At 66.6% G+C, this 57671-nt stretch carries 45 protein-coding genes and 1 riboswitch (2 of these 46 only partly in view); of the genes, 19 read left to right on the plus strand and 26 right to left on the minus strand.

Going from position 1 to position 57671, the window contains the following annotated elements:
• Positions 1-110, minus strand: the beginning of a protein-coding gene (locus tag ACXJJ8_RS12220) for a glutaredoxin family protein (protein ID WP_499030401.1). Its footprint begins 115 nt before the window's first position; 110 of the gene's 225 nt are visible here — the first part of the coding sequence; its start codon is at positions 108-110; the stop codon falls past the left edge of the window.
• Between the two features lie 73 nt (positions 111-183).
• Between ACXJJ8_RS12220 and ACXJJ8_RS12225 the strand changes: the two genes are divergently transcribed.
• Positions 184-1566: an L-serine ammonia-lyase gene (locus ACXJJ8_RS12225; protein ID WP_499030404.1), complete on the plus strand. Its 1383-nt coding sequence runs from the start codon at positions 184-186 to the stop codon at positions 1564-1566.
• 55 nt (positions 1567-1621) lie between these two features.
• Positions 1622-3829 (plus strand): putative bifunctional diguanylate cyclase/phosphodiesterase, encoded by a 2208-nt coding sequence (locus ACXJJ8_RS12230; protein ID WP_499030406.1) that lies wholly within the window; start codon positions 1622-1624, stop codon positions 3827-3829.
• Here the strand turns inward: ACXJJ8_RS12230 and ACXJJ8_RS12235 are convergent.
• Genes ACXJJ8_RS12235 through metX form a run of 3 tightly spaced genes read right to left on the minus strand, consistent with a single transcriptional unit; the run spans position 3760 to position 6964 of the window.
• The gene (locus ACXJJ8_RS12235) at positions 3760-4758 is read right to left on the minus strand and encodes a homoserine dehydrogenase family protein (protein WP_499030408.1); all 999 of its coding nucleotides are present in this window, start codon (positions 4756-4758) and stop codon (positions 3760-3762) included. The two genes, ACXJJ8_RS12230 and ACXJJ8_RS12235, sit on opposite strands and share 70 nt — an antisense overlap.
• On the minus strand, positions 4755-5948 hold the full coding sequence (metB, locus tag ACXJJ8_RS12240) for a cystathionine gamma-synthase (protein ID WP_499030411.1): 1194 nt from the start codon (positions 5946-5948) through the stop codon (positions 4755-4757). Before metB ends, ACXJJ8_RS12235 begins: the two co-directional genes overlap by 4 nt.
• Positions 5945-6964 carry a homoserine O-succinyltransferase MetX gene (metX, locus tag ACXJJ8_RS12245; protein ID WP_499030414.1) on the minus strand — a complete coding sequence of 340 codons (1020 nt, stop codon included), beginning with the start codon at positions 6962-6964 and terminating at the stop codon, positions 5945-5947. The genes metB and metX overlap by 4 nt, the downstream gene beginning before the upstream one ends.
• A gap of 84 nt (positions 6965-7048) precedes the next feature.
• Positions 7049-7167, minus strand: a riboswitch (SAM riboswitch).
• 122 nt (positions 7168-7289) lie between these two features.
• On the opposite strand from metX, the gene ACXJJ8_RS12250 reads away from it, so the two are divergent.
• The 5 genes from ACXJJ8_RS12250 (at position 7290) to ACXJJ8_RS12270 (ending at position 13698) form a co-directional block, all read left to right on the plus strand.
• Positions 7290-8405, plus strand: a complete 1116-nt coding sequence (locus ACXJJ8_RS12250) for a phytase (RefSeq protein ID WP_499030416.1) — start codon at positions 7290-7292, stop codon at positions 8403-8405.
• 2 nt (positions 8406-8407) lie between these two features.
• The gene (locus ACXJJ8_RS12255; RefSeq protein ID WP_499030419.1) at positions 8408-9313 is read left to right on the plus strand and encodes a peptidoglycan DD-metalloendopeptidase family protein; all 906 of its coding nucleotides are present in this window, start codon (positions 8408-8410) and stop codon (positions 9311-9313) included.
• 60 nt (positions 9314-9373) lie between these two features.
• The gene (locus ACXJJ8_RS12260) at positions 9374-10978 is read left to right on the plus strand and encodes a peptide chain release factor 3 (RefSeq protein WP_499030554.1); all 1605 of its coding nucleotides are present in this window, start codon (positions 9374-9376) and stop codon (positions 10976-10978) included.
• Positions 10979-11024: 46 nt separating this feature from the next.
• Complete coding sequence (trhA, locus tag ACXJJ8_RS12265) at positions 11025-11660, plus strand: PAQR family membrane homeostasis protein TrhA (protein WP_499030422.1); 636 nt, start codon at positions 11025-11027, stop codon at positions 11658-11660.
• Between the two features lie 70 nt (positions 11661-11730).
• A complete protein-coding gene (locus ACXJJ8_RS12270; protein WP_499030424.1) occupies positions 11731-13698 on the plus strand; it encodes an AsmA family protein in 1968 nt (655 codons plus the stop codon).
• A gap of 3 nt (positions 13699-13701) precedes the next feature.
• On the opposite strand, the gene ACXJJ8_RS12275 is transcribed toward ACXJJ8_RS12270, so the two are convergent.
• The 3 genes from ACXJJ8_RS12275 to mtgA are packed head-to-tail and all read right to left on the minus strand — an operon-like array spanning position 13702 to position 15978.
• Positions 13702-14130 (minus strand): CBS domain-containing protein, encoded by a 429-nt coding sequence (locus tag ACXJJ8_RS12275; RefSeq protein WP_499030426.1) that lies wholly within the window; start codon positions 14128-14130, stop codon positions 13702-13704.
• Positions 14090-15154, minus strand: coding sequence for a glycosyltransferase family 2 protein (locus ACXJJ8_RS12280; RefSeq protein WP_499030428.1), 1065 nt, complete (start codon positions 15152-15154; stop codon positions 14090-14092). Before ACXJJ8_RS12280 ends, ACXJJ8_RS12275 begins: the two co-directional genes overlap by 41 nt.
• A gap of 38 nt (positions 15155-15192) precedes the next feature.
• Entirely contained in the window at positions 15193-15978 is a 786-nt protein-coding gene (gene mtgA, locus ACXJJ8_RS12285) for a monofunctional biosynthetic peptidoglycan transglycosylase (RefSeq protein ID WP_499030431.1), read from the minus strand.
• A gap of 70 nt (positions 15979-16048) precedes the next feature.
• Here mtgA and hslO point away from each other — a divergent pair, with 70 nt between their 5' ends.
• Both hslO and ACXJJ8_RS12295 read left to right on the plus strand, forming a co-directional pair.
• Complete coding sequence (hslO, locus tag ACXJJ8_RS12290) at positions 16049-17002, plus strand: Hsp33 family molecular chaperone HslO (protein WP_499030433.1); 954 nt, start codon at positions 16049-16051, stop codon at positions 17000-17002.
• Between the two features lie 165 nt (positions 17003-17167).
• Positions 17168-17974 (plus strand): XOO1806 family protein, encoded by an 807-nt coding sequence (locus ACXJJ8_RS12295; RefSeq protein ID WP_499030556.1) that lies wholly within the window; start codon positions 17168-17170, stop codon positions 17972-17974.
• A 27-nt stretch (positions 17975-18001) separates the two neighbouring features.
• Here the strand turns inward: ACXJJ8_RS12295 and ACXJJ8_RS12300 are convergent, their stop codons facing one another.
• The 8 genes from ACXJJ8_RS12300 to ACXJJ8_RS12335 form a co-directional block, all read right to left on the minus strand.
• Positions 18002-19558: a tetratricopeptide repeat-containing sulfotransferase family protein gene (locus ACXJJ8_RS12300; protein ID WP_499030435.1), complete on the minus strand. Its 1557-nt coding sequence runs from the start codon at positions 19556-19558 to the stop codon at positions 18002-18004.
• Positions 19558-21132: a sulfotransferase family protein gene (locus ACXJJ8_RS12305; protein ID WP_499030437.1), complete on the minus strand. Its 1575-nt coding sequence runs from the start codon at positions 21130-21132 to the stop codon at positions 19558-19560. The genes ACXJJ8_RS12300 and ACXJJ8_RS12305 overlap by 1 nt, the downstream gene beginning before the upstream one ends.
• A gap of 92 nt (positions 21133-21224) precedes the next feature.
• Positions 21225-24317 carry a TonB-dependent receptor gene (locus tag ACXJJ8_RS12310; protein WP_499030439.1) on the minus strand — a complete coding sequence of 1031 codons (3093 nt, stop codon included), beginning with the start codon at positions 24315-24317 and terminating at the stop codon, positions 21225-21227.
• Between the two features lie 300 nt (positions 24318-24617).
• A complete protein-coding gene (locus tag ACXJJ8_RS12315; RefSeq protein ID WP_499030441.1) occupies positions 24618-27689 on the minus strand; it encodes a TonB-dependent receptor in 3072 nt (1023 codons plus the stop codon).
• 281 nt (positions 27690-27970) lie between these two features.
• Positions 27971-29554 (minus strand): tetratricopeptide repeat-containing sulfotransferase family protein, encoded by a 1584-nt coding sequence (locus ACXJJ8_RS12320; RefSeq protein WP_499030443.1) that lies wholly within the window; start codon positions 29552-29554, stop codon positions 27971-27973.
• Between the two features lie 70 nt (positions 29555-29624).
• Positions 29625-32564, minus strand: coding sequence for a TonB-dependent receptor (locus tag ACXJJ8_RS12325; RefSeq protein WP_499030445.1), 2940 nt, complete (start codon positions 32562-32564; stop codon positions 29625-29627).
• 251 nt (positions 32565-32815) lie between these two features.
• The gene (locus ACXJJ8_RS12330; protein ID WP_499030558.1) at positions 32816-34567 is read right to left on the minus strand and encodes a phosphoenolpyruvate carboxykinase (GTP); all 1752 of its coding nucleotides are present in this window, start codon (positions 34565-34567) and stop codon (positions 32816-32818) included.
• A gap of 54 nt (positions 34568-34621) precedes the next feature.
• Complete coding sequence (locus tag ACXJJ8_RS12335; protein WP_499030447.1) at positions 34622-35209, minus strand: TetR/AcrR family transcriptional regulator; 588 nt, start codon at positions 35207-35209, stop codon at positions 34622-34624.
• Between the two features lie 180 nt (positions 35210-35389).
• Between ACXJJ8_RS12335 and ACXJJ8_RS12340 the strand changes: the two genes are divergently transcribed.
• Both ACXJJ8_RS12340 and ACXJJ8_RS12345 read left to right on the plus strand, forming a co-directional pair.
• The gene (locus ACXJJ8_RS12340) at positions 35390-37864 is read left to right on the plus strand and encodes an acyl-CoA dehydrogenase (protein ID WP_499030450.1); all 2475 of its coding nucleotides are present in this window, start codon (positions 35390-35392) and stop codon (positions 37862-37864) included.
• Positions 37821-38342: a hotdog fold domain-containing protein gene (locus ACXJJ8_RS12345; protein ID WP_499030453.1), complete on the plus strand. Its 522-nt coding sequence runs from the start codon at positions 37821-37823 to the stop codon at positions 38340-38342. Before ACXJJ8_RS12340 ends, ACXJJ8_RS12345 begins: the two co-directional genes overlap by 44 nt.
• Here ACXJJ8_RS12345 and ACXJJ8_RS12350 read toward each other — a convergent pair.
• The 3 genes from ACXJJ8_RS12350 to ACXJJ8_RS12360 are packed head-to-tail and all read right to left on the minus strand — an operon-like array spanning position 38311 to position 41211.
• Positions 38311-38661, minus strand: coding sequence for a DUF1304 domain-containing protein (locus ACXJJ8_RS12350; protein ID WP_499030456.1), 351 nt, complete (start codon positions 38659-38661; stop codon positions 38311-38313). The genes ACXJJ8_RS12345 and ACXJJ8_RS12350 overlap by 32 nt on opposite strands.
• Before the next feature lies 1 nt (position 38662).
• Complete coding sequence (locus ACXJJ8_RS12355) at positions 38663-39889, minus strand: NAD-dependent epimerase/dehydratase family protein (RefSeq protein ID WP_499030459.1); 1227 nt, start codon at positions 39887-39889, stop codon at positions 38663-38665.
• Positions 39886-41211 (minus strand): NTP/NDP exchange transporter, encoded by a 1326-nt coding sequence (locus ACXJJ8_RS12360; RefSeq protein ID WP_499030462.1) that lies wholly within the window; start codon positions 41209-41211, stop codon positions 39886-39888. The genes ACXJJ8_RS12355 and ACXJJ8_RS12360 overlap by 4 nt, the downstream gene beginning before the upstream one ends.
• A 49-nt stretch (positions 41212-41260) precedes the next feature.
• On the opposite strand from ACXJJ8_RS12360, the gene ACXJJ8_RS12365 reads away from it, so the two are divergent.
• Positions 41261-42892, plus strand: a complete 1632-nt coding sequence (locus tag ACXJJ8_RS12365; protein WP_499030464.1) for a GMC family oxidoreductase — start codon at positions 41261-41263, stop codon at positions 42890-42892.
• Positions 42893-42949: 57 nt separating this feature from the next.
• On the opposite strand, the gene ACXJJ8_RS12370 is transcribed toward ACXJJ8_RS12365, so the two are convergent.
• Together ACXJJ8_RS12370 and ACXJJ8_RS12375 are read right to left on the minus strand one after the other, a co-directional pair.
• Entirely contained in the window at positions 42950-44860 is a 1911-nt protein-coding gene (locus ACXJJ8_RS12370) for a M48 family metallopeptidase (protein WP_499030466.1), read from the minus strand.
• 22 nt (positions 44861-44882) lie between these two features.
• Positions 44883-45479, minus strand: coding sequence for a LemA family protein (locus tag ACXJJ8_RS12375; protein WP_499030468.1), 597 nt, complete (start codon positions 45477-45479; stop codon positions 44883-44885).
• Positions 45480-45562: 83 nt separating this feature from the next.
• Between ACXJJ8_RS12375 and ACXJJ8_RS12380 the strand changes: the two genes are divergently transcribed.
• Complete coding sequence (locus ACXJJ8_RS12380; protein WP_499030471.1) at positions 45563-46978, plus strand: serine hydrolase domain-containing protein; 1416 nt, start codon at positions 45563-45565, stop codon at positions 46976-46978.
• 130 nt (positions 46979-47108) lie between these two features.
• Here ACXJJ8_RS12380 and ACXJJ8_RS12385 read toward each other — a convergent pair whose 3' ends face one another.
• The 5 genes from ACXJJ8_RS12385 to ACXJJ8_RS12405 form a co-directional block, all read right to left on the minus strand.
• Positions 47109-47585, minus strand: coding sequence for a hypothetical protein (locus tag ACXJJ8_RS12385; protein ID WP_499030473.1), 477 nt, complete (start codon positions 47583-47585; stop codon positions 47109-47111).
• Positions 47586-48329: 744 nt separating this feature from the next.
• Positions 48330-48725 (minus strand): glycine cleavage system protein GcvH, encoded by a 396-nt coding sequence (gcvH, locus tag ACXJJ8_RS12390; RefSeq protein ID WP_498961202.1) that lies wholly within the window; start codon positions 48723-48725, stop codon positions 48330-48332.
• Between the two features lie 101 nt (positions 48726-48826).
• Complete coding sequence (gcvT, locus tag ACXJJ8_RS12395; RefSeq protein WP_499030476.1) at positions 48827-49936, minus strand: glycine cleavage system aminomethyltransferase GcvT; 1110 nt, start codon at positions 49934-49936, stop codon at positions 48827-48829.
• Positions 49937-49987: 51 nt separating this feature from the next.
• Entirely contained in the window at positions 49988-50425 is a 438-nt protein-coding gene (locus ACXJJ8_RS12400; RefSeq protein WP_499030478.1) for an NfeD family protein, read from the minus strand.
• Between the two features lie 3 nt (positions 50426-50428).
• Positions 50429-51391, minus strand: coding sequence for an SPFH domain-containing protein (locus ACXJJ8_RS12405; RefSeq protein WP_499030480.1), 963 nt, complete (start codon positions 51389-51391; stop codon positions 50429-50431).
• 98 nt (positions 51392-51489) lie between these two features.
• Between ACXJJ8_RS12405 and ACXJJ8_RS12410 the strand changes: the two genes are divergently transcribed.
• The 3 genes from ACXJJ8_RS12410 to ACXJJ8_RS12420 all read left to right on the plus strand — a co-directional run bounded on the left by ACXJJ8_RS12410 (position 51490) and on the right by ACXJJ8_RS12420 (position 53889).
• Positions 51490-52080: an RNA polymerase sigma factor gene (locus tag ACXJJ8_RS12410; RefSeq protein ID WP_499030482.1), complete on the plus strand. Its 591-nt coding sequence runs from the start codon at positions 51490-51492 to the stop codon at positions 52078-52080.
• Positions 52073-52642: a hypothetical protein gene (locus ACXJJ8_RS12415; RefSeq protein ID WP_499030484.1), complete on the plus strand. Its 570-nt coding sequence runs from the start codon at positions 52073-52075 to the stop codon at positions 52640-52642. The genes ACXJJ8_RS12410 and ACXJJ8_RS12415 overlap by 8 nt, the downstream gene beginning before the upstream one ends.
• 74 nt (positions 52643-52716) lie before the next feature.
• The gene (locus ACXJJ8_RS12420; protein ID WP_499030487.1) at positions 52717-53889 is read left to right on the plus strand and encodes a PDZ domain-containing protein; all 1173 of its coding nucleotides are present in this window, start codon (positions 52717-52719) and stop codon (positions 53887-53889) included.
• A 3-nt stretch (positions 53890-53892) separates the two neighbouring features.
• Here ACXJJ8_RS12420 and ACXJJ8_RS12425 read toward each other — a convergent pair whose 3' ends face one another.
• The gene (locus ACXJJ8_RS12425; protein ID WP_499030489.1) at positions 53893-54864 is read right to left on the minus strand and encodes a potassium channel beta subunit family protein; all 972 of its coding nucleotides are present in this window, start codon (positions 54862-54864) and stop codon (positions 53893-53895) included.
• 97 nt (positions 54865-54961) lie between these two features.
• Here ACXJJ8_RS12425 and ACXJJ8_RS12430 point away from each other — a divergent pair, with 97 nt between their 5' ends.
• From ACXJJ8_RS12430 to ACXJJ8_RS12440, 3 genes are all read left to right on the plus strand, one after another.
• Positions 54962-56101, plus strand: coding sequence for a GGDEF domain-containing protein (locus ACXJJ8_RS12430; protein ID WP_499030491.1), 1140 nt, complete (start codon positions 54962-54964; stop codon positions 56099-56101).
• 93 nt (positions 56102-56194) lie between these two features.
• Positions 56195-57493: a NupC/NupG family nucleoside CNT transporter gene (locus ACXJJ8_RS12435; protein WP_499030493.1), complete on the plus strand. Its 1299-nt coding sequence runs from the start codon at positions 56195-56197 to the stop codon at positions 57491-57493.
• Positions 57493-57671, plus strand: partial view of a ribokinase gene (locus ACXJJ8_RS12440; RefSeq protein WP_499030495.1) — the 5' end (the start) only. It continues 775 nt past the right edge of the window; 179 of the gene's 954 nt are visible here — the first part of the coding sequence; its start codon is at positions 57493-57495; the stop codon falls past the right edge of the window. Before ACXJJ8_RS12435 ends, ACXJJ8_RS12440 begins: the two co-directional genes overlap by 1 nt.

Raw genomic sequence — 57671 nt, forward strand, 5'->3', positions numbered from 1 at the left:
TCATCGTCGATCCACACCGGCTCGAAATCGGGCGTGCGCGCGGCGGCGAGGACCGACAGGGCCTCGTCGCACAGGGGGCAATCGTCGCGCTGGAACAGACGCAGGCGCATGGTGCTGGCGTTCGGGTATCGAAGCGGGCGGAGGACTAGAATACGGGCTTCCCGCAAGCAGTCCCGTGAATCCATGGCCGTCAGCACCTTCGACCTGTTCAAGATCGGCGTCGGGCCGAGTTCGTCGCATACGGTCGGTCCGATGCGCGCGGCGTGCCGCTTCGCGGAGAAGTGGCTCGATGCGTCGGGCAAGTTGCCGCAGGTCGCGCGCGTGCGCGCCGAGGTGTTCGGTTCGCTGGCGCTCACCGGTCGCGGCCACGGCACGGACAAGGCCGTGCTCATGGGCCTGGAAGGCCACATGCCGAACCTCATCGACCCGGACATCATTCCCGGCGCCCTGGAACGCATCCGCGGGACCAAACGCATCAACGTGCTCGGCAAGCACGAAGTGCCGTTCGACGAGAAGCAGGACCTCGTCATGAACAAGCGCCAGAAGTTGCCCTTCCACACCAACGGCATGCGCTTCACCGCCTTCGACGCGGACGGCAACGTGCTCGCCACGCGCGATTACTACTCGGTCGGCGGCGGTTTCGTCGTCAACCAGGACGAGGCAGCCGAAGACCGCATCGTCGCCGACACCACCGAACTCGCACATCCCTTCCACAGCGGCGGGGAGTTGCTCGCGCAGGCGGAGGCGACGGGCAAGACCTTCGCGCAACTGATGTTCGACAACGAACATGCATGGCGCAGCGACGACGAAATCAAGGACAACCTGCGCGAGATCTGGCGCGCGATGCAGTCGTGCGTGCAGCGCGGCATTCGCTCGAGCGGTACGCTGCCGGGCGGTTTGCACGTCGCGCGGCGCGCACCGGCGTTGTTCGCGGAGCTGTCCGAGCGACCCGAGGCGGCGATGCGCGATCCGCTCACCGTGCTGGACTGGGTCAACCTCTACGCACTCGCGGTGAACGAAGAAAACGCCGCGGGTGGCCGCGTGGTCACGGCACCGACCAACGGCGCCGCCGGCATCATTCCTTCGGTGCTGCATTACTACGACCGTTTCATTCCCGGCGCGAACGAACAGGGCGTGTTCGATTTCCTGCTCACCGCCGCGGCCGTCGGCATCCTTTACAAGGAGAACGCGTCGATCAGCGGTGCCGAAGTCGGCTGCCAGGGCGAAGTCGGCGTGGCGTGTTCGATGGCGGCCGCGGGGCTGACCGCGGCGCTGGGGGGCTCGCCGGGCCAGATCGAGAATGCCGCCGAAATCGGCATGGAACACAACCTCGGCCTGACCTGTGACCCGATCGGCGGCCTGGTGCAGATCCCGTGCATCGAACGCAACGCGATGGGCGCAGTGAAGGCGATCAACGCCTCGCGCATGGCGCTGCGCGGCGACGGCAAGCACAAGGTCTCGCTCGACAAGGTCATCAAGACCATGCGCGACACCGGCCGGGACATGCAGGACAAGTACAAGGAAACCTCGCGCGGCGGTCTCGCGGTCAACGTCATCGAGTGCTGAAAGGACGGGCGGGGTCGCACGCCCGCTCCCCCGCTTTGGGCATACACTCGCCCCCATGGCCGACGCCAAGGGGACGCTGCGCCGCTTCCTGCTGCTGACCGGGCTTTACTACGCCGGGGCGGTACTCGCGTCGCTGTACCTGCGCACGCCCGACGATGTCACCCTGTTCTGGCCCAGCTCCGGCATCGCGCTGGCGATGGTGGTCAGCTGGGGCACGCGCTGGGCGGTGGTGGTGCCCTTCGCGATGATCGCGTTGCACCTGACGGTGTTGCCCGTCCCCGTCGCGTTCGTCCCGTATTCGATCCTGAGCAACACGCTCGCGGCCCTGGCCGCGGGTTGGTATTGCGAACGTGCCAAACGCGCCGACGGGCTCCACCTGCGCACCGCCGACGGCCTGATGTTGTTGCGCAGCGGCCTGGTCCTAGCCGCGACCAGCGCGACCACCGGCACCGCGGGCCTGCTGCATGCCGGCCTCGCCGCGCCGCTAGACGCGGGACGCGCGTGGTTGCTGTGGGCGCTCGGCGACCTCCTCGGCATCACCACGTTCGCACCGGCGATGGCGCTGCTGCTCGGGCCCGGGGGATTGCGCGAAGGTCTGTGGCGCGATCGCGTCGGCCGCCGCGAACAGTTGGTCTGGGCGCTCGCCCTGCTCCTGTCGCTGGCCGGCATCGTCAGCGCCGGGCGCAGCGGCAACCTCTACGCCCTCGGCCTGGTGAGCATGCCGCTCTCGCTGTTGTTGTGGGCCGCCGTGCGTTTCTCTCCGATGACCACGATGGTCGGCACGATCCTGGTGGTGACCTTCATCAGCCTGCTCACCGGGCTGGGGCTGGGCGGCTTCACGCGCCCGCTCACCCTGCTCGATGCCTCGGTACTGATGCTGTTGCTCGTACTGATTTCGGTCATCCCGGTGATGCTCGCGGTGGCGACCTACGAGCAACGCCACACCGCGACCGCGCTGTTCCTGCGCGCGACCCGCGACCCCCTCACGGGCCTGCTCAATCGCAACACGTTCGAGGAACGCGCGCGCGAACGGCTCACCGGCGAAGGCGCCGCGCCCGACCTGAGCTTGTTGTACCTGGACCTGGATCACTTCAAGTTGGTCAATGATTCGGCGAGCCACGTTGCGGGCGACGACATGATCCGCACCGTCGGCCGCATCGTCGGGGCGGAATTCGGCGACGAGGCGCTGGTCGCGCGCACGGGCGGCGACGAGTTCGCCGTGCTCGTGCCGGTCAGCGAGTCGCAGGCGATCACCTGCGGCCGGCGCCTGCTCGCCTCCATCGACGGCCTGCGCATCACCTGGGGAGACCAGATGCTCACCGCGGCGGCGAGCATCGGCATCGCGCACAGCCACGCGCCGCATGGCGACTTCGACCTGCTGCTGTCGCACGCGGACGCGGCGTGTTTCGCGGCGAAGGAGTACGGCGGCAACCGGCTGGTCGCCGCCTCGCGCGAAGGCGACGAGCTCAAGCTGCGCACCGCGTCGATGCGCTCGGCGCTGCAGGTGCGCGAAGCGCTCGACCAGCGCCGATTCAGCCTGTTCTGCCAACCGATCGTGCCGCTGGATCCCGCCTCGTCCACCAGGCACAGCATCGAGATCCTTCTGCGCTGGACGGACGCTGCCGGCCAGGTGCGCGCGCCGGCGGAACTCATCGCCGCCGCGGAGCGTTACCGCCTCGGCCCGCGCCTGGACCGCTACGTCGTCGAAGCGGTGTTGCAGTGGCTCGAAACCAACCCGCAGCATGCGGCGAACATCCACCACTGCGGCATCAACCTGGGCGGCGGCACGCTCGTCGACGAGGAATTCCACGATTACTTCGCCGCGCGCCTGCGCCACAGCAGCGTGCCGCCCGAGCGCCTGTGCCTGGAGATCACCGAAACCAGCGTCGTGCGCGACCGCACGCGCGCGCAGCGCTTCATCCAGCGCATGCGCGATCTCGGCTGCCGTTTCGCGCTCGACGACTTCGGCACCGGCTTCTGCTCGTTCGGTTACCTGCAGCACCTGGATGTCGATTACCTGAAGATCGACGGCAGCTTCGTGCGCGACCTGGGCAAGTCCGAACTCGCCGACGCGGTGGTGCGTTCGATCACCGACATCGCCCACGTGCTCGACAAGCGCACGGTCGCCGAACAGGCCGAAACCATCGCGCAGCTCGACATCCTGCGCGCGATGGGCGTGGATTTCGCGCAGGGTTACGCGATCGCGCGGCCAATGCCGATCGCGACGTTCTTCGAAGACCTGGCGCCGGCGAAAGTCGGTTGATCGCGTAGCGCGAAGACATCGTCGAGCAACGCGGCGGCCGTGATGTCGGCGCCCGCGCCCGGACCCTGGATCACCAGCGGTTGATGCGCATAGCGCGCCGAATGCAGGGCCACGCGATTGTCGGTGTCGCTGCCCGCGGCGAGCGGATCGTGGGTCGCGAGCGTTTCCAGTCCCACGCGCGCAACACCGTCCTGCCAGCGCGCGACGAAATGCAGGCGCCCGGCGCGCGCCGCGTCGAGGCGGGCCTGCATCGGCGCGTCGAGGGCGGCGAGTGCGGCGTCGATGTCCGCGGCTTGCGCAAGCGCGGGCGGCACGAGCGATTCCACTTCCACCGCCTCCGCTTCGAGCGGCACGCCCGCCGCGCGCGCGAGGATCAGCAGCTTGCGGCGCACGTCTTCGCCCGACAGATCGATGCGCGGGTCGGGTTCGGTGTAGCCGGCGGCGCGCGCTTGCCGTACGAGCGTCGAGAACGGCACGCTGCCGTCGAAACGCGCGAACAACCACGCGAGCGACCCCGACAACACGCCGGCGAAGCCATGGATCGCATCGCCGCCCGCCTGCAACGCGCGCAGGCTGCGGAGCAGCGGCAGGCCGGCGCCGACGGTGGCGGCATCGCCGTAGCGCGCGCCGCTGCCGAGGCATGCGTGTTCGATTGCCTCGGCGCGCGCGAGCGATGCGCCGCGGCCGAGTTTGTTCGCCGTGACCACGTGCCAGCCGCGCGCAAGCCAGTCGGCGTGGCGCGCGGCGATGGCGTCGCTGGCGGTGGCGTCGATCACGACGTGCGGTGCCGATTCCCGCAACGCCGGGCCGACGGTGACGCGCGTGTTGGCGATGTGGACGAGCGACAGGCCGGGATCGTCCAACCGTTCGAGCCGCGCGATCACCGCACGGCCCACGTTGCCCGTGCCGAGCAGTGCGAGCCTGATCACGTCGCGACCTCGCGCCGCTGCCCACGCACGACGGCGTGCACGCGTTCCAGCGCGTCGACGATGTCCGCGAGCAGGTCGTCCGCATGCTCGATGCCGATCGACAGGCGCAGCAGCCCGTCGCCGATGCCCGCCGCGGCGCGTGCGTCGGGCGACATTGCCGCGTGCGTCATCGTCGCCGGATGCGCGATGAGGCTTTCCACGCCGCCGAGCGATTCGGCCAGGGTGAAGCAACGCAGTCCGTCGAGAAAGGCGCGCACCGCGTCGACGCTGCCGTCGAGCTCCAGGGACAGCATCGCACCGAAGCCCGATTGCTGGCGCTTGGCCACGGCATGCCCCGGATGGCGCGGCAAGCCCGGATAGTGGACCGCGCGCACGACAGGATGGTCGTCGAGCAGGGCCGCGATCGCTTGCGCGTTCTCCTGGTGCACGCGCAGGCGCGCACCGAGCGTGCGCAGGCCGCGCAGGGTGAGGAAGCTGTCGAACGGCGCACCGGTGACGCCGAGCGCATTCGCCCACCAGGCCAGCAACTGATGGTCCTCGCTCGCTCGCGCGATGACGGCGCCACCGACGACGTCGCTGTGCCCGTTGATGTACTTCGTCGTCGAATGCACGACGAGGTCGGCGCCGAACGCGATCGGCTGCTGCAGCGCGGGCGAGAGAAACGTGTTGTCGACGACTGCGCGCGCGCCGGCCGCGTGCGCGGCTTCGATCGCGAAGCGCAGGTCGGTGATGCGCAGCAACGGATTGGACGGCGTCTCGATCCACACCAGCGCCGGTTTGCGTTCCAGCGCCGCGGTCAGCGCGCGCGGATCGGCGAGATCGGCGAGCACGAGTTCGAAATGGCCCTTCCGCGCAAGTGCGTCGAACAGGCGCCAACTCCCGCCGTAGGCATCGTGCGTGGCAACGAGTACGTCGCCCGGCTTGAGGCAGGCGTTGAGCACGAGCGTGATCGCGGCCATGCCCGTCGCCGTCACCACGGCGCCGGCACCGCCTTCCAGTTCGGCCAATGCCTCGGCGAGCAGGTCGCGCGTGGGATTGCCGCTGCGTGTGTAGTCGTAGCGGCGCTTGTCGTCGAAACCGGCGAAGCTGAAGTTCGAGGACAGGACCAGGGGTGGAACGACGGCGCCGAAGGCATCATCACGATCGATGCCGGCGCGCACGGCCGCGGTGCAAGGATGCACGGCGCTCATGCGCAGGCCTCGTCGCAACACGCCAGCGCGCGCGCAAGCACTTGCGCGATCGCATCGGGTTCCTTGAGGAAGCCGTCGTGCCCGTAGGGCGAATGCAGCACTTGCAGGCGTACCGGCGCCGCGATGCCGGCGGCGAGCGCGCGGATATCGTCGGGTGGCACCAGGCGCTCCTCGGCGAAGGCGACGAGCGTCGTGGGAACGCGCACGTTGGAGGGGAGGACGTCGTGCAGGTCGATGGATTCCGACAAGCGCACGAACGCCGTCGCCGAGGTCTTTTGCGCCCAGGACGCGCCACGTTGCGCGAGCCAGGCTTCGGAGGCGCAGCGCGCGCTGCCGCCATCCAGGAGGGGGGTCGCATCGAAGCGCGCGCCGAATTCCTCCGGCGTGCGATAGCTCAGCATCGCGAGTTGGCGCGCCAACGACAGGCCCTGCGCTTCGTCGCATTGCAATTGGCCGAGCGCGACCACGTTGCGCTGCAACGCGCGCCATGCGCTCGCGAAAGGATGCGGGCAATGCGCGCCGGCGATCGCGACGAGGTGTTGCACGCGCGTTGGATGCAGCGTCGCGAATGCGAGGGCCGCCATCGCGCCGTAGGAGCAGCCGACGATCGCCGCGAGGGTTTCGATGCCGAGTGTGTCAAGGACGGCCGCGAGTGCCGCCGCCTGGTCGGCCGTATCGATCGGCGCGTCGAGTGCGCCGTCGCTGCCGATCCAGTCGAAGGAGACCACGCGATGCGCCGCGAGCCAGCGCGCATCGGCCTGTGCCTGGAACCAGCCGCGCTCGCCGAACGTTTCGGACGATGCCACATGGCGATCCGCGGAGATGCCACCGAGCACGGAGACGGCGGGCAGATGCGGGGCACCGCGGATTTCCCAGCGCAGCCGCACTTCGTGAGTGCCGCCGTGTTTCAGCGAAAGGATCAGCGGAGTTTCGCCACGCTGCGCGTCGGGTTGCCGATGCGCAACGGCGCGGAGAACTAGCGGGGTGTCGAGGGTTCGAATCGCGGCGACGGGCATTGCAACGCTCCTGGCGGTGGGAGGCCAACGAGCGTTGCGGGGGTGGCGATGCGAATCGAAGACCGCGCACTCGGCGCGGGCGTCGATCCATCTGCCGGTGGGCGCTGGGCCCCCGCAGGATTTGGCACCAACGCCATCGCTTGCGCGATGTCGCGGTTGCCCCGGCGTCTGCGGGCCTGTCCCTCAGCCGGTCTCGATGGATGGCCGCAGGATGCCGCGCCCTTTCGCGCTTGTCAATCGCTTCATGCCGATGAAGCGATGGCTTATTGCAGAGCGTGACGAACCTGTTGCCAAGTCGCCTTCACGCTCGGCCATAATTCGCGCCATGCCTTCCCCACTCCGTTGCCTGCCCGTCGTCCTGGGCACACTCCTCATCGCTGCTTGCGGCTCCACTCCGGCCCCGAAGGCCACCGTTCCCGCCGTTGCCACGACCGTGGCCGGCGCGCCGGCCCCCGTGGAAATCCCCGAGCGATACGTCTCGAAGGAAACGCCCGCCGAGGAGCTCGATTCCGTCGCGACCTGGCAATCCGAGGACGGCCCGACGTGGCTGATCGCGACGGGCAAGTCCTCGCATCGCCTGTCGGTGTACGACGCGGGCAACGGCACGCTGCTGCGCACCTTCGGCGTCGAAGGCAAGGAGCCCGGGCAGTTCGATCGCCCGAACGGCATCGCGGTGTACGGCGACTACGTGTTCGTCGTCGAGCGCGACAACCATCGCGTGCAGGTGTTGAAGCTCCCCGATTTCACCTTCGTCGGTGTCTTCGGCGAGAAGCAACTGCGCAGCCCCTACGGCCTGTGGGTCAACGAGACCGAACCGGGCGAGCTCGAGGTCTACGTCACCGACAGCTTCATGTACGGCAAGCAGTTCGACGAAGTGCCGCCGTTCAAGGAACTCGACCAACGCGTGCGCCGCTATCGCGTGCAGTTCGACCAGGCCGGCCGCCTGCGCGCCAACTACGGTGGCGCCTTCGGCGATACGAAGGAGGCCAGCGCGCTACGCATGGTCGAATCGATCGCCGGCGATCGCGCGAACGACCGCCTGCTCATCGCCGATGAAGACCGTCGCCACGAATCGACCCTGCGTGAATACAGCTTCTCCGGCCAGTACACGGGTCGCAGCCTGCCGCAGGACAGCTTCGCCGCCGAAGCCGAGGGCGTGGTGTTGTGGACCTGCCCGGACGGCGGCGGTTACTGGATCGCAGTCGACCAGCTTGCGCCGCTGACCTTGTTCCACCTGTTCGATCGCGTGACCCTGCAACCCCGCGGCACGTTCCGCGGCGATGTCACCGCGCATACTGACGGCGTGACGTTGCATGCCGCGGCGATGCCGGAATTCCCGGGCGGTGCGTTGTTCGCCGTGCACGACGACAAAGCCGTGACGGCGTTCGACCTGCGTGAGGTCGCGCGGCAGATGCACCTGGCCGCGGATTGCGTGGACTGACGATGCGTGCCGTCCTGCGATGGCGGGTGGTGGCTTGCGCGTTGCTCGCGTGCGTCGCGATGTCCGTGCATGCGGGCAAGGTGTACCGCTGGATCGACAAGAACGGCATCGTCCATTACGGCGATCACCCGCCCGCCGAAGCGGCGAAGACCGGCGCGCACGTGAAGGTCATCCCCGTGCGCGCGGAACCGGGCGCGATGGCGCGCCTGCGAATGGAGCGCGAAGAAGGCGCATCGCTCGCCTACGCCGACAACGCGATCGCAGGTCCGGTGGAAGTGCTGCTGAAATTCACGCGCTCGGTGAACACGCGCGGCGAACCGGAGCTTCCCGCGCGCGCCACCGTGCCGGCCAATACGACGGTCCTGCTCTCGCGGCTGATGCCGGCCGAACCGGGCGCGGCGGAGTTCGGCCTGAGCATGGACGTGGTCCCCGGCGATCCGCGGGCGAAGCCGCAGGATGTCGACTACTTGGTGCCGATCCCGAAGGAACGCCTGCGCATCGAGCAAGGCTTCAACGGGCGATTCAGCCACGACGACGTGCAGAACCGCTACGCCATCGACTTCCGCGCGCCGCAGGGCACGCCGGTGTACGCCGCGCGCGGCGGCACGGTGATGCAGGTCGAATCGGATTTCGACAAGGCCGGCCTGGACCTGGAGAAATACGGCGGCCGCGCGAACTATGTCCGCATCCTCCACGACGACGGCACGATGGGCCTGTACGCGCACCTGCGCACCGAAGGCGTGCTCGTGCGCCCCGGGCAACGCGTGCGGACGGGCCAGAAGATCGGCCTTTCGGGCAATACCGGGTTCACCAGCGGCCCGCACCTGCACTTCGCCGTGCAGGTCAACCGCGGGATGCGGCTGGAGTCGATCCCCTTCCGCATGGCGGGCGTGACCGACCAGCGCTAGTGCTGCCGGTATAATCGCCGGCTTCCTTACGCCCCAAGTGCGCCCGTGCGCACCTTCGCCATGTCCGATGTCTCCCTCGAAGCCGCGCGCCGCCGCACGTTCGCGATCGTCTCGCACCCCGACGCCGGCAAGACCACGCTGACCGAAAAGCTGCTCTTGTTCGGCGGCGCGATCCAGATGGCCGGCTCGGTCAAGGGCCGCAAGGCCGCGCGGCACGCGACGTCCGACTGGATGGCGCTGGAAAAGGAGCGCGGCATCTCGGTCACCTCCTCGGTGATGCAATTCCCGTACGAAGGCCGCATCGTCAACCTGCTCGACACGCCCGGGCATGCCGACTTCGGCGAGGACACCTATCGCGTGCTGACGGCGGTCGATTCGGCGCTGATGGTCATCGACGTGGCGAAGGGCGTCGAGGAACGCACGATCAAGTTGATGGAAGTGTGCCGCCTGCGCGACACGCCGATCATGACCTTCATCAACAAGCTCGATCGCGAAGGCAAGCCGCCGGTCGACCTGCTCGACGAAGTCGAATCCGTGCTCGACATCCAGTGCGCGCCGGTGACCTGGCCGATCGGCATGGGCCAGCGCCTGAAGGGCGTCGTCCACCTGGTCACGGGGGAAGTGCACCTGTACGAACCGGGCCGCAATTTCACGCGCCAGGATTCGACGATCTTCCCGTCGCTCGACGACCCGGGCGTCGCCGCGCGCCTCGGCGAGGCCATGCTCGCCGAATTGCGCGATGAACTCGAACTCGTGCAGGGCGCATCGCATCCCTTCGATCCGGCCGCCTACCTCGCCGGCAAGCAGACGCCGGTGTTCTTCGGTTCGGCCGTCAACAATTTCGGCGTGCAGTTGCTGCTCGATTTCTTCGTCGAACACGCACCGCCGCCCAAGCCGCGCGCGACCACGACGCGCGAAGTCGGCCCGTACGAACCGCACCTGTCGGGATTCGTGTTCAAGATCCAGGCGAACATGGATCCGCAGCATCGCGACCGCGTGGCGTTCATGCGCATCTGCTCGGGCAAGTTCACCGCCGGCATGAAGGCGATGCAGGGCCGCACCGGCAAGGAAGTGAAGCTCGCCAACGCGCTCACCTTCATGGCGAGCGACCGCGAGATCGTCGAGACCGCGTATCCGGGCGATGTCATCGGCATCCACAACCACGGCACGATTTCGATCGGCGACAGCTTCAGCGAAGGCGAAACGCTGTCGTTCACCGGCATCCCGAACTTCGCGCCGGAGTTGTTCCGTCGCGCGCGCTTGCGCGATCCGCTCAAGCTCAAGCAATTGCAGAAAGGTCTGGCGCAGTTGTCGGAAGAAGGCGCGACGCAGTTCTTCCGCCCGCTGATGTCGAACGACCTGATCCTCGGCGCGGTGGGCACGCTGCAGTTCGACGTGGTGGCCTATCGCCTCAAGGACGAATACGGCGTGGATGCCCTGTTCGAGCAGGTGCAGGTCGCCACCGCGCGCTGGATCCGCTGCGAGGATGCGAAGAAGCTCGAGGAGTTCCGCGAGAAGAACGCGATGCACCTTTCGCTCGATGCAGCCGGGCAACTGGTCTACCTCGCGCCCACGCGGGTGAACCTGCAGCTTGCGCAGGAGCGCGCACCCGGGGTGACCTTCATGGCCACGCGGGAACATGCGCACGCGATCGCGCTGGACTGAACCAGGGTGGAATAAAAACTCCACGACGCGCGAGGATGCTCGCGCGATGGACGTCGCCCTCCGCGAGGAACAACTCAGCGCGCTGACCCACGGCGTCGGCGCGCTCCTGGCGCTCGCCGGGGGCGCGATCCTGGTCGCGCTCGCAGCCTTGCATGGCGATGGCTGGCAACTCGCCGCCGCCATCGTCTTCTCCATCAGCCTGCTGCTGCTCTACAGCGCCTCCACGCTGTATCACGCGGTCCAGCACCCGCGCGCCAAGTCCGCGCTGAAAGTCTTCGACCACTGCGCGATCTACCTGCTGATCGCGGGCACGTATACGCCCTTCACGCTGATCGGGCTGCGTGGCGACGTGGGCCGCAACCTCTTCATCGCGATCTGGTCGCTGGCGGCCGCGGGCATCGCGTTCAAGCTCTTCTTTACCGGCCGCTTCAAGTTGTTGTCGACGGCGGTGTACGTGGCGATGGGCTGGCTGGTGCTGCTCGCGATCAAGCCGGTGTGGCACGCACTGGATGCCTGGACATTGGGATGGCTGCTCGCGGGCGGGGTTGCTTACACGCTGGGCACCGTGTTTTATCACCGCCCGTCGATGCGGTATTCGCACGCGGTGTGGCACTTGTTCGTCGTCGCGGGCAGCGTGTGCCACTACATCGCGGTGCTCGCGCAGGTGCACGCCGCGGCGTGAGGCGCGCCTTCACTGAATCGTGCGCAACGCGTTCACCGTCGTTCCACGGCGTCGCCGGGATCGTGCGGGGATGGAACCGCCAAGCCTGGGCACGATCAAGCGACATCCGTGGTGGACCGCCCTCGGAGTGTCCACGGTCGCAATCGTCCTGCTGCTGATCTTCTGGGACTGGAATTGGTTCAAGCCACTTGTCGAGCGGCAGGTCGAAGCGCGCACCGGGCGCAAGTTCGAGATCACCGGCAACCTGGACGTCGACCGCTTCGGCTGGACACCGCTCGTGCAGATCGGCCGCTTCCGATTCGGCAATGCGAAGTGGTCGAAAGACCCGACGATGGCGCAAGCCGAATGTCTGCAGTTGGCGATCGAACTCAAGCCGCTGCTGTTCCACCGCGAAGTCCGCATTCCGGAAATCCGCCTGCGCAAGCCGATCCTGCGCCTGGAATATGGCCCGAACCACGTGGGCAACTGGATCTTCGGCGAACCCTCGACCGGCACGACGCAATACGGCGCGCTGTGGATCGACGACGGCCGCGTGCGTTTCATCGACGCGCCGAACAAGACCGACATCGCGGTCGCCGTGCGCAGCGACATGCGCGACCCGACATCGAAGGCGCCGCCGATCCTCGCCGAAGGCGGCGGGCAGTGGGAAGCGCGCAGCTTCCGGATGCACGGGCGCGCCGACGCGCCGCTGGAAATGCGCGAAACCACGCGCCCCTATCGCATCGACGTGCATGCCACCGCAGGCAACACGAAGGCGCATGCGCGCGGCACGCTGCTCGATCCGATCCGGCTGCGCGGCTTCGATCTGAAGTTCGCCTTGTCGGGGCCGAACCTCGCCGAGTTGTATCCCCTCGTCGGCATGGCGATTCCTGATTCGCCGCCGTATGCGTTCGATGGTCGGCTGACCCGCGAGCTCACTTCGACCAAACGCACCGGAACCCAGGACACCGGCAACCTCTGGCACTACAACGATTTCACGGGGAAACTCGGCGACAGCGACCTCGGCGGCGATGCGAGTTTCGAAACCGGCCGCAAGCGCCCGATCCTCACCGCGAACCTGGTTTCGAAGCGCCTGGACATCGACGACCTCGCCGGCTTCATCGGCAAGGCACCGCCGGCCGGCGCCGGCGAAACCGCGACGCCCGGGCAACGCAAGCAGGCGGCGGTGGAAGCGTCCAAGGCGCGCGTATTGCCCGACCACCCGTACGAACTCGACAAGCTGCGCGCGATGGATGCCGACGTGCGCTGGAAGGCGCATCGCATCAACGCGCCGAAGTTGCCGATCGACGACATGGACGCGCATCTGTTCATCGACGCGGGGCTGTTGCGACTGGACCCGCTGAACTTCGGCGTCGCCGGCGGCGACATCCGTTCGACGATCCGCATGGATGCGCGCGAATCGCCCATCCGCACGCGTGCCGACATGCAGGTGCGCAACCTCCACCTCGGGCAACTGTTGCCGACGGTGGAACTGACGAAGGACGCGATCGGCAACATCGGCGGCGACATCCATATCACCGGCACGGGCAATTCCATCGCCCGCATGCTCGGCACCGCCGACGGCGCTGCGCAGGTCGGCATGGGCAAGGGACAGATCAGCAACCTGCTGATGGAGTACGCCGGCATCGACATCGCCGAGGCGCTGAAATTCCTGGTCGAAGGCGACAGGAAGATCCCGATCCGCTGCGCGTTCGGCGATTTCACGGTCAATGACGGCGTGATGCAGACGCGCAGCATGGCCTTCGACACGACGGACACGATCATCCTGGGCGAGGGCACGATCAGCATGAAGGACGAAACCTTCGACCTGCACCTGCGCCCGCGCCCGAAGGACCGCAGCCTGTTCTCGTTCCGCGCGCCCTTGCTGGTCGAGGGAACGTTCCGCGATCCCTCGTTCCGGCCGGACATCAAGCGCGTGGGCTTGCGTGCGGCCCTCGCGCTGACGCTCGGCAGCATCGCCCCGCCTGCGGCCTTGCTGGCGACGCTCGAACTCGGACCGGGCAAGGATGCCCAGTGCGGCGGCAAGTACGCGAAGTAGACGTCAGCTCGCGATGTAGCGTTGCAGCTGGTCGATCTCCACCTGCTGGTCTTCGATGACGGCCTTCACCAGGTCGCCGATCGAAATCACGCCGAGCACCGCGTCCCCATCGACCACCGGCAGGTGGCGAATGCGCTTGTCGGTGACCAGTTGCATGCAATGGTCGGCGGTGTCGGCCAGGCCGACGCGGATGACGTTGCTGCTCATGATTTCGGACACCGGCGTGGTCGCCGACGAGCGGCCCTGCAGGACGACCTTCCGCGCGTAGTCGCGTTCGGAAACGATGCCGATCAGGCGGCCGCCCTGGAGTACCAGCAGCGCGCCGATGCGCTTTTCGGCCATCAGCTTGATCGCCTCCAGGACCGGTTGGTCCGGGCCGATCGCGAAGACTTCAGGCGCTTTCGATTCGAGCAGGTGGCGTACCGTGCGCATCGTCGTGTCCCTGAGCTGGCACCTGCCCCGAGGATACTCCCCTCGCCGGCCGCCAGGCGTCGACGAGGTAGAGGGGGCGTTGCTTGGCCTCCTCGTAAAGTCGGCCGAGATATTCGCCGATCGTCCCCAGCGCGATCAGCTGCACGCCGCCGAGGAAGAGGATCACGACCATCATCGTGGGCCAACCGGCGACGGGATCGCCCCACGCGAGCGCCTTGACGATCACCCACAACGCATAGACGAAGGCGAGCAGCGCCGTGAGCAGGCCGATGTAGGTCGCCACGCGCAGCGGCGCGGTCGAAAAACCGGTGATGCCTTCGATCGCGAAATTCCACAGGCGCCAGAAGTTGAACTTGGTCTGCCCCGCGGCGCGCGGTGCGCGGACGTAAGGCACCGCGACCTGGCGGAAGCCGACCCAGCCGAACAAGCCCTTCATGAAGCGATTGCGTTCGCGCAGTTGCCGAAGCGCGGCGACGGCGCGGGGCGACAGCAAGCGGAAGTCACCGGTGTCCGGCGGCACCGGCGTGCGCGAGAGGCGGCCGATCACGCGATAGAACGCATGCGCCGTCGCGCGCTTGGCCCACGTCTCGCCCTCGCGTGCCTGGCGCTGGCCGTGGACGTCGTCGAAGCCTTCGCGCCAATGCGCGACGAATTGCGGGATCAGTTCCGGCGGATCCTGGCCATCGGCATCCAGGATCAGCACCGCGTCGTCGCCCACATGATCCAGGCCCGCGGTGAGCGCGGCTTCCTTGCCGAAATTGCGCGACAGGCGCAGCAGCGCGACGCGTGCATCGCCGGCGGCGATCGATTGCAGGACCGACCACGTCGCGTCGCGGCTGCCGTCGTCGACGTACAGCACGCGACCGGGCAGCCCATCCTGCGCCAGGCCGTCGAGCACGGCCTGCAGGCGGGGATGCAGCAGCGGCAGCGCTTGCGCTTCGTCGAAGGCTGCGACGAGCACGGTCAGGCCGGGCTGGGCCTGGCCCGTGCGGCGGGTGAACTCGTCGGTGCGGTGCGCTTCCATGCGCCGATGTTAGTGCAAGGCCGGTGCCTGCATCGCGCTCAGTCGAGCGCGTGCAGCCACGCCGCGCCCCCAAGGTGCCCGGCCTGGCGCTGGATCGCCGCGCTGCGTCGCTGCACGTACGGGCCGGGCTTGCCGGCGTCGTACTTGCGCGGGTTGGGCAGCACCGCGGCCAGCCGCGCGGCCTGGTCGGCCGTCAGCCGCCGCGCGTCGCGGTTGAAGAAGCGGACCGCCGCGGCCTGCGCACCGTAGGTGCCGTCGCCGAATTCGGCGATGTTGGCGTACACCTCGAGGATGCGTCGCTTGGGCCACAGCGCTTCGATCAGCACCGTGTACCAGGCCTCCAATCCCTTGCGCACCCAACTACGCCCGCTCCACAGGAACAGGTTCTTGGCCGTCTGCTGCGAGATGGTGCTTGCGCCGCGCAGGCGCTTGACCGGCGTCCCGCGTTTTTCCGCACGTTCGACCATGCGCTGGTTGTGCGCGCGGGCCTTTTCGATCGCCGCGATGTCGAAGCCGTGGTGCGTGGCGAAGTTCTGGTCCTCCGCGGCGACGAGCGCGACCGGCAAGGCCGGTGCGATCGCGTCCAGGTCACGCCAGTCGTAACGCGTGCGGTACGCGAAGTCGCCCTCGCCGATCGCTTCGAAATGCCGCGCGATCATGAACGCGCTCAGCGGCGGATCGACGAAGCGCAGCACGAGCACCTGGAGGGTGGTCAGCAGCGCGAACACCAGCGGCGAGAGCAGCAGCCATCGCAACCACCGGCGGCGCGGACGCGCTTGCGTCCGGCGTGGGCCGGCCCCATCTGTCGTTCTTCCCGAACCCACGTCCTTTCCCCCTCGTGCGTGCGGCGCGCATTATCGCCGCGCGAACTCACGATGGCGCGACACATCGCCGATGAAGATTTCCGACCAGATGACCGACACCCCTTCCCCGCACGATGCCGACGGCCAGGACGACCGCCTGACGCGTTTCCTTCTCCCCGAGGCCGGCGTGCGCGGCGTGCGCGTCCACCTCGACGCCACGTGGCGCCAGATCCGCGATCGGGTGGCCACTTCGGAGCAGGGCCCGTACCCGGCAAGCATCGCGCGACTCCTCGGCGAAGCCACGGCCGCGTCGGCGCTGTTCACCGGCCATGCGAAGGTCGACGGCCGCCTGTCGGTACAACTGCGGGGCCGCGGCGCGCTGCGCACGCTGTTCGCCGAATGCACCGCGGCGGGCACGCTGCGCGGCATCGCGCAGTTCGACGACGAGCAGCCGGCGCCGCAGGGCCTGGCCGACCTCGGGCCCGACCCGATCCTCGCCATCACCATCGAAAACCCGGCCCCGCACGGCCGGGACCCCCAGCGCTACCAGGGCCTGGTGCCGCTGGAAGGCGGCGACATGCGGTCGGCCTTCGAGCACTACTTCCTCCAGTCCGAGCAATTGCCCACCCGGCTCCTGCTGGCCGCCGACGACAACAGCGCCGCGGGCCTGATGCTGCAGAAGCTCCCCGGCGACGCGGGCGATGCCGACGGCTGGACACGGGCCTGCGCCCTGTTCGACACGCTGACGCCGAAGGAGCTCCTCGAGCTCCCCCGCACCACCTTGCTCCACCGCCTCTTCCACGAGGAAGCCCCGGAGTTGTTGGCCGACAAGCCTTTGCGCTTCGGGTGTTCCTGCTCGCGGGAACGCGTCTCGGCCATGCTCGAGTCCCTGGGGCGGGAGGAAGCCGAGGCTTCGGTGGCCGACGGGACCGCGCGGGTGCGTTGCGAGTTTTGTGGGCAGGGCTACGCCTTCACGGCGGCCGAGATCGCGGGGCTGTTCGCCCCGGGCTCGGCGCCCATGCCCGCCCCCGAACGAATGCAGTAACGGGACGCTGGTCCCGCTCCGGGTGTACTTTTTTGCCTCCAGACGATTGTTAAATAAACATAAACGGACTAGGATTCAGACAACCGCCGCCACAGGAACTTCAACCGGTCCGCCGGGTCACAAACCGCCATGCGACGCCCGCTCCGCCAACGCCTGTGCATTGCCCTGATCGCCTTCGTGGCGGCGGCTGGCGCGCATGCGCAATCGCGGAACAAGGACGGCATGGTGGAGTTGCCCGTCTGGAACCAGGCGAGCGGCAAGGTCGAAGCGGTATTGCTGCTGGAACCCACGCAGACCGCGGTCGGCATCCGCAAGCAATTCAGTGAGGGCGCGCTCGACACGGCCTTCGGCCTGGATGCCGGCGATTCGCTCGGCCTGCTGTGCGATCGCAAGACCGGCGTGGCCAGCGCGATTTCCAATCTCGCCAACCATTGCCTGCTCGCTTCGCTCGACGAGCCCACCGACAGTCGCCATCTCAACGCGACCACCGCTTTCAGCCGCAACGGCGGTCGCGTGGGGCTGAGCATCGGCACCGGGCAGGAAACCTTGCCGGCGTGGCTCAGCCCGAATGCGCGGGCGAAAGTCGAGCAGCACGACGTCGCCGTGTTCGGGCAGAAGAACATCGGCCGCGAAGGTTTCATCACCATCGGCGGCACCATCGCGAAAGCGCGCCTGGTTTCGGTGGCGGATGTCCCGGAACTCGCCGATCGCTGGGATACCCGCAGCTTCAGCGTGGGCGGTGGCTACGGCAACTTCAGCGGCAACATCATCGGCCGCGTCGTCGACGTGCCGGGCCAGGCGGACAACTTCCAGGGCTTCGGCATCGGCCTGACGTGGCGCACCCCGTGGCGCGGGCAGCTGACCGTCGGCGCGGAAAACGTGGTGACGCGCGGCAAGAATCCCTTCGCCCTGCCGGCGGACACCGAAGACCAGGGCACCGTGCCCTACGTGCAGTACCAGCAGGATCTCTGATCCGCCGGGTGCTGTAGGCCGGCGCCCTCAAGCCTCGCGCGCCAATCCTTCGATCAGCGGCCGCAAGTGCGCCTCGTACGGCGCCCACTTCGGCACGTCCCGCGCTTCCACTTTGCCACGCACCTGCACCGCGCTTGCGGTCGAGACCCCGCGCGTGCGGTTCTGCAGCGCGAGCATCTCCGGTTCGTAACGGAAGCCGCAGAACGCGGAGACCTCGCGCAACACGCGCTCGGTGTCGCGCGTCAGCGCCGTGTAATCGACATCGAGGATGCGCCCGGGAAATGCGGCGTGCCAATGCGCCATCAGGCGCCGGTAGTGGTGATGGAAATCGGCGAGCTCGGCCTGGTCGTACGAATACGCGTTGGCCATGGAGAACAGCTCGCGCAGGTTGGAGAAACACGTCTGAACCGGGTCGCGCACCATGTGCAGGATCTTCGCGTCCGGCAGCGCGCGGCAGATGAACCCGATATTGAGGAAGTTCGAAGGCAGCTTGTCGGTGAACCAGCGCGCATCTCCCACGCGCCACGCGATGCCGTCGCGGTAACCCTGCCCCACCGCGGCAAAGTCCGCCTCGCGTGCGCGCGCAACGATTTTCTCGTCGATCACGCCCGGGCAATGATGGTCTGTCGCCCACCGCATCTGCGTGGTGAAGTCGTATAGCTCCCCGACGCCATGCACGTCGGGATGGCCGTCCAGCAGTTGTTCGAGCAGCGTGGTCCCCGAACGGTGCATGCCGACGATGAAGATCGGCGTGCTTGCTGTCGCCGTCGCCGGCGCGACCGGACCCGTCGGAAGATCGATCAGTGCGTCGAACAGGCGCTGCGTTTCTTCCCGGGAATACGACAAGGTCGGACGCTTCGCACGACACATCTGTTCCAGCGCAGCCCATGCGCCTTCGTAGTCGCCGATGTCGTCGAGTTCCTTGTGCAGCGCATCGGCGAGCATCGCGATTTCCTCCGGCTTGCGGCCGGGGCGTCGCAGCTGCGCACGGATCGCATCGACATGGTTGGAGGTCCTGGTCTGCTTGCGCGCACGCGCGAGCACGGTCCAGCCATGCGGGATCTCCGGCGCGCGCTTGTGGCTGCGCAGCACCTCGGCCTCCGCTTCGTCGAAGCGCCCGAGATACGTCAGGATCTGCGCGCGCGCGACCAGCGTGGGCGGAAAATCGGGATCCGCGCGGCGCGCTTCGTCGAGCAGCGCCAGTGCGCGTGTCTGTTCGTTGAGGTAACTGAATTGTGCCGCCGCGGCCAGCAGCACCGGGATCGGCACGTTCGACAACGGGCCGAGACGGTCGATGGCCTCGTGCATCTCGGGCACGGCGTTGAACGTGCGCAGGCGCGAGAACATCTCCCGCAACACCGAGGGATCGCGCGGACGTGCGCGCTGCGTCTTCAAGGCATACTCGCGCGCGGCGCGATAGTGCCCGGCGAGCGAATGCGCGTAGGACAGGTGCAGCAACACGTTGGCGTCGTTCGGGCGCGCGGCGTCGAGCCGTTCGTACAGGGCGATCGCCTGCGCGAATTCCCGACGCGTGACGTGGAGGTCGGCCTGCTGGCGCAGGCGTTGTTCTTCCTGCGGGAGCATCAGTCGAGCAATCCGTGCGAAGACAGCCGCGCGCGCAGCGGTTCGAGCTGCGGCGCGTAGCGTTGCCACCCCCCGACGCTGCGCGCATGGATCGGCTGGCGCACCTGCGTGCTGCTGGCCGTCGAGACCGGCGCGGTGTTGCCGGTGATGTCCATGCAGCGTGCATCGAACGGCAAGCCGCAGAAGTCGAGCAACGCGCGCACGGTGGGTTCGGTGTCGGTCACGAGTGTTTCGTATTGCACTTCGAGGAACCTGCCCGGCAAGGTGTCGCGCCAATGGCGGCACAGTGCGTCGAAACGCGCGTAGTGGTCGGCGAGTTCTTCCAGGTCGTAGCTGTATCCGTACGCCGCATTGCCGAACAACTCCTTGAGGTTGGAGAAGCATGCATCCATCGGATCGCGGCGCAGGCAGATGATGCGCGCACTCGGCAATGCCCGCGCGATGAAGCCGGCGAACGCCGCGTTCATCGGATTTTTGTCCGTGAGCAACGGCTTGCCCTGTGCGCGATGTTCGGTGCGTGCCATGTAGGTGCGCCCAACCGCATCGAGATCGGCTGCGGCAACGCGCGCGACGACATCGGCCGTCACGGTCGTGCCGAGGAACGCATCGGTCGCCATGCACAGCGCACTGTGGAAATCGTTGAGCTCTCCGCCCTGCGCGACGCTGTCGTGTCCGCCGACGATGCGTTCGACCAGGGTCGTGCCCGTGCGCGGCATCCCGAGGATGAAAATCGGCGCGAACGATGCATCGTTGGCCGGTGTATCGCCCGTCGTCACCGGCGTCCACCGCCGGAGGGCCTCGAAGCCCGCCTGTTCGTCGCGGCCGTCGTACGGCACCGTCGCGCGCTTGATCGCGGCGCCCGCTTGCAGATGGCGCCATGCGGCGTCGGTATCGCCGGCGTCGTCGTATTCCTTGAACAACGCGAAGTGCATGTAGTCGCGCGTGGCGTCCTCGACCGGGAGCGCGGCAAGCGCACGCTCGATGCGTTGCGTGCGCGCACCCGGCGGCGAGGCCTTGCGCAGGGACGCGAGCGACCAGTGCGCCAGCGCGTAGGACGGATCGATCGCGATGCAGCGCTCGTATTCGGCGGCGGCTTCGTCCATCCGGCCGAGGTAGTTGAGAACCTGCGCCTTCGCGTAGGTCAACGCGCCGCTCGGCAGGATGCGCGGCGCGACGTCGCGAATCAGGTCGAGCGCGCAATCGAGCTTGTCGATCAACCACAGATGCTGCGCAAGCATGGCCGCGTTGCGGATCAGGTCCGGGGCTTGCCAATCCGCCCCCATGATCAACTCGAAGACGAGTTGCGGTTCATCGAAGGCCAACAGGCGACGCGTGACGTGCGCAAGGTCGCCTGGCCGCTGGCTGCGGACCGAGCTCGCGCAACGCAATGCATGCTCGCGCGCCGCACGATAGTGGCCCTGCCCTTCTTCGATCACCGACATGCGCAGCCGCACGTACAAGCGGTCGGGATCGGCCGCGAGCAGCGTTTCGTAGATCGGCTTGGCCTCGAGCGGGCGGCCCTGGTTCTCGAGCGTCCTGGCCAATCGCCACTGGCGCTCGAACTCGCTGTCCATGGGAGGGGCGTCGTCGAAAGGATTGCCCGCATCCTACAAAAAAAAGCGGCCGCCCGAAGGCGGCCGCTCCCCTATCGCTGACAACCGATGGATCAGAAGTCGTACTGCACCATGAAGCGCACCGAACGCGGCGCCTGGTACGAACGCGGCAGCAGGTAGGTGTTGAGCGGAATACCGGTATCCGCGTCTTCCGCCACTTCGCTGACCGACGTGACCTTCTGGTTGTTGAACACGTTGAACACGTCCATCTTGAACATCAGGCCCGCCGCCCACGACGGCTGGTAGCCGACATTGAGGTCGATCGAGTTGGTCCACGGCAGGCGACCGGCCGTGCCGCGCGGACGCGGTGCGAACGGATAGTGCGGACCCTGCAGGTCGTTGAAGTCAATCGGCTGCTGGCCGGCCGGCGTCGTACCGCAACGCATGAACGACGAACCGTACGGGTGGAAGCCCGTGCCCGACGGCCACGGCTGCAGCACGCCCAGGCAGTTGATCGGACGACCGGACTGCACCAGCAGGTTCAAGCCCACCGACCATTGGTCGCTGATCTCGTAGTTGCCGAACAGCTTCAGCGCGTGGCGACGGTCGTTCGGCAGGTAGCCGTACGTGTCGACCGCGAGCTCGCGGTAGTCGAAGTCCTGCGTGGTGTTGGTGTCGCTCTGGCCGATGTCGGACTTAACGCCGCCTTCGGTGTTGCCCTTGTTGTAGGCCAGCGTGTACGAACCCTGGAAGAAGAACTTGTCCCAGTTGCCGTCGAGGAAGAATTCGAGGGCGTGGTACGAACGCTTGGCTTCCGGCGCGAGGCGCGAACCGGGGATCGTGTTGAGCACCGGCGCGAGCGGACCGTCGCCGTCGAGATCGGTGTACAGCACCGCATCCTTGCCCGGGTTGATCAGGCGGCAGTACGGGAAGCTCGGGTTCGGAATCACTGCCTGGCCGGCGGTGTCCGGGTTGGCGTCGAGGACCGCGGTGTAGTCGCAGTTGTCGTCGATGGCGGCCTTCAGCTCACGCATGATCGCGCGGGTACCGAAGGTCATGTGGTCCGTCACCGCCATCTGCATGCCCAGGATGTATTCGTCCTGGTACATCGGGTCGAGGTTCTTCGCGGCGATGGTCTGCGAGTCGTGCGCACGACCGTCTTCGCCGTTGATCAGGGTCAGCGGATTCAGCGGGCCGGCCAGGATCGGCTCGCCCGTCACCGGGTCGACGCCCGTGAACAGGTTGTTGTTCGAACGCTGGAAGATCGACGCGCTCGAACCGCGCACCGCGACGCTCGGCGTGAGCGGCAGGGCGTAGCGACCGGCGTTACCGTAGATCTTGAACGTGCTGTCGCCGTTGACGTCCCACGAGAAGCCGAGGCGCGGGCCGAACTGGTTCTTGATCTCGACGAACGTGTCACCCGACGCGGACTTGTTCTTGAACGTGTCCCAGCGGCCGCCGTAGTAGACGATGAAGTTGTCGGTGATGTTCCAGCTGTCTTCGACGTAGAAGGCTTGCTGTTCCAGCTTCACCGTCGTACCGCGGGCGGTGGACTGGCGACGCACGACGTCGAACTCGTCGCCGTTGTTCGGCACGCCATCCGGGTTGCGGGTCGAGTAACGCCACAGCCAGCCACCGACGTTCGCTTCACCGGCGACCGACTCGTAATCGTCGACGTCGATACCGAAGCGGATCTGGTGCGAACCGAGCGCCCACTCGGCGTCGATACGCCACTGGTCGCGGGTGTCTTCGTTGTTGTCCGCCTGCAGCAGCGCGCCGCCCATGAGGTGGCAGGAGCTGCCGTACGTGCCGGTCACGGCCTTGCGGTAGCCAGGACGGATGTCGAGGATCGCCGGGCAGCCACCGAGCGTGGTGCTGGCGAGCGGGTCGGTCGAGTAGGCGTCGGTGATGTTGCCCGAGTACACGACTTGGGAACCGTCCGGGTTCTCCAGGTGCTGCTGGCGCTTGAACACGCCGTGGCCGTACAGGGCGCTCAGCGTGAACGAGTCGCTGATGTAACCCGTGTACTTCAGGACGTAGTTGTCGCCGCCCTGTTCGTCGACGAGCTTGCCGGCGAAGTTGCCGCGCGCGAGCACGCCCGGCTGGTTGGCGTAGACGCTGGTCTTCGTGGTCTGGTCGTCCGAGAACGCCGAGAATTCCAGCAGGTTGTTGTCGTTGATGTTCCAGTCCAACTTCACCAGCCAACCCGGCGTCTTGACGGTCGAGTCGTTGTTGGTGAAGGCGTCGATGTTGCCGTAGTTGGTCGAGTCGTTGTTCGTCAGCGACACCAGCCCGTAGGCGAACAGCCTGTCCTTGATCAGCGCACCGCTGGCCCACAGGTTGGCGTTGACACCTTCGAAGGTGTCCTTCGAGTTGTCTTCCTGGAGCCGGCCGAAGTCGGTCGCGACGAGCGGGTTGGCGTAGTAGACGTTCTTGACGTCTTCGCGCATCGAATCCGGCGCCCAGTAGACATTGCCACCGGCGTGGAATTCGTTGGTACCGCGCTTGGTGATCTGGTTGATCACGCCGCCGAGCGAACGGCCGAATTCAGCGCCGTAACCACCGGTCTTGACCTGCTGCTCGGCGATCGCCTCGAACGGGACCTTCGAGAAGTTCAGGCTGCGGAACGAGTTGGTGACGTTGAAGCCGTTGATGTAGTACTGGTTTTCCGCAACCGACGAACCACCGAACGACGCGAGGTTGCCGAACGCACCATCGCCCTTCACGGTGCCGGGGGCGAGCAGCGCGACGCTGGTCGTGTCGCGCGCGACCGGAATCTTCGCGAGCTGTTCGGCGGTGAGGATCGTGGTGGATTCGACCGACGTGACGTCGATCGGGTTGACCGCCTGGCCCGTGACCGTGACGGACTCGAGTTCCTGCGGGCTACCGGTGGGGGCGGCGTAGCTGACGTTTGCAGCGGTACCGACGTTCACCGTGATGTTGCGCGGGCTGCTGCCATTGCGCGTCACCGTGTACTGGCCGATCGGCACCTGCGAGAAGCGATACGAACCGTCGGCACCGACCGTGAGCGTGCGCGAGAAACCGGTGTTGGGGTTGGAGATGGTGATCGTGTCACCGGCTTGTGCCGAACCCGACACCGCACCCGCGGTGTTGGTCTGCGCCTGGACGCCACCGATGAAACAAAAACCGAGCGCGAGACTCAACGCGCTTCGCTTCAAGCCTTTCTTAAGATGTTCAGAAGCCATTGCTAACCCCCTCGGGGATGGTTGCGGATTGACAAACATCAGCCGGTAAGCCGTCCGACCGCCCGACTATAGACCCTTGAACATTTCCTTAACAAGTACCTTCCGGCGATTTAACGCAAGTGGCCAAAACAAAAACTTTTCCGAGTTTTTTAACTTTCGAATCAGGTACTTGCATCCGATTCCAGCGATTCCGGACCCTCCTGCAACGGTGTGAGCTGTCGCTGGTAACGTTTCCAGCCCCCTCGCACCGACAAAAAGGCCGCCTCTCGGCGGCCCTTTCGTCCCCGCATGCCGGCAACGTCAGAAGTCGTACTGGATCATGACGCGCACCGAGCGCGGTGCCTGGAAGCTGGCGGGCACCAGGTAGGTCTCGGAGGCCAGGCCCGTCTCGGGCACTTCGGCCAGTTCGTTGACCGAGGTGACCTTCTGCGAATTGAACAGATTGAACACGTCGATCTTGAACTGCAGTCCCGCAGCCCACGCCGGCGCGTACGCGACGTTCATGTCGAGGTTCTGCGTCCACGGCAATCGGCCCGCCGTACCGCGCGGCACCGGCAGGTTGTTGCAGCGCATGAAGGCCGCATCGTACGGATGCGGGTCGTAACCCGGGCCGGGAGGCGCACCCGGCGCACGCGCCGGATCGCGATCGAGCACACCGATGCAGTTCAGCGGCCGGCCCGACTGGATCAGCAGGTTGGCGCCCACCGACCACTCGTCCGTGATCTCGTAGTTGCCGAACAGCTTGATGCTGTGGCGGCGATCGTTCGGCAGGTAGCCGTACGTATCCGTCGTCAGCTCGATGTAATCGAAATCCTGCGTGACGCTCGTGTCGTTCTGCCCGATGTCCGACTTCACGCCGCCCTCGGTGTTGCCGATCGACTTGGCGAAGGTGTACGAACCTTGCAGGAAGAACTTGTCCCAGCTGCCGTCGACGAAGAACTCCATCGCCGAATAGTTGCGCTTGGCCTTCGGGGACAGGCGCGAACCCGGGATCACGTTCGTCACCAACTGACCATTGCCGAGCAGGTCCGTCACGAACACCGCATCCTTGCCCGGATTGAACATGCGGCAATAGGGGAAGCCGGGATTGGGCAGCAGCGCGAAGTCGCCGGCGGCATTCGAGAACCCGAGGAAGTCGCCTGCATCGTCGAACGTGGCGGAGAACCCGTTCGCATCGAGCACCGCGGTGTAATCGCAGTTGTCGTCGATCGCCTGCTTCAGTTCGCGGTAGATGCCGCGGATGCCCAGCGACAGATGGTCGGTCAGCGCCTTCTGGAAGCCGAGGATGTACTCGTCCTGGTACATCGGATCGAGGTTCTTCGACGCGATGGTCAGCGGATTCTTCGGCCGGCCATCTTCGGAGTTGAGATACAGGAAGCTGTCGGGGACCGCGACCGGAAGGTTCGGCGCACCGGTGGTCGGATCCACGGTTTGGTCGAAGTCGAAGCTCTCGCGGCTGAACAAGGACGCCGACGCACCGCGCACGGCCACCGACGGCGTCAGCGGCAGCGCGTAGCGCCCTGCGTTGCCGAAGATCTTGAACGTCGAATCGCCGAACACATCCCACGAAAAGCCGAGGCGCGGGCCGAACTGGTTGCTGATCTTGACGTAGCTCTCGCCATTGCCGTTGAGGTTCTCGAACGTATCCCAGCGCAGGCCGAAGTAGCCGATGAAGTTATCGGTGATGTTCCAGGCGTCCTGGATGTAATACGCGTGCTGTTTCACCTTGACGGTGGCGCCCTGCTGGAAGAACTGCTGGCGCGCGCGGTCGAATTCGTCGCCGCTGTTCTCGATGCCATCGGGGTCGACCGTGGTGTAACGCCACTGGAACCCGCCTTCGATCGCCACGCCCGCAATGGACTCGAAGTCGTCGCTGTCGTAGCCGAAGCGCAGCAGGTGGTCGCCCAGTTGCCATTCGGCATCGACGCGGAACTGGTCGCGCGTGTCGCCCGAGTCGGTGCGGTCGATCTGGCCATTGTTCGCCAGGTTGGTGATGTTGCAGGTACTCGAATACACGCCCGTCGCAATCCGGCGGTACTCCGGGCGCGCATCGACGATCTGCGGGCAACCCGTTGCGATCGAATTGATGTCGCCGTTGTATTGCACAGGCAGTCCGGCAGCCGTGCGCAGGTGCTGCTCACGAGTGAATTCGCCGTGGCCGGCCAGTGCCGACAGGGTGAAGGTGTCGGTGAGATAGCCGGTGTACTTGAGGATGTAGTTCTCGCCGCCCTGGTCCTGGAAGTTGACACCGACCAGGTTGAGGCGTTCGGTGACGCCCGGGCGGTTGGCGAAGACTTCCTCTTCGGTCTTCTGCTTGTCGGAAAACGCGGTGAACTCGAGGATGTGGCTCTCGCTGATGTTCCAGTCCATCTTCAACAGCCACGTCGGGAACTCGATGTCGTCGCTGAGGTTGGTCGACGCGACCGCGTTGCCCCACGTTTCGTTCTTCGTCTTGCCGTAGGAGACCAGGCCGTAGGCGAAGAGCTTGTCCTTGATCAGCGCGCCGCTGGCCCAGATGTTGGTGCGCCATTCGTCCACGGTGTCCTGCGAGTTGTCCGAACGCAGCACGCCGTTGGTCTGGAAGGCATCGTGCACGTCCTCGCGCAGGTCCTTCGGGCTCCAGAAGACATTGCCGCCGAAGTGGAAGTCGTTCGTGCCGCGCTTGGTGATCTGGTTGACCACGCCGCCGAGCGAACGGCCGAATTCCGCGCCGTAACCACCGGTCTTGATCTGCTGTTCCTGGATCGCCTCGAACGGCACTTGCGCGAAGTTGAGGTTGCGGAACGCGTTGGTGATGTTGAAGCCGTTGATGAAGTACGCGTTCTCCGACACCGACGCGCCACCGAAGGACGCGAGGTTGCCGAAGACCGCATCGCCGCGGACGGTGCCGGGCGCGAGCAGCGCAACGGCAGTGGTGTTGAGCGGCACGGGAATCTTGGCGATCTGTTCGGACGTCAGGATGGTGGTCGATTCGACCGAGGTGACGTCGATCGGGTTGACCGCGCCGGTCCCGACGACTTCCACGCCTTCGAGTTCCTGCGGGCCGCCTGCCGCCGCGGGCGCCGCGTAGTCGACGTTCGCCGACGTCCCGACGTTGACCGTGATCTGCTTGGGCGAACTGCCGTTGCGCGTGACCGTGTACTGGCCGATCGGGATCTGCGAGAAACGGAAACCGCCATCTGCGCCGACGGTAAGCGTGCGCGTGAACCCGGTTGCGGGATTGGCCACGGTGATCGTGTCGCCTGCCGAGGCGTGCCCCGCCACCGCACCCGCCGTATTGGTCTGGGCGCTGACGCCACCGATGAAGCACAGCCCGAACGCGGCTGCGAGCGTGGTGCGCTTGAGGCGCCCGATGTTGCGCGTGGTCGCCATGGTCATTCCCTCCTGCCGAAGAACTCGAAGAAGAAGAAATGCGAAGGCCGTTACAGGCCACTGCGCCGGACCTTAGACCCCGAACAATTCCTTAACCAGTCCCTTCCGGCGAGATAACGAACACGTTGCTGAATCCATTGTCTCGCGCGTCTACAAACGCTTGAATCCAAGCGGTTTTTTATTGCCGAGTTGACGGACGCGCGCATTACAGCCGACGAATGGTCACGGCGAGACGCGCCGGATACAGCTGCTGTAGAGGTGTTTCGCGCGAGGCGACGGGATCAGTCGCGGGAGTCGGCCTCCACGTTCACCGCGAGCGCGATTTCCAAGGGCCGCAATGGCGTCGCGTAACGCTTCCACCACCCGACGCGCCCGGCATGGATCGGTTTGCGCACCTGCACGCTGCTGGCGGTGGTCACCGGTTGCAAGTTGGCGGTGATGTCCTGCACGCCGGCCTGCGGCGCGAGGCCGCATCCGGCAAGCAATGCGCGTGCGCCTGCGTCCGGCTGCGCGACCAGGGCCTCGTATTGCACGTCGACGATGCGATCCGGCGCGACCTGCTGTAGGTGTCGCATCAACCGCATCACGTTGCGATGGTGGTTGGCGACGTCCTCGAATGCGTAACTCCAGTCGTAGAACGCGTTGGTGAACAATTCGCGCAAACAGCCGAAGCATGCGTCCACCGGATCCTTGCGCACGTGCACGATGCGCGACTGCGGCAACGCGGCAAGCGCGAGGCCCGCGAGCACGACGTTGCCCGGATGCTTGTCGGTATGCCATCGGCTGCCGCCGCTGCGCGCTTGCGTCGCGTGCAGGTAAAGCGTGCCGACCGTCGCCGGATCGGTGCGCGCCAGGCGCTGCGCCGCCTGCGTGTCGAGGAATCCTTCGCACCAATAATCGCTGGCCCATTTGTAGGCCATGCGCAGTTCGTTCAACTCGCCGCAATTCGCCACGTCGGCGTGATTGCCGAGGATGCGCTCGACGACGGTCGTGCCCGAACGCGGCAAGCCGATGATGAAGAGCGGAATCCGCTCGGCATCGACGGCCTCGCGAGCAATGGTGTCCGGGCGTGCGGCATCGATGATGTCGTCGAAGATCGCGTCTTCGCGCGCGGCGTCGTAACGGCTCGTCGCCTTGCGCATTGCCATCGCACGCGCCAGGTGCGGCCACGCACGTTCGGGTTCGTCGGCATGGTCGAGTTCGCGGAACAACGCGTACGACCACGCGGAGACGGCGCCGACGTCGGCGTTACTCGCGACGAGGCGTTCCAGTCGCGCAATGCGCGCGGCGCGCCCTTCCGCAAGATCGAGCGAAGCCAGTGCGAAGTGCGCACCGGGATGACCCGGCTCCAGCGTGATCGCGTCTTCGAAGGCGGTGGCGGCTGCATCGAGACGCCCCGTGAATTTGAGTGCATTGCCGCGCAGGAAGGACAGCGCGGGGCTGCGCACCTTCGCATCGTCCGCCACATCGAGCCACCGCAACGCCGTCGCCGGATCGTCCAGCATCATCGCCTGCTCGGCCACGCCGGTCAGTTGCGTCGCATCCAGGCCCATGCGCGGATCCAGCGATGCCAGCAGCCGCGCGCACGTCGCGTACTCGCCGGTGGAAATCAGGCCGCTCGCGACGACCAGCACTTCATGCGGCGAGGCATTCGCCCGCAGGCCGCGTGCCGAAGCGCGCGCATGCGACACCGCCGCGCGAAACGCACCGCGTGCCTGGAACAGGCGAGACAGCATCCAGTGCGCGCCCCAGAAACCGGGTGCGCGCGCGAGCAATTGTTCGCACAGCGCGGCGGCGCGCGGGGGATCGGCGCGGAAGGCCAGTTGCGCTTCGCGCCAGAGAATGTCGGGGGACGGATCGTTCATCTGCATTCCGAATAAAAAACGGCCGCTGCGTGAGCAGCGGCCGTCGGTTTACCACAATCGACTCGATGGATCAGAAGTCGTAACGCGCCGAGAAGCGGAAGTAACGCGGCGTCTGGTAGTTCTGCGGCAGGAGGTAATCCTGCGAAGCCACCGGGGAAGCGCGGTTCTTGTCGCCGGTTTCGACGAATTCGGTGACGCCTTCGTCGCCGAGCAGGTTGAAGATGTCCATCTGCAGCGTCAGCTTGCCGTCGCCGAACGTCGGGGTCCAGGCAACGTTCGCATCGAACGTCTTGGACCACGGCGTACGACCATGGTCGCCGCGGTTACCCAGGTGCGGGTTACCGGCGGCGTCGTGGCAGTAGAAGCTCGAGGCCGAGTACGCGCCGATCGAGCCGCCGTCGACACCCTGGAACGACGGGTGGCTTTCCGGGATGTAGCCGTTGCAGTTCACCGGACGACCCGACTGGATGATCATGTTCGCGCCAACGCGCCACTGGTCGGTGATGTCGTAGGTACCGAACATCTTGACAGTGTGGCGACGGTCGTTCGGCAGGTAGCCGTACGCGCCTTCGCCGAACGCCGGGAAGTCGAAGTCCTGGGTGATGCCGGCGTCCGCCTGCTCCAGGGTCGAGTTCACGTAGCCTTCCGCGTTACCCGTGCTCTTCGCCCAGGTGTACGAACCCTGCAGCGTCCAGCGATCGGCCTTCATGCGCTCGAAGAAGAACTCGACCGCACTGTAGTTGCGACGGTACTGCGGCAGACCGAAGTAACGCGCCGGGATGGTCACCGTGGTGAACGTGCCGTCGTTGTTCAGGTCCAGCGCGAGGTCGGCGTCACGGCCCGGGTTGATCAGGTAGCACGAAGCGGCCGTGTTGTAGTCGTAGTTCGTGTAGCCGTTGTCGGCCGCCCAGTCGGCAAGCGCCTGGTGCGTGCAGGTGTCGTCGAAGCCGTCCTTGATCTTGCGCTTGATGCCGCGGACGCCGATGTTCCAGTTCTCATTGAGCTGCTTCTGCATGCCCAGGATGTATTCGTCCTGGTACATGGGGCTCAGGTTCGCAGCGGCAACGGTGGCCGGGTTCGGGGCGGTGAAGCTGCCGTTGAGCGCCAGGCCGCCGAGCTGCGTGCCCAGGGTCGGGGCGCCGGTGACCGGATCGACCGCCGTGTACAGGAAGTACTCGTTGGTCGTGGCTTCGGCGCCGGAGGCGCGGATCGAGGTGTTGTTGGCGACCGGGATGAAGTAGCGACCGGCGTTACCGAACACCTTGAACGTCGAGTCACCCATCACGTCCCACGAGAAACCGAGGCGCGGGGCCCACAGGTCGTCGGACTTCACGAACGAGACGCCATCGGCGTTCTTGTTGTCGAAGCGCTCGAGGCGGATGCCGCCGTACAGCATCAGCTTGTCGGTGACGTTCCAGCTGTCTTCCAGGTACGCCGCTTCGTTGGTGGTCTTGTAGCCGCCCGACGAACGCGTGATGAAACGACGACGCACGTACGGCTGGTCGTTCGGCACGCCGTTGGTCTCGCCGCCGGCACCCGGGGACGCGAAGTAACGGTAGTACACGCCACCGGCGTAATCGGTCGCGGTGAATTCGGAAACGAATTCTTCGCTGTCCAGGCCCGCGCGGACGGCGTGGTCGCCGATGCGCCAGTCAAGGTCGATGCGCCATGCCTTGCGACGGTCGGTATCCGGCGGCGCGCTGACAGGGCGGACCGCGGCGAAGCTCGCCGCCGGCCAGCAACCCAGGTACACCAGGCCCACGCCGTAGACGGTCGGGCAGTCTTCGCCCGGCAGGCCGCCCGGGATGTACGGGTTGTCGTACTTCAGGTCGCCGTACTGCGCCGACAGGGTCAGCGAGTCGGTGAGGTAACCGGTGTACTTGCCGATCAGCACGCTGCCGCCGGACTTCTGCTCGTAGTCGTACGCGAACAGATCGTTGTTGCGGCTGTACGGGGTGGCGCTGTCGTAATGCGTGCGGTCCAGGGTTTCCTTGTTGTAGATCCCCGTGAACTCGAGCAGGTGGTCGTCCGTGATGTTCCAGTCCAACTTCAACATGCCGCTGGGCGACGTGTTGGATTCGGTCTCGCTGCTGTTCTGGTCGAAGGTGTTCTTCGTGTTGTGGCGGCCGGTGACCAGGCCGAACATGAAGAGCCTGTCCTTGATCAGCGGACCACCGGCGTACGCGTTGTACTCGATGTTGTCGGCTTCATCGGCGGAACGGAAGACGAGCAGCGCGGCCGATTCCGGATCGCGCGAAGGCGCGTCCTTGCCGGTCGAACGCAGCTGGTTCGGTTCCCAATAGACACTGCCGCCACCCGACCACTCGTTCGTACCGCGCTTGGTCACGATGTTGATCACGCCACCCAGCGAACGGCCGTACTCGGCGCCGTAGCCACCGGTCTTGACCTGCTGTTCGGAGATCGACTCGAACGGAAGCTGCGCGTACGACAGCAGCGAACGCAGGTTCGTGACGTCGAAGCCGTTGATGTAGTAGCCGTTTTCCGCGACCGACGCGCCGCCGAAGGAGGCGAGGTTGCCGAGGCCGGTGTCGCCGCGGACGGTGCCCGGGGCAAGCAGGGCGACGTTGGTGACGTCACGCGAAACCGGAAGGGCCTGGATCTGCTCGGCGGTGAACACCGTCGTCGACTCGACCGACGAGACGTCGATCGGGTTGATCGCACCGGCGCCGACGACCGTGACCGCACCCAGTTCCTGGGCGGCGAAGCTGACCGGCGTACCGGTACCGACGCTGACGCGCACTTCGCGCGTCTGGCCACCGGAGATCACGCGGTAACGGCCCGGGGCGAGCTGCGGGAGCGCGAAGCGACCCGAAGAATCCGCCGTGACCTCACGCGCCGAACCGGTGTCCACATTCTCGATGCGAACCGTCGCGCCGCTCTGCGCGTCGCCGAAGATCGAACCCACGGAGCTCTGCGCCTGCACCGCACCTGCGAAGCAGAGGCCGAGGGCGACCGTCAGGGCGCTGCGCTTCAGCGTCAAAGATTTCATAGAAGCCATGTATTCCCCCCACGGGAAGGTTGAATAAAAAAGAGAAAAGTCCTGTCACTTTTGAGACACGACTGCCCGACTATAGGGGAAATAACGAATTGACAACAACAGCAAAACGGAATTAACACGCACTGGCGGACGCACGGGGTCCCGGCCCGCGGCTGTAAACCGCTGGAACCCCCTGATCTGACAAAGAAAAACGGGCCCCCGAGGGGGCCCGTCAGGGCGTTGGATTCGCTGGCGTATCGAGCTCAGGAAGCGCGCAATTCCGCGGCGATGCGCCCCTGCTCGCGCTTGAGTGCGTCGGGAACGCGCTCGCCGAATTCGGCGAGGAAGGTTTCGAGACTGTCGATTTCCGCCTGCCAGCCCGGGCGATCGAAGTCGAACAACACGCGCCGCGCTTCGTCGGACAAGGCCACGCCTTCCAGGCGGATGTCGTCGAATTTCGGCAACGCGCCGATCGGCGTTTCGGTGGCCGACGCGCGGCCTTCGACGCGGCCGATCATCCACTCCAGCACGCGCAGATTCTCGCCGAAGCCCGGCCACAGGAACTTGCCGTCGTCGCCCTTGCGGAACCAGTTGACGTGGAAGATCTTCGGCAGCTTCGCGCCGGGCTTGTCGAACGACAGCCAGTGCGCGAAATAGTCGGCGAAGTTGTAGCCGCAGAACGGCTTCATCGCCATCGGGTCGCGGCGCATCACGCCGACCGCGCCCGTGGCCGCCGCGGTGGTTTCCGAACCCATCGCCGCACCGACGAGCACGCCGTGCGTCCAGTCGCGCGCTTCGAACACGAGCGGCACGAGCGAGGCGCGCCGACCGCCGAAGACGATCGCCGAAATCGGCACGCCCTGCGCATCCTCGGCCTTCGGCGACCAGCTCGGGCACTGGCGCGCCGAGACGGTGAAACGCGCGTTCGGGTGCGCCGCCGGACCGCTGAAATCGTATGCATTGCCGCGCCAATCAAAGGCGGGCGTGCGGTCGTCGAGACCTTCCCACCACGGCTGGCCGTCGTCGGTCAGGCCGACATTGGTGAAGATCGTCTTGCGCTGGATCGACGCGAGCGCATTCGGATTCGATTTCTCCGACGTGCCCGGCGCGACGCCGAAGAAACCGGCTTCGGGATTGATCGCATACAGACGGCCATCGGGGCCCGGGCGCATCCAGCAGATGTCGTCGCCGACGGTCCACACCTTCCAGCCCGCGTTGCGATAGCCCTCCGGCGGAATGAGCATCGCCAAGTTGGTCTTGCCGCACGCCGAGGGGAACGCGGCGGCGATGTAATGCGTTTCGCCCTGCGGGTTTTCGACGCCGAGGATCAGCATGTGCTCGGCGAGCCAACCTTCGTTGCGCGCCTGGTGCGAGGCGATTCGCAGCGCGTGGCACTTCTTGCCCAGCAGCGCATTGCCGCCGTAGCCCGAACCGTAGGACTGGATCGCCAGTTCTTCGGGGAAATGCATGATGAAGCGGCGGTCCGGATCGAGTTCGCCGATCGAGTGCAGGCCTTTCACGAAACGCCCTTCGCGCTCGATGCGCGCAAGCGCCGCAGCGCCCATGCGCGTCATGATGCGCATGTTGGCCACGACGTACGGCGAATCGGTGATTTCAACGCCGCAACGCGCGAGCGGGGAATCGATCGGGCCCATGCAGTACGGGATGACGTACATCGTGCGCCCGCGCATGCAACCGGCGAACAATGCATCCATCTTCGCGTGCGCGTCGGACGGCGACATCCAGTGGTTGTTCGGGCCGGCGTCCTCGCGGTCGCTCGTGCACACGAACGTCAGGTGCTCCACGCGTGCGACATCGTCCGGATGCGAGCGATGCAGCCAGCTCTCCGGGTGCGTCTGCGAATTCAGCGGCAACAACGTGCCGTCCTCTTCCATGCCGCGGACCAGCCCGGCGAATTCGCTGTCGCTGCCATCGCACCAATGAATGCGGTCGGGTTGCGTCGTGCGCGCAACGTCCATGACCCATTGGTTCAACGCGTCCAACTGACTGCCCATCGTGGAATTCTCGACTTCAAGGGAAAGGGGTTGCGCGGCCATGCGGGTCCGCCCTCAGGACTGGGGAATGAGCGTGGACATCATGTGCTCGACATACGCTTCGAACTCGTCGTGCTGCATGTTCATCTGGTGCAACTGCAGATTGAGCTGCAGGAACCCGACGTAGGCCGAATACAACAGGCGCGCGCGATGCTGCGCATCCGTGCGGCTCAGGCCCGCTTGCCGGAAGGAGGCGGTGAGGTAGTCCATGCGTCGCTCGGACACGCGCACGATCACCGGCTGCACCGCCGGATGGTCGAGGGCCTTGAGCAACTCGGAATAGATGATGTGCGACTTGGCCTCGTGCGCGACCAGGTGGAACAGCTTGCGCAAGCGCTCGCGCGGATCGGGGATGGGTTCGAGGGAACCGAACACCGTTTCCTGTTCGACCTTCTCCCAACGCTCGAGCGCGGCGACCAGCAGGGCCTCGCGCGACGGGAAGTGCCAGTAGAAGCTGCCCTTGGTGACGCCCAGGCGCCGGGCGAGCGGCTCGACCGCGACCGAGGCCACGCCCTGTTCGGCGATCTGGTCCAGGGCCGCCTGCGCCCAATCTTCTGCGCTCAGGCGCGCGGTGCGTTCGTTGCGGATGGCGGCTTCGGTCATGGCACGCAGTCTACCGTACGGTTCCCTACCTTAGAGTATGCGCGGAGTGAGGACACGGTGTTGCCCTGCAGCGCGTTGACAGGCCATCCATTCTGCCCATACTTTGGCGTATGGTGCCTGCGGGCGCCGTCGTGATCAACCCTAGAAGTGTGGGCGCCCCTGCGTTCACCGGAGATCGAGATGAGCGTCGTCGTTCCTTTCCTCTTGTTGCTGCTCGCCGCGGGCTTCGCCGCCTACCACCGCATGCGCCTGGCGTACTGGGCGGCGATGACCGTGACCCTGCTGGTCGTGGCCTGGGTGCTCGGCGCAAACGCCAGCGCGACGATCGCCGCTGCCGTGCTCGTCGCCGCGATCGCGATCCCGCTGCTGGTGCCGGGCTTCCGCAAGGCGCGGATCACCACGCCCCTGCTCCACTTCTACACCAAGCTGCTGCCGCCGCTGTCGGACACCGAACGCACCGCGCTCGAAGCGGGCACCGTCGGCTTCGAAGGCCAGTTGTTCTCCGGCAAGCCGGACTGGGACCAGTTGCTGTCGCTTCCCAAGCCGCAACTCACCGCGGACGAGCAAGCCTTCCTTGACGGCCCGTGCGAAGAACTCTGCCGCATGACCGACGACTGGGACATCACGCACGTACGCGCCGACCTGCCGCCGGAGCTGTGGGACTACTGCAAGAAACACAAGTTCTTCGGACTCAACATCCCGAAGGAATACGGCGGCCTGGGTTTCTCGGCGCTGATGAACCACAAGGTCATCCAGAAGCTCGCATCGATCTCCACCGTCCTGTCTTCGACCGTCGGCGTGCCGAATTCGCTCGGCCCCGCCGAACTGCTGATGCATTACGGCACCGACGAACAGAAGCGCGACTATCTCCCGCGCCTGGCCGACGGCCGCGAAGTGCCCTGCTTCGCGCTGACCGGCCCGTTCGCGGGTTCGGATGCGACGTCGATTCCCGACTACGGCATCGTGTCGATGGGCGAATGGGCCGGCGCCAACGTGCTCGGCGTGCGCCTCACGCTCGACAAGCGCTACATCACGCTCGCGCCGGTCGCCACCCTGATCGGCGTGGCCTTCCGCATGTACGACCCCGAAGGCCTGCTCGGCGACAAGCGCGACATCGGCATCTCGCTCGCGCTGGTGCCGCGCGATACGCCCGGGCTGGAAATCGGCCGCCGCCATTTCCCGCTCAACTCGCCGTTCCAGAACGGGCCGATCCACGGCAAGGATGTCTTCGTGCCGCTGTCGCAGCTCATCGGCGGCGAAGACTACGCCGGGCAAGGCTGGCGCATGTTGATGGAGTGCCTGTCGATCGGCCGTTCGATCACCCTGCCCTCCACCGCCAGCGGCGGCGCGAAGAGTGCCGCGGTCGTCACCGGTGCGTACGCGCGCATCCGCAAGCAGTTCGGCTTGTCGGTCGGGCGTTTCGAAGGCGTCGAGGAAGCGCTCGCGCGCATCGGCGGCAAGGCCTACGCGATCAGCGCGCTCGCGCAGGCGACCGCCGCGGCCGTGGCGCGCGGCGAAAATCCCGCGGTGCCCTCGACGATCGCGAAGTACCACTGCACCAACATGGGCCGCGATGTCGTCGTCGATGCGATGGACGTGCACGGCGGCAAGGGCATCATCCTCGGCCCGCGCAACTATCTCGGCCGCGCGTGGCAGGCCACGCCGATCAGCATCACGGTGGAAGGCGCGAACATCATGACGCGCTCGCTGATGATCTTCGGCCAGGGCGCGATCCTCTGCCACCCGTGGGTGATGAAGGAAATGAAATCCGCGCAGTTGGCCGACCCGGTGGAGCGCATCGACAAGTTCGACGACGCCTTGTTCGGGCACATCGGCTTCGCGATTTCCAACGCCGTGCGCAGCCTGTGGTTCGGCCTGAGCGGCGCCAAGGTCGGCAAGGCCCCGGGCGACGATTACACGCGCCGTTTCTACCGCAAGCTCGATCGTTATTCCGCGGCGCTGGCGTTGATGGCCGATACGTCGATGTTGTTGCTCGGCGGCAAGCTGAAGTTCAAGGAATCGCTGTCGGGCCGCCTGGGCGACGTGTTGAGCCAGCTCTACATCGCCAGCAGCATGCTCAAGCGCTACGAGGATGAAGGGCGCCCGACGGGCGATCGTCCGTTGCTCGCGTGGGCCTTCCACGATTCGATCAACAAGATCGAAACGGCCTTGTCGGGCGCGCTGCGCAACTTCCCGATCCGTCCGATCGGCTGGTTGCTGTGGGCGCTGATCTTCCCGTGGGGCCGCCGCGCGCAGGCGCCGAGCGATCGCCTCGGCCACCAGGCCGCCTCGTTGCTGATGACGCCGTGCGATGCGCGCCAACGCCTGGCCGACGGCGTGTTCCTCACGCCGACCGCCAACAACCCGGCCGGACGCATCGACAGTTACCTGCCGAAGGTCGTGCTCGCCGAACCGGTGGAACGCAAGTTCCTCAAGGCGCTGAAGAACAGCGACATCCAGGCGATCGACTTCGCTTCCCAACTGGAAGAAGGCGTGCGCGAAGGATGGATTACCGCCGAGGAACGCAAGCAACTCGAGGAGCTGCGCGCGATGACGCTCGATGCGATCACCGTCGACGATTTCGAACCTTGGGAATTGCGTTCGGCAGGCTATGAACCGGCACACGGCGTGGACCATTCGCGCTTCGCCGCCTGAGGTGTCGGTCCTTGCGCTCTACCGCCGGTTCACGCGCTGGCCCGGCGGTCACTGGGTGTTCGCGCGCGCCGTCTGTTGGCGCGCGCCGTATTTCGCAAGCATCGCCCCGCGCATCGCGGTGCTGGAACCGGGCCGCTGCGAAGCGTCGATCGCGCACCGCCGCAAAGTCACCAACCATATCGGCACGGTGCATGCGATCGCGTTGTGCAACCTCGCGGAGTTCGCCGGCGGCCTGATGACCGACGTGTCGATCCCCGCGTCGATGCGCTGGATCCCGAAAGGCATGGCGGTCGAATACCTGGGAAAGGCAAAGGGCACGATGCGCGCGGTCGCAACGCCCGATGTCGTGCCGGTCGAAGCCACGCAGGGTTACGACCTGCCCGTCACCGTCGTCGTGACCGACCCCGGCGAGACACCGGTCTTCCGCGCGAAGATCACCATGTGGGTCAGTGCCAGGACACCAGCACCGCGGCCATGATCGCGGGAAAGGCCTGGATGAAGAAGATGCGCCTGTTCACCGTCGCCGCGCCGTACGCCCCGGCGATCACGACGAAGGCGAGGAACAACGACACGATCTCGCGCGACTGCACGCAAAGGCCGTAGATCAGGCCTGCGGCGAGAAACCCGTTGTAGAGGCCCTGGTTCGCGGCCAGCGTGCGCGAACGCTCCGCGAATTCCGGCGTCAATTTGAACGCGCGCAGGCCGATCGGCCTGGTCCACAGGAACATCTCCAGGACCAGGAACCACGCGTGGAGCAACGCGACAAGCGCGACGACGAGCATGGCGGGCAGCGACATGTCAGTGCTTCTTTTTCTTCGAAGAGGACTTTTTCGAAGACTTCTTCGACGACGATTTCTTCTTCGCCGGCGCCTTCGGCTGCGGCGGTTCGATCGACTTGTGCCACGCCTGCAGCACTTCGGCCTCGCGCGCCATCGACAGGCCGGCCTTCGGATTGGCGCGGCGCTCGCCCGGTAGCGCACGCCAGTAGGCGAGCGTGTCGGCGGTGGTTGCATCCAGCGTGCGATAGGTCAGTCCCGCCGCCTGCGCCTTCGCGCTGCTGACGCGGCCGAAGCCGGCGTACTCGCCCACCGGCGGGATCCACACCGGCATGTCCTGCCATGCGGAGACGTCGTGCTTCTCCAGGAATTCGGCAGGCACCCAGGTCACGGTCGATGTCTTCCCCGCAGCGCGCTGGCTCGCATCGAGCAGCTCGCCCATCGTCAACTTGCCCGCGGGCGCATCGGCGTTGAACGTGCCGAAGGTCTTCTGGTCCAGCACGTGCAACAGGAAATCCGCCAGATCGCGCACGTCGATGAACTGCGTGGGATCCATCGCCGTCCCCGGCGCCAGGATCTCCCCGCCGCGATCGGCGCGCGCGGGCCAGTACGTGAAGCGATCGGTGTTGTCGCCGGGCCCGACGATCAGGCCCGGCCGCACGACGGTGACCTTGCCGGGCATCTGTTTCAGTGCGGCCGCTTCGCACAGCGCCTTGAGGCCACCGTAGGTTTCGCCGGTGACTTCGGTGACGTTCGGATTGGCAAGCTGCGCAAGCGATGCACGCTCGTCCTGGTTCGGCGTGTCCATCTTCGCGTAGACGGAAATCGTCGAGACCAGCAGGTATTGGCCGACGCGATCGCCGAGCAGCCTGGTCGAGCGCGCGACATCGGCGGGAATGTAGGCGGAGGTATCGAGCACCGCGTCCCATTTGCGCTTGTTCTCCAGCGCCTTCAGGTCCGTCTTGCGATCGCCCTGCAGTTGCTCGATGTCGTCGTACTGGTCGCCGGCGAAGCGCTCGGGGTTGGTCTTGCCGCGATTGAACAGCGTGAGCTTGTGCCCTTTCGCGCGCGCGGCTTCGACGAAGTGCGGCCCCAGGAAACCGGTGCCGCCGAGCACGAGGATCGACAGCGGCTCGCCGGGCTTGCGTTGCGCCGGTTGCGCCGGCTTGCGGCGCGCAGCGAAGGCCGGCACGGCCGACAGGCTCGCCGCGGCGAGCGAGGCTTTGATGAAATCGCGGCGCGTTGTCATCGGCGTGTCTCTCCTTGCGGGGTCGCTCCGGGAAGTGTGCGCTGCAACTTCACGACGCGCCAAGCGCTGAAGATGAACACCAGCGTGGCGCCGATTCCCGCCGTGAAGACGATCTGCGAACCGAAGCCCGCCAGCCATTTGTGCAGCCAGGCCGTGGTGACGTCGCTGGTGCGGTACACGAAGGTATCGATGAAGGCCTTGGCCTTGTACCGCCATTCGCGCTGCACGCGCGTGTAGATCGTTTCGCGGCCGGGCTTGCCGAGCGCGAATTCGCTGCCGCGGGTGGTGACTTGCACGATGGCCACGAGCATCGGGAACGGCGATGCGGCCAGTGCGCAGAAGCCCAGCAGCACGGCGAACCCCGGGATGAGCAGCGCGGGCGCCACTCCGAACCGCCGCAGCAGCCAGCGCGTGAGCAGCAACTGCACGGTGATCGCGAACAGGTTGATGGCCAGGTCGATGTTCGCGAAGTAGCGCGTCGCGCCCGCTGCATCGGCGCCGAAGGCATGGCGCACGATCGCCGCCTGCTCGTTGTAGAGCAGCGTGCCGACCGCGACGCCGAAGAACATCAGCATCGCCAGCGCGCGCAACAACGGTTCCTGCCATACCAGGCGCAGGCCGGCCCAGACCGAGCCGCCCATCGCGCGTTCGCCGGTCGCCTCGCCGCGCGCCTGTTCGCGCCGCAGCGCCCACGGCCGCAGCTTGTAGATGCACAACAGGCACACGCACAGGAACCCGATCGACACGAGCATCAGGTTCGCCACGCCGACGCGTTCGGCCAATGTCCGCGTGATCGCAGGGCCCAGCAAGGCACCGACCGTTCCGCCCGCGCCGATGTAACCGTAGAAGCGTTTGGCGTGCGCGTCGTCGAACACGTCCGCCATGAAGCTCCAGAACACGGTGACGGCGAAGAGGTTGAACACCGCCGTCCACACGAAGAACGTCACGCCGCGGCCCGGCAATCCACGATGGAACGCGATGTAGAACGCCCCCAGGCACGCGATGAACACGCCATACACCGCGGGGAGGAACACGCGGCGCGGCCAACGTGCGACGAGCGCGCCATATAGCGGTTGCAGCGCGAGCATCACGAGGAAGGTGCCGGTGAACAACACCTGCAGCGTGAAGTCGCCGATCTCCAGGCCGCGCGTTTGCGCCCAGGCGACCCAGGCCTGCGGGAAAACGGCGATGGCGTCGCTGGATGCGCCCATCGCATCGCGCACCGGGCGGAGCACGTAGTAGCCCGTCAGGAGGCTGAAGAAGTAGAGAATCGACCACCACAACGGGGGCGATTCGCCGAGCGCGCCGCGGAAGCGATCCATCCCGAACGTTAGCCCAAAGCCCGCGCGGCTGGCTACCATGCCGGAGTACATGCTCCAGCGCCGCGGCCTATCGTCGGCGAACCACCTGACGGGACGGCTCGTGCACGCATTCGACTACATCATCATCGGCGCCGGCTCGGCCGGCTGCGTGCTCGCCAATCGCCTGTCCGCCGATCCGAACATGCGCGTGCTCCTGCTCGAAGCCGGCCCACGCGACTGGCATCCCTTCATCCACATGCCCGCCGGCCTGGCCAGGCTGGTCGACAAGAAGGGCGTGAACTGGGACTACGACACCGCGCCGGAAGCACAGCTCGACAACCGCACGTTGTGGTGGCCGCGCGGCAAGGTCCTGGGCGGTTCGAGTTCGATCAATGCGATGTGCTACACCCGCGGCCATGCACGCGATTACGACGACTGGGCAGCCCAGGGCGCGACCGGCTGGGATTGGAAATCGGTGCTGCCCTTCTTCAAGCGCAACGAAGGCAACCGCCGTGGTCGCGACGATTTCCATGGCGAACTCGGCCCGCTGGCGGTGTCGGACCTGCGTTACACCAATCCATTGTCGCAGGTGTTCATCGATGCGGCGGCGCAGGCCGGCTATCCGCGCAACCCCGATTTCAACGGCCGCGTGCAGGAAGGCGTCGGTTTCTACCAGGTGACGCAGAAGGATGGTGCCCGTTGTTCGGCGGCGGTGGCGTATCTGCAGCCGGTACGGCAGCGCAAGAATCTCGTCGTGCGCACCGGCGCGATGGTGTCTCGAATCACCTTCGACAACGGGCGCGCGAACGGCGTGACCTGCACCGTCAATGGCGCGGCGTTCCATTACGAATGCACGCGCGAAGTGTTGCTCTCCGGTGGTGCGATCAACTCGCCGCAGTTGCTGATGCTCTCCGGCATCGGCCCTGCCGCCGAGCTGCAGCAGCACGGCATCAAGGTCGTGCACGACGCGCCGAACGTCGGCGAGAACCTGCAGGACCACCTCGACATTTGCACGCTGCAGCATTCCACGCAGCCCATCACCTACGACCGCGCGAGCGACGCGAAGATCGCGTTCGACTATTTCCTGCGCGGCCACAACGGCCCCGGCAGCAGCAACATCGCCGAAGCCGGCGGGTTCCTGCGTTCGCCACTCGCACCCGACGACCGCCCCGACATCCAGTTGCACTTCGTGCCGGCGATGCTCGACGACCACGGCCGCCATCGCCTGCGCGGCGACGGGTACACGTTGCACGCGTGCTTCCTGCGTCCGCGCAGCCGCGGCCGCATTTCGATCGTCAGCCCGCGCGCGCACGACAAGGCGCGCATCGAGGCGAACTATCTCAGCGATCCGGAAGGCTTCGACCTGCGCATGATGGTCGAGTGCGCGAAGGCCGCGCGCGCGATCTTCAGACAGCCTGCATTCGATGCGTACCGTGGCGCACCGATTTTCCCGGCGCGCGAAGACCTGGACGACAAAGGCCTGGAAGCGTTCGTGCGTGCGAAGGCCGAGACGGTCTATCACCCGGTCGGCACGTGCCGGATGGGAAGCGACGATGCATCGGTCGTCGACACGCAATTGCGCGTGCGCGGCGTGGAAGGCTTGCGCGTGGTCGATGCGTCGGTGATGCCGACGTTGATCGGCGGCAACACGAACGCGCCGACGATGATGATCGCCGAGCGGGTTGTCGAGTTGATGCGGTAAAGCGCGCTTCGAAACCTGTCTGCGAACCTGGATCCCCGCTTCCGCGGGGATGACGAATCAAGACCGCTCCAACATCGGCGGCAACGGGCAATGCAGGCAGGCGCAGATCGTGCGCAGCAGCTCCGCTTCGCCGACGGTCACCTGGTTGTCGTGACCGATGGTGGCGACGAGCCCTTCGACCAGCGCCTGCTTCGCCAGCGGATCCAACGCATCGAGCGACGACCACACGGGGTCCAGCGCCAGCGCGCCTTCCTTGCGCGGGATGTAAGGCAGCGCGTCGTTCGGCAACACGCGCTGGATGCCCTGCAGATACGCGGCGCGTGCGTCGACCTCGCTTTCGTGCCCGCCTTGCGCGACGACGCACAACAGCGTCGCGATCTCGCTGCGCACGCCGCTCAACTTCGTGCGCCCGTAGCGCGCATGACGCGAAGGATCGAGCGACTCGCGCACCTGCACCTGCAACAGGCGGCCCAGGCAATATTCGAACAAGGACACGCGACCGTCGGCGTGGACGACGGCATCGGTGGTATCGAGGAACGCATCGAGCTCCGGCCGCGGACGCAGGCGCAGTACGGGGAATGCGATGGAAGCGACCGGCAGCCGCAACGCCGCATGCAACGACCGTAGATGTTGTTCGCGCAATTGCGCGGCCTCTTCGGCCATGGCCAGGCCCAGCCGAGCGGCGATCTCCTCGCGCTGCAGCGTGCGCACGCGCTTGTCATCGTCGAGCAGCAACCCGAGCAGCAGCGGCATCACCGCATCGCGTTGACCGGCGAGCGTGCGCACCGCGGCCGGAATCGTGTCGACGATCGCGTCGGCGCGCGCGTAATCCTCCGGCGAGGGCCGCGCGACCTGCGCGACGACCATCGGCGGCGTCACCGCGAGTTGCGACTGCTCCGGCGGCAGTCCGGCATTGCCCGCGGCGACCAGGCCCAGGTGCGCGTCTTCCTCCAGCCCGTTCGGCGGCACGTTCGACCATTGCTTCGACAGCGCGCGCATCTGCGCCTGCGTGAACTGCGGTTCCAGTTCCTGGATGCGTTCGATCAAGGGAGGATGCGTCGCGAACAACCCGTGGAAACCCACGCCATCGCCGAACAACATGTGGCTGACCTCCTCGGCGTCGTTGCGCTCGTTGAGGCGCGAGCCTTCGTCGAGGCCGCCGATCTTCTTCAGCGCGCCCGCAAGGCCCGTGGCCTGGCGCGTGAACTGCACGGCCGATGCGTCGGCGAGGCGTTCGCGCTGCCGGCTCACGCCGGCCTTGATCATGCGGCCGAAGAACAGACCGATGTAGCCGATGACCATCGCGACGAGCGCGGCGACGAGGATCGCCCCAGCGCCCTTGTTGCGACCGCCGAAACGTCCGTGTTCGAGGATTTTCCGACCGATCAGCCCGATCATCAGGATGCCGAACAGCACGCCCATCAGGCGAATGTTCAGACGCATGTCGCCGTTGAGGACATGGCTGAACTCGTGCGCGATCACGCCCTGCAACTCGTCGCGGTTCAAGCGATCGAGCGCGCCGCGCGTCACCGCGATCACCGCGTCGGACGGCGAGTAACCGGCGGCGAAGGCGTTGATCGCCGCTTCGTGTTCGAGCACGTAGATCTTCGGCACGGGCACGCCCGACGCGATCGCGATTTCCTCGACGACGTTGCGCAGGCGACGCAGGTTGAAGTCGGTGGTGTCCGATGCGATCGGCACGCCGCCCATCTGCAACGCCACCGTTTCGCCACCGCCGCGCAGGGAGGCGATGCGATACGCCGAACCCAGGCCGATCACCCCCAGCGTGAGCACGCTGCATACGAACAGCAGCGGCGCGGCGCTGCCGCCTTCGCGCGTGCCGACGCCATAAGCGAGCCACGCCGCGAAGTCCACCGCGCACACGATGCCGATCACCGCGAGTGCGAAGAGCACCACGAGGCGCGACGAGCTCCGGCGCGCCGCCGCCTGGCGTTCGAAAAAGTTCATGCGACGCGGCCCCGCGGTCGGGTCAGAACTGCACCTTCGGCGCGGCGCGGACCTGCGCCTGCTCCGCTGCAGGAATCTCGAGCAACGCCGCCGGCTGGAAATTGAACATGCCGGCGAAGATCGAGGACGGGAACACTTCGCGCCTGTTGTTGTAGCCCATCACCGAATCGTTGAAGGCCTGTCGCGCAAAGGCGACCTTGTTTTCGGTCGAGGTGAGTTCCTCGGTGAGCTGCATCATGTTCTGGTTGGCCTTGAGGTCCGGATAGGCCTCGGCCACCGCCATCAGGCGGCCCAGCGCACCATTGAGGAGGCCCTGCGAATTGGCGAGTTCCGCCATCGCCGCCGGATCACCGGGGCTGGCTTTCGCGGCCTGCAGCCCGTTCATCGCCGCGCCGCGGGCGGCGACCACCGCCTCCAGCGTCCCGCGCTCATGGGACAGATACCCCTTGACGGTCTCCACCAGGTTCGGGATCAGGTCGAAGCGGCGCTGGAGCTGCACGTCGATCTGCGCAAAGGCGTTCTTGAATGCGTTCCGGGCGGTGACCAACCCGTTGTAAATCCCGACTCCCCACATCACCAGCACGACCAGAAATGCGAGCAGGATCAGCAAAATCCACATCACTCTTCCCCTTGTTCATGCAAAGCGCGGAACTGGCGCTATGATCGGCCAGCAAATCGCAGCATACGCAGGGGGCAAGCCCGATGAAAGGCGCTGTCAATCGGGTTTCTGAGTCGCACGGGGCCACGCCTGGGTCCCACCGCGCCGGCCGAAAAGCCTGGCGTGCGGCCCTGATCGGCCTGTTGCTCCCGATCGCCGTCGGCTCGGCGCAGACGCCGGGTTCCGGTGCTCCGGCTCCGGCCGCCAAGCCGGCCACCGTCGTTCCCGCGCAGGCCGCCGTCGTCGGCGTGCAGCGCGCGTCGGTCCTCAATCCCAATCCGCTGCCCGTGGCGCAAGGCTTCGACGTGCGCCGGTTCGAGGACATGGCGCAGCAACTGGTCGCCGACCAGCGCATCCCCGGCATGGCGATGGCGATCGTGCAGGGCGGGCGCATCGTCTCGATGCGCGGCTACGGCATCACCGACACGCGCGCCGCCGAGCCGATCGATTCGCACACCGTCTTCCGCCTGGCCTCGCTGTCGAAGTCCTTCGCCGGCACGATGACCGGCCTGCTCGTCAACGACGGCGTGATCCGCTGGGACAGCCGCGTCAACGAATACCTCCCCGACTTCCACCTGCAGAGCGACTACGCGACGCAGCGCCTCACCGTCGCCGACGTGCTCAGCCATCGCGTGGGCCTGGTGCACAACACCTACGACCGCGACCTGGAAGGCAACCTCGATTACCGCTCGCTCACGCAGAAGCTCTCCAATGCGCCGAGCGCGTGCCTGCCCGGCGATTGCTACGGCTACCAGAACGTCGCCTTCAGCCTGATCGGCGACGTCGTGTTCGCGGCGACCGGCACGTTCTACCAACAGGAAGTCGAACGCCGCATCCTCAAGCCGCTCGGCATGAACGATGCGAGCCTCGGCCTGGAAGGCATCGAAGCCAGCCCGCGCTGGGCGAAGCCGCACGTGCGTGGCCGCGGCGGCTGGGTGTCGATCGAACCCAAGCCGAACTACTACCGCGTCGCGCCGGCTGCCGGCGTCAACGCCAGCATCTCCGACATGGCGCAGTGGATCCTCGCGCACGGCGGCCATCGTCCGGACGTGTTGCCGGCACCGTTGCTCGCGACGCTGCATGCGCCGCTCGTGGCGACGCCGGGCGAGTTGCGCGGCACGTGGCGCCGCCAGCGCCTGTCGTCGGCGAGCTACGCGATCGGTTGGCGCGTCTACGATTACGCCGGCCACCCGCTGGTCTTCCACGCCGGTGCGGTGCAGGGCTATCGCGGCATGATGGCGATGATGCCCGAGCGCGACCTGGGCGTCGTCATCCTCTGGAACAGCGAGAGCTCGCTGCCCTCCGGCCTGTTGCCGACGATCCTGGACAGTGCACTGGGTTTGCCGGCGCAACGCTGGCTGGATGTCGCACCGTTCGACGAAGGCCTGTACGCGAAGAACCAGGGGCCGACGGACGAAGCCGGTGCCGACGCTTCGACGGCGACCGCCGCGCCGCGCTAAGCAAGCCGCGCCAAGCTCGCCGCGCCAAATAAAAAGGGAACCCGAAGCGGTTCCCTTTTTGCTTCCCCAATAAAAAACCCCACCCCGCCTGGGCACGCGGGATGGGGCTGGATTACGGCTATCGGGTCAATTACATCATCGGCATGACGGGCGCCGGCATGTTCACCGGGGCCGACTTGCGCGAGGACTTGCGCGCCTTCTTCGCAGCAGGCTTCTTGGCGGCCTTCTTGGCAGCGCGCTTCTTGGTGGCCTTCTTCGCGGCCTTCTTCACGCCGGTCTTGCGAACGGCCTTCTTGGCAGTCTTGCGTGCGCCCTTCTTGGCAGCCTTGCGGACGCCCTTCTTGGCAGCGGACTTGCGGGCCGTCTTCTTGGCAGCCTTGCGCACGCCCTTCTTCGCAGCCGACTTGCGGGCCGTCTTCTTCGCAGCCTTGCGGACGCCGGTCTTCTTGGCGGCCTTGCGCACGGTCTTCTTGGCGGCCTTCTTTGCAGTCTTCTTGGCAGCCTTCTTCGCGCCGGCCTTGCGGGCCGTCTTCTTGGCCGCCGATTTACGGGCGGTCTTCTTCGTCGCCTTCTTGGCGGACTTCTTCGCAGCTTTCTTCATGGCCATGGGATGGCTCCTCGTCAGTGGACTTGCTTGGCTTTAGAACTGCCCAGTTCGAAGCGACGCCGCGGGAGTCGGACCCGCGACCAACCGCCGACGCGCCACGCGCGCCGGGACGGATTCGGAGAGCCGCGGCACCTGGTGCGCGGCAATAAAAAACCCGCGGCGCAGGGCGTCGCGGGTTCTCTTGAAAGATGTCGACTGCGATTTCGCGAAGGAAACGAAACCCGCGTCCACCGGTTTGTCGATCCGGGCGGAGGTTCGTGTTGTCTTGCGCGATGTCGTTTTGTCGTGACTCACTCGTTACCGCAGGGTGGCTGCTTGCGGCGAAACCTAATCACGGTTTTTTCCTGTGTCAACAACCCCCTACGATTTTTTTATTGGCTCTCAGGGCAAGGCGCGGGTAGCGGACTCCGGCCGACGGGGGTGCGCGGCGTTTCGTTCGAGACGCCGATCGCCCGCGCATGCAGATCACTGTTGCAAAAAACACCTTGTTTTGCGCAGTCGAAGAAAAACGCGCTGCATGCCGACAGTGCATGCGCGATTGCCCGCGCTCGATGGCGCGTGCGTTGCCCGAAGGGGCATCGACGGTGTTCGACGGGGCGAAAAAAAGTTTTCGCGATGACGCATCGCAGCACCCGATTTACGCCCAACTGCGCAAACTTCGACCGCTCGTCGGAAACGAATCCGGCCGCGCGAGGCGGCCGGATCGAGTACCGCAACGTGTGCGGAGATCAGACGCGCGTCACGTCAGTGATCTTCTTCCTCGAGGAGTTCGGCGTAGTCGTCCGGCGCCAGGAGTTCGTTGAGCTGCTCGGGTTCCTCGGCTTCGATGACGAAGATCCAGCCGTCGCCGTACGCGTCTTCGTTGATCGTTTCGGGCTTGTCGGCCAGCGCGGCGTTGACCTCGACGACCTTGCCGGTCACCGGCGAATACACGTCGGAGGCGGCCTTGACCGACTCGACGACCGCGACCGCGGTGCCCGCTTCCACGCGGTCGCCGACGTTCGGAAGTTCGACGTACACCAGGTCGCCGAGCAAGCCCTGCGCATGGTCGGAGATGCCGATCGTGACCTTGCCGTCGCCTTCGACGCGTGCCCATTCGTGGGACTTCATGAACTTCAGGTCGCCGGGGATCTCGTTCATCGTGCTGCTCCGTGCTGCGTCGTCGTGGGGAAGGGTGGACGGTAGTGTAGCGAAGGGGGGCGGCGCCGGATCAAGCCATGCGCCGCACCATTCGTCGCATTTCAGATGCCCGGTTGCGCCTTGCCTTCGCGCACGAAGGGGAACTTCACCACGCGCACCGGGACCTCGCGGCCGCGGATGTCCACGCGCACGGGCGCATCGGCATCGAGCGGACCGGCAGGCACGCGCGCGAAGGCGATCGCCTTGCCGAGCGTCGGCGAGAACGTGCCGGAGAGGATCTCGCCCTCGCCGTTGGGCGTGAGCACCTTCTGGCCGTGGCGCAACACGCCCTTCTCATCCATCACCAGGCCGATCATCTGCCGCGGCACGCCGGCGGCCTTCTGCGCTTCGAGCGCGGCGCGGCCGGTGAAGTCGCGGCCCTCGTCGAGCGAGACGGTCCATGCAAGCGCGGCTTCGAACGGCGAGACGGTGTCGTCCATGTCCTGGCCGTAAAGATTCATGCCGGCTTCCAGGCGCAGCGTGTCGCGCGCACCGAGGCCGGCGGGTTTGACGCCCGCGGCGAGCAACGCATTCCAGAACGCGACGGCCTGCGCATCGGGCACCAGGATTTCGTAACCGTCCTCGCCGGTGTAACCGGTGCGGGCGACGAACAGCGGCACGCCGTCCTTCGACATCGCATCGGCGGCGGCGAAGCGCGTGAGCTTGCCGACCTTTTCGACGGACGCGGCGTCGAGCAACGACGCCACGCGTTCGCGGGCGGTCGGGCCCTGCACGGCGACCATGCCGAACTCGGGACGCTCGGCGACGTCGACGCCGAACGCATTGGCCGCCGCGTTGATCCATGCCAGGTCCTTCTCGCGCGTCGCCGCGTTGACGACCAGGCGATAGAAGCCTTCGCCCATGTAATAGATGATCAGGTCGTCGACCACCCCGCCCTGCGGGTTGAGCATCGCGGTGTACAGCGCCTTGCCCGGCGCCTTGAGCTTGTCGACGTTGTTGGCGACCAGCTTGCGCAGGAAGTCGCGCACGCGCTCGCCGCGCAGGTCGACCACCGTCATGTGCGAGACGTCGAACATGCCCGCGTCGCTGCGCACCAGGTGGTGTTCGTCCACCTGCGAGCCGTAGTGCAAGGGCATGTCCCAACCGCCGAAGTCGACCATCTTGGCGCCGAGCGAACGGTGGGTGTCGTTGAGGATCGTCTTCTGCGTCATGCGGGCTGCCGTGGGGTGCGTGAGCCCGCGATTATCGCATCCGCGAACGGCTCAGCCGGCCACGTCGACCCGCAACGTCATGCCTTCGGCCGACAGCACGCGGACCGGCGTGCCCGCCGGGAGATCGGGGCCGACCACGTCCCAGAACGCATCGGCGATCTGCACGCGGCCGTGGCCGTTGACGATCGCGCGGTCCAGCGGCACCACGCGGCCGATCAATGCGGCGGTGCGCCGGTTGAGGATCCGATCGCCATCGGCCGGCACGTTGCTGCGGCGGAACCAGCGCCGCCAGACGAGCAGCGAGACGACCGCGAGCGCGCCGAACACGCAGGCCTGCGCAAGCACCGACAACCCGGGCACCACCAGCACGAGCAGCAAGGTCGCCGCCGCCGCGAACCCGAGCCACAACATGAAGGCGCCCGGCGCCAACACCTCGGCCGCGAACAGCAGCAGCGCGATCGCCGCCCAAAGGAAAACCTCGGTGCGCATCCGTCAGCCTCCGCTGCGCGGCGTCGGGGTGGCGGAGGTCGCGACGCGCGGCGACTGGCCGAGTGCTTCGCGCGCGAGTTCGGCGATGCCGCCGAGCGAGCCGATCATGCCCGCCGACTCCATCGGCATGAGCACGAACTTCTGGTTCGGCGCTTCGGCGAGCGACTTGAACGCCTCGATGTATTTCTGCGCGACGAAATAGTTGATGGCGTTGACGTTCCCGCCCGCGATCGCGTCGGAAACCATCTGCGTGGCTTTCGCTTCGGCTTCGGCGAGGCGCTCGCGCGCTTCGGATTGGCGGAACGCGGCTTCGCGCTGGCCCTCGGCTTCCAGGATCGTCGCCTGCTTCTCGCCTTCGGCGCGCAGGATCTCCGCGGCGCGATGGCCTTCGGCTTCCAGGATGTTGGCGCGCTTCTCGCGCTCGGCCTTCATCTGCCGCGCCATCGAATCGATCAGGTCGCGCGGCGGCTGGATGTCCTTGAGCTCGATGCGGTTGACCTTCAGGCCCCAGGGATGCGTGGCCGCATCGACCGCGAGCAACACCTTCGCGTTGATCTCGTCGCGCTTGGACAGCGATTCGTCCAGGTCCATCGAACCGATCGAGGTACGGATGTTGGTCATCACCAGGTTGAGGATGGCGATCTCCAGCTGCGCGACTTCGTAGGCGGCCTTGGCCGCGTCGAGCACCTGGAAGAAGACGATGCCGTCGACCTTCACCACCGCGTTGTCCTTGGTGATCACGTCCTGGCTGGGCACGTCCATCACCTGTTCCATCATGTTGATCTTGCGACCGACGCGCTGGTAGATCGGCACGAGCAGGTGCAGGCCCGGGTCCAGGGTGTGGGTGTAGCGGCCGAAACGCTCGACCGTCCATTCGTAACCCTGCGGCACCATCCGCACGGCCTTCATGACGGCCACCAGGGCCAGGAAGACGACGATCGCGCTCAGCAGCAGGTTCAACGACATTGTTGCGTTCCCCATTCGGTGTCGGCCGGAGTATAGGGTTGTGGGACGACACAAGCGGCTGCGACGCTTTCGCTCCCCGGGGCATCCACGGTCTACGAATGACCCTTGCCGATCCCGCCACCCCACGTTCGAGTTTCGCCATCGACGTGCCCGATGCCCTCCTCGCCCGCGCGCGCGCAGGGGACCGGGCCGCGTTCGAGCAGCTCTACCGTTGGTTCGAGCGGCCGGTGTTCACCCTGGCGCTGCGGATCGGCGGCGACCGGGAGGAGGCACGCGACGTGCTGCAGGACACGATGCTCAAGGTGCTCGGCCGGATCGGCGAGTTCCGCGGCGGGGGCAGCCCCTTCTGGGGATGGCTGCGGCAGATCGCGGTCAACGAAGCCCTGATGCGCCTGCGCCGCGACAAGCGCCTGGCGCAGGAGATCGGCGTCGACGACACGGGCGTGTTCGCCGAAGACGACGCACCGCTGCCGCCCGCCGCCGCCGATGCGGCGTTGGTCCAGCGCGCGCTCGCCGGTTTGCCGGCCTCCACGCGCAGCGTGCTGTGGCTCTACCACGCCGAGGGCTACACGCACGACGAGATCGCCGCGCTGATGCAACGCACTGCAAGCTTTTCCAAATCGCAACTCGCGCGCGGGACCCGGAAGCTCCGCGCCGCACTGTCCATCAAGGAGGACGTCCATGCGTGACACCACCCGCAATCCCGCCGGCGATGCACCGGCCACGTGGGCGCAGGCATTCGATGCCTTGCCGCTCGAACGCCCTGACACCGACGCCTGGTCGGAGATCGCCGCGCGCCTGCCTGCGCGCAAACGCGTGCACTGGCCGGCAGGCCTGGCGATCGCCGCCGCGCTGGCGCTCGCGGTGATCGTGCCCTTGCGCATGTTGCCGATGTCGAACGCAGTCGCCCCGCCTGCGACGCCCGTCGCCGCTGCGACGACGCAAGCCTCGCAGCCCGACAGCCTGGAGACGCTCTACGCCGAATCTGCGCAACTGGAAGGCTTGCTCGCGCTCGCGCGCGACGATTCGGTGGGCAGCGGCGCGGCGGTGGAAGTCGGCGCCAACCTCGACGCCGAACTCGCCCGCATCGATGCCGCGCTGCGCCAACCCGACCTCGGCCGCGACGGGCAGCTCGCGCTTTGGCGCGCGCGCGTCGACATCTTGCGCTCGGCCGTGAGTTTCGAATCCACGCGTCGCTGGATGGCGGTGCATGGAGAAGGTTACGACGGCGCGCTCGTTCGCGTGGATTGAAGCGCGGCTGCGACGCTCGCGCATCGACCCGCATCCCTGTCAACGGACCCACACACCACCGCATCGAGGACCGCATGAAACCTTTCAATGCCACGACGCTACTCGGCGCCTGCATCGCACTCGCGCTCGCCGCGAGTGCCGCCGCGCAAACGCCGAAGCCCAAACGCGCTGCAGATGCCCCGACGCAGGCGCAACTCGACGCCGCGCAGGCCGACCTGGAACGCGCCGCCAGGCGCGTCGCCGAACTGCAGGGCAGGCTTGGCGTCGAGGTCATCGCGCCCGACGTGCATATCTTCGAACGCCAGATGATGAAGAAGCCGGTGATCGGCGTCGTCCTCGCGCCCGATCCCCGGGCCGGCGTGCGCGTGGCCGGCGTCACGCCCGACAGCGGCGCGGCGAAGGCCGGCCTGAAGGCGGGCGACCGCATCACCGCCGTCGGCGGCACGCAGGTGCTCGGCAACAACGGCGAGATGCGCCTGGACAATGCGCGCAAGCTGTTCGTCGGCATGGACGAGGGCAAGCCGATCCGCATCGACTACGTGCGCGCGGGCAAGGCCGCGAGCGCGAACGTCACCGCGTCGATGGACCAGGATGTGTTCTGGGTCGGTGGGCCGGACGTGGGACCGCAGCTGCGTCGCATCGAAGTGCCGGGCGTGGGCGACAACGTGCGCCAGGAAATCATCCGCATCGGCCCGCGTGGCGACTGCAAGGGCAAGAACTGCAAGGTGCCGATGCTCGCCGAAGCCTTCCGCTGGAACGGGCTGAACCTGGCCTCGGTCGATGCGAAGCTCGGGCGTTACTTCGGCACCGACAAGGGCGTGCTGGTGTTGAGCGCAGGCCCCGACCTCGAGGGCCTGCAGCCGGGCGACGTCATCCAGAAGATCGATGGCCGCTCGGTGAACTCGCCGCGCGAGGCGATGGAAGCGCTGCGCGCGAAGGACGACAACGCGACGGCACTGGTGGAGTACATGCGCGACCGCCGCGTCGCGAGCACGCGCATCAAGTTGCCGGAGATCAACCTGCGGTTCATGACGCCGCCGCCTCCGCCGCCGCCGCCGCGCGTACCTGTCGCACCGCCTCCCCCGCCGCCGCCGCCGGCTGCCTTCCTCCACGACGACGGCGCGATGACCGAGATGCACACGCAGTTCGCCTGGGTGGACGACGGCAGCGAGCTCGAACTCGAATACGGAACGCCGCCGCCCGACGGCGCGACGATCGTCCGCGACGTACAGATCAAGACGAACTGAGGTTTACGCGGACGCGGCCTCGATCCGCGACCACGTCGCATCATCGAAGCGCTCGGCAAGTTCGAGCGCTTCGAGGTTCTGCACCAGCTGTTCTTTCTTCGTCGCGCCCAGCATCACCGTGGAAACGTGCGGGTTGCGCAGGCACCAGGCCACCGCGAGCGGCGCAGGCGGCACGCCGAGTTCTTCGGCGACCGCGGTGAACTTGCGCGCGCGTTCGAGGTGCCGTGCCTGCGGATCGTCCAGCAAGGCATCGCGCAACCATGCGAAGCGCTCGTGCCCGAGCCGCGAATCCTGCGGCACGCCCGCGTTGTACTTGCCCGTGAGCAAGCCCGAGGCGAGTGGCGACCAGATCGTCAGGCCCAGGCCGTATTCGGAATACAAGGGCGCGTATTCGAGCTCGACGCGCTCGCGATGGAACAGGTTGTACTGCGGCTGTTCCATCGTCGGTGCGACGAGGTTGTGCGCGCGCGCGACCTTGTGCGCTTCGCGGATCGCCTGCGCCGGCCATTCCGACGTGCCCCAGTAAAGCACCTTGCCCTGGCGCACCAGCGTGTCCATCGCCCACACGGTTTCGGCGACCGGCACGTCGGGATCGGGGCGGTGGCAGAAATAGAGGTCGAGGTAATCCACGCGCAGGCGCCTGAGCGCGGCGTCGCAAGCATCGTGCACGTGCTTGCGCGACAGGCCGCGCTGCGTCGGCCGCGGATGGTCCACCGCGCCGAAGAACACCTTGCTCGACACGCACCAACTGTCGCGCGGCAGGCGCAGGTCGGCGAGCACGTCGCCCATCACGCGCTCGGCTTCGCCGTTGGCATAGGTCTCGGCGTTGTCGAAGAAATTGATCCCGTGGTCGTACGCCGCGGCGATGAGTTCGCGCGCTTCCCCGCGGCCCAACTGGTTGCCGAAGGTGACCCAGGCGCCGAAGGACAGCGCTGAGATCGGGAGGCCGGAAGCACCGAGGCGGCGGTAGCGCATGCGAGGTTCCTTGTCGCGCGGGCGGGCCGCCGAGCATACGCCCGGTGCGCGCGGGCGGTGGGGTATCCTCGCGGGCGGGGAACCTCAGGGGTGCGGGATGCGTTCGACGACCGCCGGCCGGCATTACACCGAAATCCTCCAGACACTGGTCACGCGCCCTGACGAGGTGATGCTCGAAGTCGGCTCGGGCGGCGAACTGTTGGTCGCCCGCCTTCGCGTCGTCGTCGCCGCGATGCTGTTGCTGCTGCCACTGGCGAACGCGGCCACCGGCGGGCAATTCAGCGAGACGCTCATCGGCCTGGCCGGCGCGGTGTTCGTGAACGTATTCGCGCAAGTGTGGCTCGCGTTGGCGCGGCATGGCCGGCGCTTCCGCTGGCTGCCCTTCGCTTCCGGCGCGTACGACGTCACGGCAACCACGCTGGTCCTGCTGATCCTGGCGTGGAACCACCTGCCTTCCGGCGTCAACAGCATGATCGTTTGGTGCGGCTACCTGCTCGCGATCGCGCTCACGGCATTGCGCAACGACGGGCGCGTGACGCTGTTCGTCGGCGCCCTCGCGATCGTGCAGTACGCCGTGCTGACCATGGGCGTGTTCGCGATCGCGACGCCCGACCAGTTGATTTCCAGCGATTACGGCACGGTCACCATCGGCGGGCAGTTGCAGCGCCTCGTGCTGCTGGCGGCGTTCACGCTGATCACGGCGGTGGTCGTCTATCGCATGCAACGCCTGGTGGAGATGTCGGGTACCGACGGTTTGACCGAACTCCCCAATCGCACCTGGCTGGTGCATCGCTTCCCGCGCCTGTTGGATGCCGCGCGCCGCGACGGCGTGAGCCTGTGCGTCGCGCTGATCGACCTGGACCATTTCAAGCGCATCAACGACGAGATCGGGCATCACGCGGGCGATCGCGCGCTGATGCACGTCGTCGACCTCGTGCGCGATTCGCTGGAAGACGGCGAATGGCTCGCGCGCCTGGGCGGCGAGGAATTCGTGCTGGTGTTGCGCAAACCGCTGGGCACCGCGTGGGAACGCGTCGATGGTTTGCGTCGCACCTTGTTCTCGCGCCGCTTCATCCCCGACCCCGGCGCCGACCCGCTGCTGGTGACCTTCAGCGCCGGCGTCGCGAGCTTTCCCCATGAAGCGACCGACCTGTCCGGCCTGCTTCGCCGCGCCGACCTCCGCCTGAATTCGGCAAAGGCCGCCGGCCGCAACCGCGTGCTCGCCCGCGACGCCTGATACCTGAACACGGCTTACCGCGGCGTTGGTTGCCGCTGGCGACACCCTCGACTAAGGTGCGCCGTCGGCCGCTGAGGCCTGGGGGATTTCTCGATGGATGCATTGGCCCGGATCGGCTTCGGCCTGTTCGGCCTGGCGGTGCTGATCGGCATCGCGTGGCTGTTCTCGAACAACAAGAAGGCGGTCGACTGGCGCCTGGTGCTGACCGGCGTGTCCCTGCAGATCGGGTTCGCGGCGCTGGTGCTGCTCGTGCCGGGTGCGCGCAATGTCTTCCAGGCGCTGGGCGATGGGTTCGTCGCGATCCTCGCCTTCGTCAACGAAGGTTCGAAGTTCATCTTCGGCTCGCTGATGGACGTTTCGAAATTCGGCTTCATCTTCGCCTTCCAGGTGTTGCCGACGATCATCTTCTTCGCATCGCTCATGGGCGTGCTGTACCACCTGGGCGTGATGCAGGCGGTCGTGCGCGCGATGGCGTGGGGCATCACCAAGGTGATGCGCGTGTCGGGCGCGGAAACCACCTCGGTGTGCGCGAGCGTCTTCATCGGCCAGACCGAGGCGCCGTTGACCGTACGCCCCTACATCCCGCGCATGACCGAATCGGAACTGATCACGATGATGATCGGCGGCATGGCGCACATCGCCGGCGGCGTGCTCGCCGCGTACGTCGGCATGCTCGGCGGCGGCGATCCCGTGCAGGGCGCGTTCTACGCCAAGCATCTGCTTGCGGCATCGATCATGGCGGCGCCTGCAACCCTGGTCGTGGCGAAGATCCTGATTCCCGAAACCGGCACGCCGCTCACGCGCGGCACGGTGAAGATGGAAGTGGAGAAGACCGCGAGCAACGTCATCGACGCCGCGGCCGCCGGCGCGGGCGACGGTTTGCGCCTTGCGCTGAACATCGGCGCGATGCTGCTCGCCTTCATCGCGCTGATCGCGTTGCTCAACTGGCCGCTGACGTGGGCGGGGCATGCAACCGGGCTGGACGTTGCGCTCGGCCACCCGACCGATGTCGCCTCGATCCTCGGTTACGTCATGGCACCGATCGCATGGGTGATCGGCGTGCCGTGGCAGGACGCCACGACGGTGGGTTCGCTCATCGGCCAGAAGATCGTCATCAACGAATTCGTCGCGTACCTGCAGCTCGCCGACATCGTGAACGGCAAGGTCGCGGGTGTCGCGCTGAGCGAACAGGGCAAGTTGATCGCGACCTATGCGCTGTGCGGCTTCGCGAACTTCTCCTCGATCGCGATCCAGATCGGCGGCATCGGCGGGCTTGCGCCGGAACGCCGCGGCGACCTGGCGCGTTTCGGTTTGCGTGCGGTGCTCGGCGGTTCGATCGCCACTTTCATGACCGCGACCATCGCGGGCGTGCTGACCTACCTCGGAAGCTGATGGCCCGCGTCGTCGTCGTTGGATCGTTCAACGTCGACCACGTCTGGCGGTGCGACGCACTGCCCCATCCGGGCGAAACCCGCGTCGGTACGTACATGACCGGGCCCGGCGGCAAAGGCTTCAACCAGGCGGTGGCCGCCGCGCGCGCGGGGGCGTCCACGACCTTCGTCTGCGCGCT

Source organism: Lysobacter sp. P5_C4 (assembly GCF_054049695.1).

Bases quoted from the DNA above. Each gene is read 5' to 3' on its own strand.
- ACXJJ8_RS12225 (WP_499030404.1), top strand. From the start codon at position 184: ATGGCCGTCAGCACCTTCGACCTGTTCAAGATCGGCGTCGGGCCGAGT.
- ACXJJ8_RS12230 (WP_499030406.1), top strand. From the start codon at position 1,622: ATGGCCGACGCCAAGGGGACGCTGCGCCGCTTCCTGCTGCTGACCGGG.
- metB (WP_499030411.1), bottom strand. From the start codon at position 5,948: ATGAGCGCCGTGCATCCTTGCACCGCGGCCGTGCGCGCCGGCATCGAT.
- metX (WP_499030414.1), bottom strand. From the start codon at position 6,964: ATGCCCGTCGCCGCGATTCGAACCCTCGACACCCCGCTAGTTCTCCGC.
- ACXJJ8_RS12250 (WP_499030416.1), top strand. From the start codon at position 7,290: ATGCCTTCCCCACTCCGTTGCCTGCCCGTCGTCCTGGGCACACTCCTC.
- ACXJJ8_RS12255 (WP_499030419.1), top strand. From the start codon at position 8,408: ATGCGTGCCGTCCTGCGATGGCGGGTGGTGGCTTGCGCGTTGCTCGCG.
- ACXJJ8_RS12260 (WP_499030554.1), top strand. From the start codon at position 9,374: ATGTCCGATGTCTCCCTCGAAGCCGCGCGCCGCCGCACGTTCGCGATC.
- trhA (WP_499030422.1), top strand. From the start codon at position 11,025: ATGGACGTCGCCCTCCGCGAGGAACAACTCAGCGCGCTGACCCACGGC.
- ACXJJ8_RS12270 (WP_499030424.1), top strand. From the start codon at position 11,731: ATGGAACCGCCAAGCCTGGGCACGATCAAGCGACATCCGTGGTGGACC.
- ACXJJ8_RS12275 (WP_499030426.1), bottom strand. From the start codon at position 14,130: ATGCGCACGGTACGCCACCTGCTCGAATCGAAAGCGCCTGAAGTCTTC.
- ACXJJ8_RS12280 (WP_499030428.1), bottom strand. From the start codon at position 15,154: ATGGAAGCGCACCGCACCGACGAGTTCACCCGCCGCACGGGCCAGGCC.
- hslO (WP_499030433.1), top strand. From the start codon at position 16,049: ATGAAGATTTCCGACCAGATGACCGACACCCCTTCCCCGCACGATGCC.
- ACXJJ8_RS12300 (WP_499030435.1), bottom strand. From the start codon at position 19,558: ATGCTCCCGCAGGAAGAACAACGCCTGCGCCAGCAGGCCGACCTCCAC.
- ACXJJ8_RS12305 (WP_499030437.1), bottom strand. From the start codon at position 21,132: ATGGACAGCGAGTTCGAGCGCCAGTGGCGATTGGCCAGGACGCTCGAG.
- ACXJJ8_RS12310 (WP_499030439.1), bottom strand. From the start codon at position 24,317: ATGGCTTCTGAACATCTTAAGAAAGGCTTGAAGCGAAGCGCGTTGAGT.
- ACXJJ8_RS12315 (WP_499030441.1), bottom strand. From the start codon at position 27,689: ATGGCGACCACGCGCAACATCGGGCGCCTCAAGCGCACCACGCTCGCA.
- ACXJJ8_RS12320 (WP_499030443.1), bottom strand. From the start codon at position 29,554: ATGAACGATCCGTCCCCCGACATTCTCTGGCGCGAAGCGCAACTGGCC.
- ACXJJ8_RS12325 (WP_499030445.1), bottom strand. From the start codon at position 32,564: ATGAAATCTTTGACGCTGAAGCGCAGCGCCCTGACGGTCGCCCTCGGC.
- ACXJJ8_RS12330 (WP_499030558.1), bottom strand. From the start codon at position 34,567: ATGGGCAGTCAGTTGGACGCGTTGAACCAATGGGTCATGGACGTTGCG.
- ACXJJ8_RS12335 (WP_499030447.1), bottom strand. From the start codon at position 35,209: ATGACCGAAGCCGCCATCCGCAACGAACGCACCGCGCGCCTGAGCGCA.
- ACXJJ8_RS12340 (WP_499030450.1), top strand. From the start codon at position 35,390: ATGAGCGTCGTCGTTCCTTTCCTCTTGTTGCTGCTCGCCGCGGGCTTC.
- ACXJJ8_RS12345 (WP_499030453.1), top strand. From the start codon at position 37,821: ATGAACCGGCACACGGCGTGGACCATTCGCGCTTCGCCGCCTGAGGTG.
- ACXJJ8_RS12350 (WP_499030456.1), bottom strand. From the start codon at position 38,661: ATGTCGCTGCCCGCCATGCTCGTCGTCGCGCTTGTCGCGTTGCTCCAC.
- ACXJJ8_RS12355 (WP_499030459.1), bottom strand. From the start codon at position 39,889: ATGACAACGCGCCGCGATTTCATCAAAGCCTCGCTCGCCGCGGCGAGC.
- ACXJJ8_RS12360 (WP_499030462.1), bottom strand. From the start codon at position 41,211: ATGGATCGCTTCCGCGGCGCGCTCGGCGAATCGCCCCCGTTGTGGTGG.
- ACXJJ8_RS12365 (WP_499030464.1), top strand. From the start codon at position 41,261: ATGCTCCAGCGCCGCGGCCTATCGTCGGCGAACCACCTGACGGGACGG.
- ACXJJ8_RS12370 (WP_499030466.1), bottom strand. From the start codon at position 44,860: ATGAACTTTTTCGAACGCCAGGCGGCGGCGCGCCGGAGCTCGTCGCGC.
- ACXJJ8_RS12375 (WP_499030468.1), bottom strand. From the start codon at position 45,479: ATGTGGATTTTGCTGATCCTGCTCGCATTTCTGGTCGTGCTGGTGATG.
- ACXJJ8_RS12380 (WP_499030471.1), top strand. From the start codon at position 45,563: ATGAAAGGCGCTGTCAATCGGGTTTCTGAGTCGCACGGGGCCACGCCT.
- ACXJJ8_RS12385 (WP_499030473.1), bottom strand. From the start codon at position 47,585: ATGGCCATGAAGAAAGCTGCGAAGAAGTCCGCCAAGAAGGCGACGAAG.
- gcvH (WP_498961202.1), bottom strand. From the start codon at position 48,725: ATGAACGAGATCCCCGGCGACCTGAAGTTCATGAAGTCCCACGAATGG.
- gcvT (WP_499030476.1), bottom strand. From the start codon at position 49,936: ATGACGCAGAAGACGATCCTCAACGACACCCACCGTTCGCTCGGCGCC.
- ACXJJ8_RS12400 (WP_499030478.1), bottom strand. From the start codon at position 50,425: ATGCGCACCGAGGTTTTCCTTTGGGCGGCGATCGCGCTGCTGCTGTTC.
- ACXJJ8_RS12405 (WP_499030480.1), bottom strand. From the start codon at position 51,391: ATGTCGTTGAACCTGCTGCTGAGCGCGATCGTCGTCTTCCTGGCCCTG.
- ACXJJ8_RS12410 (WP_499030482.1), top strand. From the start codon at position 51,490: ATGACCCTTGCCGATCCCGCCACCCCACGTTCGAGTTTCGCCATCGAC.
- ACXJJ8_RS12415 (WP_499030484.1), top strand. From the start codon at position 52,073: ATGCGTGACACCACCCGCAATCCCGCCGGCGATGCACCGGCCACGTGG.
- ACXJJ8_RS12420 (WP_499030487.1), top strand. From the start codon at position 52,717: ATGAAACCTTTCAATGCCACGACGCTACTCGGCGCCTGCATCGCACTC.
- ACXJJ8_RS12425 (WP_499030489.1), bottom strand. From the start codon at position 54,864: ATGCGCTACCGCCGCCTCGGTGCTTCCGGCCTCCCGATCTCAGCGCTG.
- ACXJJ8_RS12430 (WP_499030491.1), top strand. From the start codon at position 54,962: ATGCGTTCGACGACCGCCGGCCGGCATTACACCGAAATCCTCCAGACA.
- ACXJJ8_RS12435 (WP_499030493.1), top strand. From the start codon at position 56,195: ATGGATGCATTGGCCCGGATCGGCTTCGGCCTGTTCGGCCTGGCGGTG.